Here is a 43431-nt window from a genome sequence, read left to right on the forward strand (position 1 = left end):
TTCTTTCGGAACTGCAGGCGGCGTCGGCACCCGAGTTACGGCACGACTCGTCCACGAACGGATTGAGCCAGAGATTCCGGGCCCGTCGCGCGGCGGGGCTCTAGGACTCGGATCTCATGGCGGGCGAACCGAACAACGGCGGGACGGGCAGAACGGAAGCGTACCGCTATCGACTGCCGCTCGGTTCCACCCTGGCGCATTTCCGCATCTTGCGCCCGCTGGGCGTCGGCGAATTCGGCGAGGTCTACCTGGCCGAGGACGTCGAAACCCGGAAACGGAGCGCCCTCCGGATCATCCCGGAGGAAATCGCGGGGTTGCCTCAAACCGCGGCGGCGCTGCGGGAGCTCGTGAGCTTGAGCGAAAAGCTCGATCACCCGAACATCCGGCTGATCCGCGAAATGGGGACGGACCAGGGGCTGATGTACCTGGCCATGGATTTCATCGAGGGGCCGCGCGGCGAACCCCGGGCGCTGCGGGACGAAATACGGGACGGCGGGGGCCGGATCCGGGACGAGCGGAAGGTGAGGCACGTGGCCCTCCAGATCTGCGCGGCACTGGAGCACGCGCACCGGTCGGGTGTCGTGCACGGCTACCTGCATCCCGCCGACATCCTCATCGGGTCTCTCGATGCCCAGCGAACCGTACACCGGCGGCTGGGCTCGGCCGCGGAGGCGGCATCCGACCTGGATGCGCTGGAAGTGCACGTCTCCGATTTCGGCATCATGCCGCTTCGCGAGGTGCTGCCCGTCGCCCTGAAGAGCGACGCCTACACCAGCCCCGAGGAAAAGGCCGGCCAGGTCACCCCGCAGACCGATTTCTATGCCTTCGGCGTGATCCTTTACCAGATGCTCACGGGCGGGCGCCCGGGCGCGACGTTTGTGCCGCCCTCGCGCTACGGGGTGTCCAAGGTCTGGGACCCGATCACGGAACGATGCCTGGAGCCGGACCCGGCGGACCGGTATCCCGATGCCGTGGCGCTGCGGCGCGACGTGGAGAAAGCCGTCACGAACCTCGGGTTGCGCCGGATGCTGATCGCCCTGGTCCTGCTGGCGCTGGCCGGCGTGGCGGCGTGGCAGGGGTACCGGGTCTGGCAGAAGGTGCAGGCCGCGATCGAGCGGCGCGCCGAGGAGCGGCGCCTGGCGGCGGAGCGGCAGGCGGAGGCCGAGTCGCTGCTCGCGCAGGCCCGCGACCTGTTCTCGTTGCGCAAGATCGCGCAAGCCGACGTGCTCACGCGGCGCGCGCTGGACCTGGTTCCCGGCCTGCCGGAGGCGCTGGCCCTGCAGAAGGAGCTGGAGCGGGCGGGGGACATGGCCCAGGCGGAACTGGCCCGCGTGGACGGGGCCGCCAGGTTGGAGCGGCTGCGCAGCGAGGGGACCGAGCCGGCCGAAAAGCAGGCCCTCGAAAAGGCCCTGGCGGTCTTCGCCCGCGCGGAGGCGCTGTTGGCGGCCCCGGATTACGCGGCGGCCAAGGAGGCGTTCCGGGAGGCCGTGGCCGAGTGCGATCACGGGCTTCAACTTGTGGAGAACCGCCAGGCGGCCCTGAAGAGCAGGAAACGGGCGGAACAGGCGCGCTGGAATGCGAAGCGCCATAGCGCCGAACGGGATGCGCCCGAGTTATGGGCCAACGCGGAGGATCGCTTCAGCGCCGCGGCCCGGTCGATGGAATCCGGCGTCTTCCTGGACGCCGTCAAGGACTGGTCGGCCGCCATCCAGGTGTACGGGCAGGCCGAGCAGATCGGGCTGGCGGCACTGCGCGTCCGCGCCGAGGAAGCCCGCTCGGTGCAGGCCCAGGAGGAGGAGCGGCAGATGCGCCTGCGCTGGCCGGGCCTGCCGGACGGGTACCGCGTAATCGGGCAGGAGACCGATGCCGCCAGCGGCCTGCCGAAGATCATCGAGCACAAGAAGACCGGGTATCGCCTGCTGCTGATCCCGGCCGGCCCGTTCTCGCTCGGCAGTCCCGCGGGGGTGGGCGCGGCGGAGGAGCATCCCGCCCGCCGGATCGAGCTGGGCGATTACTGGATCGGCGAGTCGGAGGTGACCGTGGAGCAGTACACGGGTTTCCTCGTGGAAAACGGCAACCAGACCGAAGCCGGCGTGACGTGGGTGAACATGGGGCCGGCGATCAAGTTAAGCATGGTGGACGGGCAATTCATGCCGGATCCCGGCTTCGAGGAGCATCCCGTGGTCGAGGTCTCGTGGTATGGGGCCCGCGCGTTCGCGGAATGGATCGGCGGCGATCTGCCGACCGAGGCGCAGTGGGAGAAGGCCGCCGAAGGAGGGCGGGAAACCCTGTGGCCGTGGGGCGATACATGGGACTGGACCCGGGCCAACACGGCCGAGCGGCTGGGCGGGCGCGCCGAGTTCAAAAGCTTCGAGGAATGGCTGGCTTGGTGGGAGCCCTACCAGCGCGATATCCTGGCGAAACGGAAGGGCGCCTACGCGGAGACCACGCGCCCCGTTCGGCGCTTCGAGCCCAATGGCTACGGCCTCTTCGATATGGCCGGCAATGTCCTCGAGTGGTGCCTGGACTACTACCTGCCGGACGCCTACCGGAACCTGCAGGACGGGCAGCAGGATCCGCCGCCCGTGCCGCAGGGCTCGCCGGAAAAAGTGACATACTGGCGGGGCGGCGAGAAGTTCGAGGAGACGGCGGAGTGCCGCGTGGTGCGGGGGGGGAGTTGGGGGTACATGGGGCAATACGCGCGCTGCGCCTTCCGGTTCAAGGCCTTGTCCACCGGACGTTATTCGGACGGCGGGTTCCGGGTGGTCGTCCGGCTCCGGACCGCGCCCTGAACCGCTTTTCGCGCGGACGCTTTAGGCTTGTCAAGAATCCGGGCACCCCCTATAGTGCGCGGCCTTGGAAGGTTTGGAAGGAGTCGATTATGGCGATGGCTTGCGAAATATGCGGGAAGGGCATCCGGACGGGAAACCGGATCGTGCGGCATGGATTGTCCAAGAAGAAGGGCGGCATCGGCCTGCATACCACGGCCGTCACGGGCCGGCGGTTCCTGCCGAACCTCCAGCGGCTGCGCGTCCGCGAAAACGGCGGCGTCAAGACCCGCCGTGTCTGCACCTCGTGCATCAAGGCCGGCCGGATCGTCAAGGCCTGACCTGTCCCCAGGGAAACAGGAGCCCGACCCGGCGCGGTCGGGCTTTTGCTTTTTTCGGCGGGCTTGCAATCAGCGACGGAGTCGGCAGAATGAACTGAACCGAGAACGCGGGAGGACGGCATGAGCGCAGAAACGGGACAGAGCAAAGCACAGTTGACCCACGACGGGCGGACCGTGGAACTGCCGGTCTTGTCCGATAACCTCGGCCAGCGCGCCATCGACATCCGAAACCTGCGGAAGGACACCGGCCTGACGTCCTACGACCCGGGATTCGCCAACACCGTGAGCTGCCGCAGCGGCGTGAGCTACGTGGACGGCGAGGCCGGCCGCCTGGTCTACCGCGGCTACTCCGTCGAGGACCTGGCCGAGAACTGCACCTTCATCGAAGTCGCCTACCTGCTGATCCACGACCGGTTGCCGACCCGGCCGCAGCTCGAGCAGTTCAGCGTCCTCATGAACCGACACTCGATGATCCACGAGGACATGATCACCTTTTTCGAGAAGTATCCCGAGCACGCCCATCCCATGGCCGTGCTCTCGGCCATGGTGGTCTCGCTCTCCAGCTTCTACCCGGAACTGGAGGAGACGGAAGCCGAGGAACTGGACATCACGGCGACCCGCCTGCTCTCCAAGCTGCGTACCATCGCCGCGTTCTCCTACAAGAAATCCATCGGCGAGCCGTTCGTCTACCCCAGCTACAAGTTGAGCTACTGCGCCAACTTCCTGAACATGATGTTCTCTTCGCCCGTCCGCGACTACCCCATGGACCCCATGCTGGTCCGGGTCATGAACCAGATGCTGATCCTGCACGCGGACCACGACCAGAACTGCAGCACCTCCACCGTCCGCCTCGTCGGCAGCGCGCGGGTCAATCTCTACGCCTGCATCTCCGCCGGCATCTGCGCCCTCTGGGGCCCGCTCCACGGCGGCGCCAACCAGGAGGTGATCGAGATGCTCGAGCGGATCCGCCTGCAGGGCGGCAACGTGGACGCGGTGATCGAGCAGGCCAAGGACAAGTCGAAGGGCTTCCGGTTGAGCGGATTCGGGCACCGGATCTACAAGACCTACGATCCGCGCGCCCGCATTGCCAAGCGCATGTGCAAGGAGGTGCTCGACAAGCTGGGCGTCCAGGACCCGTTGCTCGACATCGCCATGCGGCTGGAGGAGAAGGCGCTCGCCGACTCGTTCTTCATCGAGCGCAAGCTCTACCCGAACGTGGATTTCTACACGGGCATCATCTACCGCGCCATGGGCTTCCCGACGGACATGTACACCGTGCTCTTCGCCCTCGGCCGGTTGCCGGGCTGGATCAGCCAGTGGCTGGAGATGACACGGGACCCGGAACAGAAGATCTGGCGGCCCCGCCAGCTTTACACGGGCCAGAACAACCTGCCCTTCGTGCCCATCGACAAGCGGTAGCCCCGGGAGCGACCATGGACCAGCCCGCCCCCCGCAAGCCGCGCCGGCACGAGAAGGTGGAGATCGCCTTCCTCGAGGCCGTCCACAAGCGGTGCGGGCACAACCGCCACGTCTGGGAGGCCCTCGGCGACCTGTACACCCGGACCGGCCGGTTCGAGGAAGGCCTGGCGATGGATCTCCGCATGGCCGGCGTGTATCCCGCCGATCCGATGGTCCTCTACAACCTCGCCTGCAGCTACGCGCTGACCGCCCGCCCCGACGAGGCCCTGCTGACCCTGGAGCGCGCCGTGCGCGCCGGGTACCACGACGCCGACTGGATGGGCCGCGACCGGGATCTGAAATCGCTGCACGCCGATCCCCGCTTCCGCGCCCTGCTGCGGAAGGTGCGCGCCGGCCGGGGCGCGGCCGCGGACGGGCCCTAACGGGTTTTCCAATGGTTGGAAAAACCGGCCGCCTTTTGTCCAATCCCTGGAAACGGGGAGTTTCTTGCGCCGGCCGCCTTCCGCGCTTATAGTGAGCGGGATTCCGGCGCGAAAGGAAAACCATGAACCTGACTCTGGCGGCCAATACCCTGCGCGGGCTGGCGATGGACGGCGTACAGAAGGCGAATTCCGGCCATCCGGGCATGCCCCTCGGCGCGGCGGACATGGCGGCCGTCCTGTTCCTGAAATTCCTGAAGCACAATCCCGCGCATCCCGACTGGCCGGACCGCGACCGCTACGTCCAGTCCGCCGGCCACGGCTCCATGCTGCTCTACGGGCTGCTCCACCTATCCGGGTACGACGTCACGATGGAGGATCTGCAGAGCTTCCGCCAATGGGACAGCCGCACGCCGGGCCATCCGGAATACGGCCTGACGCCGGGCGTGGAAACTACGACCGGCCCGCTCGGGCAGGGCTGCGGCAACGCCGTGGGCATGGCGCTGGCCGAGGCCATGCTCGCCGCGCGGTTCAACCGCGACGGCTTCCCGATCGTGGATCACCGGACGTACGTCATCGCCGGCGACGGCGACCTGATGGAGGGCGTCTCCCACGAGGCCTTCTCGCTGGCCGGCCACCTGGGCCTGCACAAGCTCACCGTGCTCTACGACAGCAACCGCATCACCATCGAGGGCTCCACGGACCTCGCGTACTCCGATGACGTGCGCAAGCGGTTCGAAGGCTATCGTTGGAATGTCCTCGAGGCGGACGGACACGATCCCGCGGCGGTCGAAGCGGCCCTCAACGCCGCCAGGGCGGAAACCCGGCGGCCGACGCTGATCCTCTGCCGGACGCACATCGGCAAGGGCAGCCCGAAGTTCCAGGATTCGGCCGAGTGCCACGGCTCGCCGCTCGGCGAGGAGGAGGTCCGCGCGACGAAGAAGGCGCTCGGCCTGCCCGAGGACAAGCCGTTTTTCATCCCCGACGAGGTTCGCCGCCTCTTCGCCCAGCGGCGCACGGAAGGGGCGGCGCAACAGGTCGCGTGGGAACGGCTCATGGCCGAGTACGCGAAGGCCCACCCGGCCGAGGCCGCCGAGTTCAAGGCGTTCATCGCGGGCGGGCTGCCGGCGAACTTGGCCTCGCGGTGTCCTTCCTTCGACCCAGCCAAGCCCATGGCCACCCGCCAGGCCTCGGGGTCCGTGCTGCAGTCGCTGGCGGAAGCCGTGCCGAACCTGGTCGGCGGCTCGGCCGACCTCGCGCCGAGCACCAACACTTTTCTCAAGAAATATTCCTCCGTCGGGCCTGAAAGTTTCGAGGGCCGCAACCTGCACTTCGGTATCCGCGAGCACGGGATGGGCGCGGTGCTCAACGGCATGGCCCTGCACGGCGGCTGGATCGTCTACGGCGCGACGTTCCTGGTCTTCTCCGACTACATGAAGCCCGCGATCCGCCTCGCCGCCATGAGCCACCTGCCCGTGATCTTCCTGTTCACCCACGACAGCGTCTTCCTCGGCGAGGACGGCCCCACGCACCAGCCGGTCGAGCAACTGGCCGCGCTGCGGGCGATCCCGAAGCTCGCGGTGATCCGGCCCGCCGACCCGGCCGAGACCGCGGAGGCCTGGCGCATAGCGCTCGATCGACGGCAGGCCCCGACCGCGATCGTCCTGAGCCGGCAGGCTGTGCCGCACCTCGACCGGGCGGCGGCCGTTGGCGGCGTCGAGCAGGGGGCCTACGTTCTCTGGCAAAGCGGCGCCGGGGAGCCGGACATCATCCTGATCGGCACGGGCTCGGAGACGGCGGTGGCGCTGGACGCGGGCCGGATTCTCGCGGGCGAGGGGAAGCGGGTCCGCGTGGTCAGTATGCCGTCGTGGGAGCTGTTCGAGCGGCAGCCGGATTCCCTGAAAGAAAGCGTGCTGCCCGCCGCCTGCGCCCGGCGGATCGCCGTCGAGGCCGGTTCGCCGCAGGGCTGGGATCGCTACGTCGGCCCGGCGGGGCGCGTGATCGGGCTGTCCCGGTACGGCGCTTCGGCCCCGTATAAGACCCTCGCCGAGAAATTCGGGTTCACGGCCGCGCAAGTGGCGACCCACGCCCGGGAATTGCTTGGGACGTTGTGAGGTGTTCCACCCAGCCTTGGAGGGCGGCCGGTCCAGGCCGCCACAACGCCGGCGACGGGGGCCCGTCGCCCTCCAAACGTAAAGGAGACTGGAGAAAATGATAGATCTTCATTCGCACACCATCTTTTCCGACGGCTCGCTGACCCCAGAAGAACTCGTCGACCAGGCCTGCGCCGCGGGGCTGACGGCCGTGGCCCTGACGGACCACGACACCACGGCCGGGTTGCCGCGTTTCCTGAAGGCCGCCGAGGGGCGGCCGGTGCGGGCTATACCCGGCGTGGAAATCAGCGCTGACTTTTCGCCGGGCACGATGCACATGCTGGGCTATTTCATCCGGCCGGACGACGCCGTTCTCGAGGAGCGGCTCGCCTGGATCCGCGAGGGCCGCGACAAGCGCAACGCCGAGATCCTGGCCAAGCTCAACGCCCTGGGCTTCGGCATCGAGTGGAACGACGTGGCGAAGCACGCCGGCGCGGACGTCGTGGGGCGGCCGCACTTCGCCCAGGTGCTGCTCGAGCGCGGCATCGTGAAGACGAAGGACGAGGCGTTCGATCAATACCTGGGGAAGGGCAGGGCGGCCTACGCCGAGCGCCGCCGGTTCTCCACCGAGGATTCCATCGCGCTGATCCGCGCCGCGGGCGGCGTGGCCGTGCTCGCGCATCCCTTTACGCTGGGCCTGGACGATGCCCGGCTTCGCGAACTGGTCCAGCGGCTGGCCGGACAGGGGTTGGGCGGGCTCGAGGTCTACTACTCCGAGCATTCCGCCAACCTCCAGCAGGCCTACATGAAATTGGCGCAGGACTTCGGCCTGGTGGCCACGGGCGGCAGCGACTTCCACGGCGCGCTGGCGCCGGACATCAAGCTGGGCAGCGGGTTCGGGGGCCTGCGCGTGCCGGACGAGGTCGTGGAAAAGCTCGAAGCACGCCGGCCGTTGTAGCGGCGCGTCTGCGACGCGCCGGGCGGCTCGCAGAGCCGCCGCTACAGGTAATTTTCCGCGTGCAGCCGGTCCAGGAAGTCGTGCGGATCGGAGAGCGGCGGCGGCTTGTAGTCCGGCTCGTCGTCCACCATGCGTTCCAACTTCTGGCGCTTGATCCAGAAGTACGGAGTTTTCTCCGCCAGGGCGATGATCTTGGCGTGCTTGACGATCCGGTCGTAGGCCCCGACGTACTCGCTGAAGAACATGCCGACGACCGGGGCAAAGTCGTGTGCGGCCAGACGTTCCGTGAAGGCGGCCTTGGTGTTGATGCTCCGCTCCACGTACTCGTCGCGCGCCCGCAGGATGGCCTGGGCCAGGGCCTGGAAATCCGAGTTGTCCGGGTTCAGGGATTGCACCACCAGCCGCAGCACGCGCGCCACCCCCTCGTGCAGGCTGCACAACTGCTCCAGGGTTTCCCGGCAGAATCGCGCCTCCTTGCGGCTCCAGCGGCGGACGGAGATGTCGCAAAGCTCGTCGATGTGGTCGCCGATGCGCTCGATGTCCGCCATGCACCGGTTGAGGTGCTGAATGATGATCGCCTGGCGCCGCGACAGGTACTTCCGGGTCAGCACGCCCAGGTAGTCCTTCATGGACCGCTTGATCTCGTCCACGACGTTCTCGTTGAGCTTGATGGCCTGCACCTTCTTCCGCTCCGGGCGGAACAGGACGTCGATCGTCAGGCTGAAGCTCTCCGCGCAGACCTTCATCACGCGCCGCAGCTCGCAGATGGCCGCGTAGATCGCCTTCTCGGGGAATCTCACAAGCCGGTTGTCGAGAAAACTCGGTTGGGGCACCGGCCGGCGGGAGGGCGTGATGAGCGTGATGAACTTCGCATATAAACCCGGGATGGGGAGCACGATCAGCGCCCTGGTCACCATGACAGCCGTATTGACATTGGCGCTCTGGTGGATGAGGTCCGCCGAAGTCCATTCCGCGAAGCGGATAAAGAGCCGCGCGAACACGATGGCCACGATGCTGCCGAGGACGTTGAACATGAGGTGAGACACGGCGGAACGGCGGGCCTCGATATTGGTTCCGATACTGCCCAGCAGCGCCGTTGCGCAGGTGCCAATGTTGGCGCCCAGGATAATCGGATACACCTGGCTTAAATTGTCAACCACCCCGCTTGTGATCAGCGCGAAGCACATGGCAATGACGGCGCCGCTGCTCTGGATGATCGCCGTAATGGCCGTGGCAAGGCCGACCCCCTTGAGCATGGCGCCCAGGGTATTACCCTGGATCCCCTGGAGGAGCCCTGCAAACACCTCGCGGTGGGGCTTGATGGCATCGCTCATGATGTTCAGGCCCAGGAAAATAATGCCGAATCCCAGGAGCACCGGCCCGAGATTCCTCAAGGAGGCGCTGGGCCCGGCGAATTGGAGGATGAACCCGATGGTGATCAGGAAGAAGCAGTAGTCTCCGAGCCTGAAGGAAACCAGTTGCATGGAAATCGTCGTGCCGATATTGGCTCCCAGCATCGGCGGGACCGACTCGACCAGGGTCATTAAACCCGCGTTGATGAAGCCGACAAACATGACTGTGCTGGCGCTGCTCTGGACGAGCGTGCCGAGGACGGTGCCCAGCAGAAGGCCGGAAAATCGGTTGTGCGTGGCGCTGGAGAGCAGGGTGCGCATGCTGCTGCCCGCGGCCTTGCGCAGGCCGTCCGACATCATGTTCATCCCCTGGATGAACAGCACCAGGCCGCCGAGGATCATCGCGGTCAGGAAGAAGATATCCCGGCCCTCGAGCGCCTTGACGGTTACTTCCGCAGCTTGGGCAGCATCCATGGTTTTGGCTCCTAACCGAAACCGAACAAAGTGCGACGAAACCCCGCTCTTGTCACTTAAAAAATGGCGCCCGGACGGCGGACATGTTACACCCCTGTCCGGTCGCCCCATGATAGCGCCCCGAACAGAACCGGTCCCGGAACCTGAATTCGAACTCCGGCCCGTCGTGGACGGGTTTTTTCGCCCCGGCGGGGGCCTGGAGCGGGCCTGCGCGGGCGAGCCGTTTCCCTACGAGCCGCGCCCCCAGCAGCGCGAGATGGCCCTCGCGGCCGCGGAGGCCATCGAAACGTCCCGGCACCTCGCCGTGGAGGCGGGGACCGGCGTCGGGAAGAGCTTCGCCTACCTGGTCCCGGCGCTGCAGGCCGCCGTCAGCCGGAATATCCAGGTGGTCGTCTCCACCTACACCATCGCGCTGCAGGAGCAGTTGATCGCCAAGGACCTCCCGTTCCTCCAGCAGCACATGGGCCTGGCGTTCAAGGCCGTGCTGGTCAAGGGGCGGGGGAATTACCTCTGCCTCCGCCGCCTGGCCCGCGCGCGGCGCATGGGCGGCGACCTGTTCGCCGCCGACGGCCAGGACGAGCTGGAGATGATCCGGGCCTGGGCGGACCGCACGGCCGACGGCAGCCTCCAGGACATGAAGCAGCAGCCCTCCGCCGACGTGTGGAGCAGCGTCTGCGCGGAGGTGGGCAACTGCCTCGGGGTCAAGTGCCGCGAGTACCGGAAGTGCTTCTTCATGAAGGCCCGCGCGCAGGTTCGCCACGCCCACCTGCTGGTCGTGAACCATCACCTGCTCTTCTCCGAGCTGGCCCTCCGGGAGCAGGGCGTCAGCTTCCTGCCGGACTACCGCATCGTGGTGCTGGACGAGGCCCACATGACCGAGTCCGTCGCGTCCGAGCACCTCGGCATCCGCCTCTCGCACTTCGCCTTCGAGCACTGGATGCGCAGGCTGTACGTGCCGGAGAAGACCAAGGGCCTGCTGGCCCACCTCCGAGAGGGCGAGGCCGCCAACGGCGTCGTCAAGGTGGGCGAGAACGTGGACGCCTTCTTCGCCGCGGTGCGCCAGTGGGCGGGCCTCTCGGAAAGCAAGTCCCAGCAGGTCGTGACCGGCCCCCTGGACGTGCCCGGCGATCTCATGGACTCGCTCCAGCGGCTGAACGGGGCGCTGCGCACCATCATGGGCCGGCTCGAGGACGAGGAAACCAAGTCGGAGCTCCGGTCCGCCCAGATGCACGGCGTGGAAATGCGCAACATGCTCGATGCCTTCCTGAAGCAGTCGCTGCCGGACCAGGTCTACTGGATCGAGCGCGAGGGGCGGCGGCGCCAGCAGACCGTGCTCTACTCCGCGCCCATCGAGGTCGGGCCGCTCCTGGCGGAGCGGCTCTTCGAGGCCATGGACTGCGTGATCATGACCAGCGCCACGCTGGCCGTTTGCGGCAAGCTCGACTACTTCACCCGGCGCATCGGCGCGGGCGGCTGCGATACGCTTCAACTCGGCTCGCCGTTCGATTACCCGCGCCAGATGCGGATATTCATCCCGAAAGGCCTGCCGGACCCGAACGAGGGGGAACGGTTCGGCGCGGAGGCCGCCCGCGCCATCGTCGAGTATGTCCGGCGCACCGAGGGCCGCGCCTTCGTCCTGTTCACCAGCGCCCAGTTCATGAAGAAGGTCGCCGAACTCTCGCGCGACGCCCTGGAGGCCGCCGGGCTGACGATGCTGGTGCAGGGGACCGGCCTGCCGCGGCACGTGATGCTCGAGCGGTTCCGGCAGGGCGGTGGCGCGGTGCTGTTCGGGCTGGACAGTTTCTGGATGGGCGTCGACGTCCGCGGCGAGGCGCTGGGCAACGTCATCATCACCCGCCTGCCGTTCGCCGTGCCCGACCAGCCGCTCATCAAGGCCCGGATGGACCGGATCCGCGAGAAGGGCGGCGATCCGTTCCGCGACTACTCGCTGCCCGAGGCCATCCTGAAGTTCCGCCAGGGCGTAGGCCGCCTGATCCGGACGCAGACGGACGAGGGGATCATCGTCATCCTCGACAGCCGCATCCTGACCAAGTGGTACGGGAAGATGTTCCTCGCCTCGATCCCCGAGTGCCCGGTGGAGATCGTGGAGGTTTAAAAAAACAACCGCCTCGCACTTTATAAACTGCGAGGCGGTCTTCTTTCTTGCCGGATCAGGGTATGGCCACGCGATAATACACGGCCGACTCCGGCAGGTTCCCCGTGTAGACGTTCACGGGCGGCGTGGCCGGCAGGCCGTTGGTCAGCGCCGTGAAGCCGCCGCCCAGGTTGGTCGAGGCGGACACCGTGTATGTTTTGCCCGTCGCGCTGGCCCAGCGGACGAGGACGGTTCCCGGCCCGGCGAAGGCCAGGGCTTCCGCTCTGAAAACCGAGGCCCCGTTCTTCGGATTCGTGCCGGCGCGGTATTCCTCCAGGTGGCCGGCCCCGTCACCGTCGGGGTCGGCGGCCGAATCGTCGGCGGCAAGGTCCAGTTCGTGCTGCCACTCCCAGGTGTCCGGCATGCCGTCCGCGTCGTCGTCGATCATCGGCGTCTGCGCCAGGAAGAAGTCCCACTGGGCCTGGTTCTTCGTCTTATCCCAGCCGTGGCCCAGTCCGCTGGCCAGCGTTACGAGCTGGTTGGTCTGCCCGTGCGCGGTCATCTCGGTCTGCAGCAGGACGCTGTTCGAGTAGGCCACCGTCCCGTCGCCGGGCGAATGGAGCAGCAGGCCGGGGACGGACGGGGGTGGGGAGGAGACGTCCAGCGGCCAGTAGAAAGTCAGGATAAAGGTGTAGCTCATCAACCCGCCGGAATGCTCGGCAAAGGCCTTGACCCGCCCGTCCAGGCAGGCCGAGACGTAGTAGCTGAAAAATGCGCCGTAGGAATGGCCCGTGGTGAACACGTGGGAAGTGCGCACGTTGTAGTTCGTTTCCAGCCAGTCCAGGATCGCGCCCGTGAACTCGACGTCCTGCGAGTCCACGCGGTTGCTGAACACGTGGGCCACGTCCCACCGCTTGCCCGTGCCGTCGTAATCCTCAAAGCCCGGGATATCCTTGCCGGCCGGCGTCAGCGATTCCGGGAACGCCACAATGAACCGGTTCGTGTCCGCCGTCGCCTGCCAGTCGTAGTAGGACGAGGCCGCGCCGGCGGCCGTCCCGCCCAGGCCATGGAACATCAACAGCACGGGGAAGGCCCGCGAGCCGTCGTAGGAGGGCGGGACGTGGACAATGAACGTGCGGTTCGACCCGCGCACGACGAGGCTGTGCGTCGTGTCCGCGAGCGCCTGGGTGGCGGTGCGCAGGATCGCCGCCAGGACCAGCATCGCCGCCGCCCGGCCGGGATGCCGCGCCTCCCTGTACGCATTCCGGCTCATCTCCGGAGAAATATATACCCGGATTCCCGCGGGAAATACACCTCTCCGCCTCCTCCCGGAAGTATTTATTGATACTGAACTTTCGTTCAGTTATGGTGTAGTATGGAGATTGGAAAGGAGAAGGCCATGTCGCGGAAAATGCACATCCAGGAGAAAATCGAGGCCCTGCGCCGGTTCCACCGGCAGGAGGGGCGCGCGCCCGGCTACGCGGAGATGCTGGCGCTGTTCAAGTACCGGTCCAAGAACGCGGTCCACGGCCTGCTGAAGAAACTGGCGGAGCACGGGCTCATCCGGAAATCCCCGGCCGGAAAGATCGCGCTCACGCCGCGCCTGACCGGCTCGGTGCGACTGCTCGGCGCCGTCCAGGCCGGCTTCCCGTCGCCCGCCGAGGAGGAACTGGCCGACACGCTGACGCTGGACGAGTTCCTCATCCGGCGCCCGGAGGCGACCTACATGCTGACCGTCACGGGCGACTCCATGACGGGCGCGGGCATCCTGCCCGGCGACATCGTGCTCGTCGAGAAGGGCGGCACACCGAAGCCCAACGATGTGGTCGTCGCCCAGGTGGACGACGAGTGGACCCTGAAATACTTCAACCGCGACCGCGCCGGCGTCCGGCTCGACCCCGCCAACCCCAAGTACCGCTTCATCCGCCCCCGCCGCTCCCTCTCCATCGGCGGCATCGTCCGGGCCGTGATCCGGAAGTACGGATGAAGGAGAACCACGGATGAACACGGATTGGAGCACGAGGCCTTGATGCGAGAAAACCGAATCCATCCGTCCTGCTATCCGTCGTCTTTTTATTTCTTGAGAAGATTATTTAACGCAAAGGCGCAAAGCGCGCAAAGGCTGCGAAAAGAATTAAGAAAAGACTCCGTTCTGAACAACCCGTCCCCCCTCGATAGTCTTTGCGTGGCTTTGCGTTCCTTCGCGACTTTGCGTTAATACTTCTTTGGTTGCGGCCGAAAGGCTGCGCCGTGTGTATCCGTGGACATCCGTGGTTCAATGAAAAAGGAGGATCAGCTTGTAACCCTTCATTCCTACCCCCGCGCGATCGTGCATTTCGACGGGGACGCGTTCTTCGCGGCCGTCGAGCAGGCGATCCACCCGGAGTTGAAGGGCCGTCCGGTGGTGACGGGGCGGGAGCGCGGGATCATCGCCTGCGCCAGCTACGAGGCCAAGGCCCGCGGCGTCGCGCGCGGCATCACGCTGGCGGAGGCCCGCAAGAAGTGCCCCGACCTCGTCATCCTGCCCAGCGATTACGAGACCTACAGCCTCTATTCCAAGCGCATGTTCGACATCGCGCGCCGCTACACGCCGGTCGTGGAGGAGTACTCCATCGACGAGGGCTTCGCGGACCTCTCCGGGCTGCGCCGGGTGTTCCATGCATCCTACGAGGAGATCGCCCGCCGCCTGCAACAGGATATCCGCGCCGAACTTGACATCACCGTGTCGGTCGGCTTGAGCCTTTCCAAGGGCCTGGCCAAGCTGGCCTCGAAGTTCCGCAAGCCCGCCGGGTTCACCGCCGTCGCGGGGAACCACTTGCACCTGTTCCTGCCCCGCATCGCCCTGGAGAAGGTCTGGGGCTTCGGGCCCAACACGGTCCACCTGCTGAAGAAATACGGCCTGCAAACCGCCTGGGATTTTGTCAGCCGCCCCGAGGCCTGGGCGGAGAAAATGATGGGCAAGATCGGCCGCGAGATCTGGAACGAACTGCGCGGGAACGCCATGTACCCCGTGACGACGGAGGAGAAATCCACCTACTACACCATCAGCAAGTGCAAGACCTTCGCCGAGCCCGCGCGCGACCGGGACCAGGTCTTCGCGCGGCTGACCCGGAACGTGGAATCCGCCTTCATCAAGCTCCGCCGCCACAAGCTGCGCGCGCGGGAGCTCCAGGTCTCCCTGCGCTTCCAGGATTTCACGTACGAGGGGATCGAGGCCCGGCTCCAGCGCCCGACCGCCGCGACGCAGGAGGTCATGCCGCTCGTCCGCGACCTGTTCGACCGGATCTGGCGGGATGGGGCCGAGTACCGGGCGACGATCGTCGTGCTCGGGCGGCTGGAACCGGACCGCGGCGAGCAGTTCGAGCTGTTCGAGGACCGCGTGCGGATCGACAAGATGACCGCGGTCTCCGGCGTGATCGACGCCGTCAACGAGCGCTATGGCAAGCACACCTTGCGCCTGGGCCCGTCCCTGTTCCTGGGCCGCAAGCCGACCACCGGCCGCGGGACGCTCCCGTGGCGCAAGCGGGAACTGCTGGAGGGGGAGACCTTCCGGCAGCGGCTGAAAATCCCGCGGCTGGGCGTGTCGGTGTGAACTTCTTCACCCGCGGGACAAGCCCGCGGGGGTCGGAGATCGAGACCCCCGTGGCCTTGCGCCACCCGCGGGTCGGGGATCGAGACCCCCGTGGCCTTGCGCCACGGGTGAATCAGTTCAAGACCCCTTCAGGATCGCCCCCAAGCCATACTCCGAAAACGTCCCTGCATACACCCGGTCGCTCATCAACCGGCACCCCGCCGCCCGGTTCAGATTCCGCCACAGCGCCTCGCCCAGTTCCCGCGGCGAACGCTCCGGATCCCCGCGCGCGGCGACATGCACATGGTCCGGCATCGGCGAAAACGCCTTCAGGCGGCAGCCCGTCTCCGCCGCCCAGGCGAAAACACCCGCGCGGACCTTGGGGAGAAAATCCTCCTTCCCGATCCGGAAGCGGTCCTCCGTCACGGCCACCAGGTGCAGGTTGAACCAATAGCGCCCGCTCTTGGTTTCCGCGGGCTGCGAAAGATCCACGGCGTCATCCACGAACGCCGCAGCCTTCAGCGTGGCGCGATAGCGTTCGTCCGCGAGTTCCGCCCGCGCCGTCTGCTCCTGTAAATAGCCTTCGACCGCCGGGGAGATAGTGTCGCCCAGCGCCCGCACGGCAACCTTCCGGCTGAAGCCGGTGGGCCGTCCCGCCTGCCGCAGAGCGTGTTGCAGTCGCCCCTTGACCCGCCCGGCGAAAAGACTCGGGGCCGCGTCGGGTTCCACCAGAAAGGCCATCTGGATGATCGCAGGCCGCCAATCGTAATGCTGGAGATCCAGTCCGTCCTGAACCCATGCGGCGCGCAGGTCATCGAGAAAAGCCGGCTCCGGATCGGGCGGGAAGGTGTTCTCCATCGGCCAGCCGGACCAGGAGTAAGACAGGTGATGGACCAGCGGGAATTCCATGGTTGCAGGATAGAACTCCTTCACCCGCGGGACAAGCCCGCGGGGGTCGGGGATCGAGACCCCCGTGGCCTTGCGCCACGGGTGAATAAGTTCCGATCTACCGCTCCATCATCCGCGTCCGGTGAGCGCCGCCTTCGAGTTTCTTCAGCGCCTCGACCTGGGCGTCGGTGAGGAAGGCGGGCTTCCCGGCCAGCCGGGCGGCCACGAGCGCCTTGGCGGCGTCCTCGGCGACCTCGCACCGGAAGAAGGCCTGGCGCAGGGTCTTGCCGAGCGCGACGACGCCGTGGTTGGCCATGAAGATCGTGTCGTGGTCCTTTGCCGCGGCCGCGACGGCGTCGGCCAGCTCCTGCGTCGAGGTCATGATGTACGGCACCAGGGCCACGCCGCCGAGATCGTTGATGACCTCCGCGAACATCGGGCGAATATCCTCCGTAGAGGAGATGACGCCGGAGGCGAAGGGGGAATGCGTATGGAAGATCGCCTGCACGTCGGGCCGGGCGCGATAGATTGCCAGGTGCATCGGCAGTTCGGACGTCGGACGGAGTTGGCCCTCGACCTGGCGGCCGGAGGCGAGGTCCACGGCACACAGATCCGTGCCCTTGAGTTCGGCCATGGCCAGGCCGCTGGGCTTGACCCAGACCAGCCGGCCTTCGCGGGCGCTGATGTTGCCGCCCGCGCCGGCCGTGAGGCCGGCCGCCGCGATCTTCCGCGCGTATTCCGCCAGTTCCTGGCGCACAACGGGCATGCCTACTCCCTTGCTCCTGTGGAACCCATCTTATACCACAACGCCCATACGGGATAAAAGTCCCGTTCGGCCCCAGGAAACTGATGCTTTCCCGGAGGCCGGGTTCATGGTATACGTATGGTTGTGGAAGAGCGCGCCTGGAGAAAAGCATGAACACAATCCTGGCCCTGGTGGATTTTTCCGATGTGACCGAAGCCGTGGTGGAGCAGGCCGCCTCGATGGCCAAGGGGCTGGAAGCGGAGGTGGTCATCCTGCACGTTGCGGAGCCCGACCCGGATTTCGTAGGTTACGAGGCCGGGCCCCAGACCGTGCGCGACGCCGTGGCCAGCCGGTTGCGGAACGAGCATCACTTGCTCCGGGAACTGGAGGATAAAATCAAGGCGCAGGGCGTCGCCGTGACCAGCCTGCTGGTCCAGGGGCCCACGATCGAGAAATGTCTTTCCGAGGCCGCCCGCCTTCAGCCGCTGGTGATGGTGATCGGGTCGCACGGCCACGGGTTGCTGCGGGACCTGCTGGTCGGCAGCGTCACGGAAGGCGTGCTGCGCAAGGCGGCGTGCCCGGTGCTGGTCGTTCCCGTGCGCGCCTGGGAGTGATTGGCCGGATCGTTTCACCCCGCTTGCCAAGAGGGAGGGCAGCCGGTATGTTTCCGTTGGCCGTGCTAGACGGGGAGGTAGCGGTGCCCTGAACCTGCAACCCGCTATAGCAGGGTGGAATTCCCGAGCCAGGCGGACGCGGGTGGGTTGGCGTCCCGGCAACGGGCGATGACGGTCGGCCCCTATGCGACGGAAAGCGGCGAACCCCGTGAGGACCGGAAGGTAGCAGCGGTAACCCGTGGCATTCCGGGCGCCGTAGGTGTGCTGGCCCGAGCCCGGACCCGGTGCACGCGGCTCACCGGTTTCCGTCGAACGAGGGTGCACGGCCTTGAATGACAACGGTGAATGGCTATGGCATACGAAGTACTCGCTCGCAAGTGGCGGCCGCAGCGGTTCGATGACGTCATCGGGCAGGACCACGTCACCCAGACCCTGAAGAACGCCATCGCGTCGAACCGGGTGGCCCACGCGTACCTGTTCGTGGGGCCCCGCGGGGTCGGCAAGACCTCCACCGCCCGCATCCTGGCCAAGGCGCTCAATTGCGAAAAGGGCCCGACGCCGGAGCCGTGCGGAAAGTGCGCGGCCTGCCTGGAGATCGCGGCCGGCAACTGCCTGGACGTACTGGAGATCGACGCGGCCTCCAACACGGGCGTCGACAACGTCCGCGACCTCCGCGAAAATGCCCGCTACGCGCCGGCCCGGTGCCCCTTCAAGGTCTACATCATCGACGAAGTGCACATGCTCTCTCCAGCCGCCTTCAATGCCTTGCTCAAAACGCTGGAAGAGCCGCCGCCTCACGTAAAATTCGTTTTCGCAACTACGGAACCGCAAAAGATCCCCGCCACGATCCTTTCGCGCTGCCAGCGCTTCGACCTCCGGCGCATCTCGGGGCGGGACATCGTCGGGCGTCTCACGGAAATCGCGAAGGAGGAGAAGGTGCGCGTGGATACCGACGCCCTGCTGGCCATCGCGCGGGGGGCGGAGGGCGGGCTGCGGGACGCGGAGTCCGCCCTCGACCAGCTCATCGCTTTCCGCGGCAAGACGATCCGCGAGGAGGATGTCCTGGCCGTGTTCGGGCTCGTGGCCCGGCAGACGCTGGACGAGCTCATGGAGGCGGTGCTCAAGGGCGATGTCGCCACGGCAGTCCGCCGCGTGGGCGACCTCGACCGCAGCGGCAAGGACCTCCAGCGGCTGGTCTTCGAACTGCTGGAGCAGGCGCGCCACATCGTGATCTGCCAGTACACCGGCGCGGACCCGGCCGGGCTCGAGCTGACGGAAACCCAGGCCGAGAGCATCCGCCGGCAGGCGGCGCTATGCGACGCGGGCCGCGTTCTGCGGGTCGTGGATATCCTGACGGAGGTCGAAGGCCGTATCCGGTACGCCCTGTCCCGCCGCGCGCTGATCGAGACCGCCCTGATCCGCTGTGGCCGCGCGGCTACGACTGTTACGCTGGAGGAACTGCTGACGCGGGTGAATCAGCTCAAGGCCGGGCTCGGGGAAGCCGGCGGATCCGCGGCGCCGGCCCGACCGGAACCATCGGCCTCCTTTAAGCCCGCGCCCGCCGCGCCCCCGGCCCGGTTGAAGGAGCATGGCCCGGCCGCGCCCGGCGATGAGGCGGCGGCCCTGGCCGGGAACTGGCTGGAGGTCGTGGACCGGATCAGTCGGCTGGCCCCGCTGGCCAAATCCTATCTGCTCGACGCCAAGCCGGTCGAGGTCCGTCGCGACCGCGTCGTGGTCGGGTTCGATCCGGAGTTCGCGGGCAACAAGGAAAAGATCGAGTTTCCCCGCAACCTGAAGGCCGTCAACAAGGTGGTGGGCGAGTTCCTGAAGCGCGAGGTGACCGTGGAGTTCCGCGTGCTGGATGCCAAGTCCACCGTGCCGGGCGACATCAAGGTTCAGCGGATCGCGGAACCGCCGCCCATGCCGGCCGCGGCGGAGCCGGAGGGTAAGCCCCGGGCGCGGAGCCGATCCACGCAGGAATGGGTTCAGAACCCGGCGGTCAAGAAGACCCTGGAGCTGTTCAACGGCGACATCGTGGACGTGAGAGAGTAGGGGCCGCGCGGCCGCCACGGGAGAGGCTATGGTCAATATCCTGAAGATGATGAAGCAGGCCGCCTCCATGCAGAAGAACATGGAGGCGCTCCAGGCCGAGTTGGCCGGCCGCACGGTCGAGTTCAGCAGCGGCGGGGGCATGGTCACCGCCGTCGCGCGCGGCGACGGGACGGTGGCGGAAATCCGGATCGATCCCAAGGTTGTCGACCCGTCCGACGTGGACATGCTTCAGGACCTTGTCCTGGCGGCCGTGGACGGCGCCCTGAAAGCGGCCCGCGAAATGGCGGCAGCAGAAATGGGCAAGCTGACCTCCGGGCTCGGTCTGCCGTCCATGTAGGCGCGCATGCCCGCGAGCGATCCCATGGGCCGGCTGCAGGCGCTGCTGGGCCAGCTCCCCGGCGTCGGGCGCCGGTCCGCCGAGCGCATGGCGCAGGCCCTGGCGCGCAACGGCGAGAACCTGCTCCCGAACCTGATCGCGGCGCTCCGCGAGGTGGAGGAGAATGTTCGACTGTGCAGTTCCTGCGGCGGCCTGACCTTGAAGACGCTGGACCCCTGCGCGCTGTGCCGCGACCCGCGCCGCGAGTCCGCCCTGTTGTGCGTGGTCGAGGACCCCTCGGATATTCCCCTGGTCGAGCGCGCGGGCGCCTACCGGGGCCGCTACCACGCGCTGCTGGGCAAGATCTCGCCGATGCAGGGCGAAGGCATCCCCGACCGCCGCGTGGAGGCCCTCCTGAAAAGGATCGAGACGGAAGGGATCCGGGAGGTCATTCTGGCCCTGAACAGCGACGTCGAGAGCGATGCCACGGCGTCCTACCTGGCCGAAGTGCTGGGAAAGCTCGCGGTCAAGGTCACGCGCCTGGCGTTCGGCATTCCGGCCGGCAGCGCGCTGGCGTTTTCCGACCCGGTCACGCTGGGCCGCGCCTTGCAAGGCCGCATGGCCATCCGTCCTCCTTCGTGAACCCGGCCGGCCCGGCAAGGTTCCGTGTTGCGGGAAAAGCCGGAATACGGCATGTTTCCGCGTCTCGAACTTGATTTGAAAGGGCGACCCATGATGACCGCAACCCAGATCCGGCAGTCCTTCCTGGATTTCTTCCGGGCCAAGGGCCATGCCATCGTCCCCAGTTCCCCCGTGGTGCTTCCCTCGGACCCGACGCTGCTGTTCGCCAACGCGGGCATGAACCAGTTCAAGGAGATCTTCCTCGGCGCCCGCCAGAGCGAGGCGCCGCGCGTGGCGGATACGCAGAAATGCATCCGAGTCAGCGGCAAGCACAACGACCTCGAGGAGGTCGGCCTCGACACCTATCACCACACCTTCTTCGAGATGCTGGGCAACTGGTCGTTCGGCGACTACTACAAGCGCGAGGCGATCGCCTGGGCCTGGGAACTGCTGACCGAGGTCTGGAAGCTGCCCCGCGAGCGGCTCTGGATCACGGTCTACCGCGACGATGACGAGGCGGAGCGGATCTGGAAGGCGACGCCCGGCGTCCTGCCGTCGCACGTCCTGCGGTTCGGCGAGAAGGACAACTTCTGGGAGATGGGCGACACCGGGCCCTGCGGCCCGTGCTCGGAGATCCACATTGACCGCACGGCGAACGGCTGCACCCCGGACATGGTCAACGCCGGTTCGCCGGAGGTCATGGAGCTGTGGAACCTGGTCTTCATCCAGTACAACCGCCGCGCCGACGGCACGCTGGAAGAACTGCCCTCGAAGCACGTGGACACGGGCATGGGGTTCGAGCGCCTCGTCTCGGTGCTCCAGGGCAAGCCCTCGAACTATGACACGGACCTGTTCATGCCGCTGCTCGACCGCCTGGCGCAGATGACCGGCGAGAAATACGAGGGGAAGGCCGCCGTCGCCATGCGCGTGATCGCGGACCACCTGCGCACGCTCTCGTTCGCCATCGCCGACGGCGTGCTGCCCTCCAACGAGGGGCGCGGCTACGTCCTGCGCCGGCTCCTGCGCCGCGCCGTCCGCTATGCCCGCAAGATCGGGCTGCGCGACCCGTTCCTGGGCGAGCTGTTCCCCGTCCTCGAGGGCGTCATGGGCGACGTGTTCCCCGAGCTGCGCCGCCGGCGGGAGGATATCCTCCGGGCCCTGCGCGCGGAGGAGGAAAGTTTCGCCGCCGCCCTCGACCGCGGAACCGGCCTCTTCGACGACGTGGTGAAGGGGCTCAAGGCGCGCAAGGAAGACACCTTCCCCGGCGACGAGGCCTTCAAGCTCTACGACACGTACGGCTTCCCGCTGGACCTCACGGTCCTCATGGCGGGCGAGAACGGGCTGAAGGTGGACCAGGACAAGTTCACCGAACTCATGGAGCAGCAGCGCGAGCGCGCCCGCTCCGCGCGGACGGAGAAGATGCGCAAGGCCGACGCCGACGTCGTCGCCGACCTCGTCCACCGGGGGCTCAAGTCCGCCTTCACGGGATACGAGACGCTGGCCGGCGAGTCGGAGATCCTGGCCCTGCTGTCGGACGGCAAGGACCGCGGCGAACTGGCCGAGGGCGCGGAGGGCGAGCTCCTGCTGGCCCGCACCCCGTTCTACGCGGAGTCCGGCGGCCAGATCGGCGACAAGGGCATGCTCCGCGGGCCGGCCGGCGAGTTCGAGGTCTGGGACACCCAGCGGCCTGCGGAGGGACTGATCCTGCACATCGGCCGCGTCACGCAGGGTGTTCTCAAGAGGGGCGAGGCTGTCACCGCGCTCGTCGATGCCGACCGGCGGAGCCGTACGGCCCGGCATCACTCGGGCACGCACCTCCTGCAGTACGCGCTGCGCGAGCTGGTGAGCCCGTCCATCAAGCAGGCGGGGTCGTACGTCGGCCCCGACCGGATGCGCTTCGACATCAGCTACTTCGAGGCCGTGCCCGAGGACCAGCTCGACGCCGTCGAGCGGCGCGTCAACGAGCTGATCCTCGAGAACGTCGCGCTGAAGGTTTACCCGATGCCGTTCAAGGACGTCGCGGGGTCGGGCATCATCGCGCTCTTCGACGAGAAGTACGGCGACACCGTGCGCGTGGTCGAGGTGCCCGGCTACAGCCGCGAGCTCTGCGGCGGCACTCACGTGCGCGCGACCGGCGACCTGGGCCTTTTCCGGATCGTGTCCGAAAGCTCCGTTGCGGCCGGCGTGCGGCGTATCGAGGCCGTTTGCGGGCGGCCCGCCTACGAGTGGACCCACCGCGAGCATCGGCTGGTCGGCACGCTCTCGCGCCGGTTGAGCGCGTCGCCCGACGAGGTCTTCGCGCGGGTCGAGGCCCTCATGGAGGCCAACCGCCGGTTGGAAAAGGAACTCAAGCAGCAGGCGACCGCGGGCGCGCTGAACAAGGTGGACGAGTGGCTCGGGCGCGCTCGGAAGGCCGGCGACATCCCGCTGATCGCGGAGGACGTCGGCGAGCAGTCGCTGGACGTGCTGCGCGGCGTGATGGATGCCCTGCGCGCGAAATTCGCCTCGGGCGTGATCGTGCTTGGCAGCCGGTTCGACGGCAAGGCCTGCTTCCTGGCCTCGGTCAGCGAGGACTTGCAGTCCAGCGGCGTGCACGCCGGCAAGCTGATCGGCGCCGTGGCCAAGGTGGCGGGCGGGGGCGGGGGCGGCCAGCCGGGCAAGGCGCAGGCCGGCGGCAAGGATCCGTCGAAGGTGGCCGAGGCGATCGGCAGGGTCCCCGACCTGCTGGCGAAATAATCCTGTAGCTTCGGCGCTCTGTCGCCGGAGCTGGCCTCTTCCGCCGACGGAGCGGCGGAACTACAAGGCCATTCGCCCCAGCACGTCGTAATCCAGGGCCTCGACGATTTCCACCGGCACTCGAGCGCCGGGCTCGGGAATCGGTTTCGGCAAGGGCGGGCGGATCAGAACCGTGCCATCCACTTCCGGCGCCTGCAGCCGCGTCCGGCCCACGGCCATGGCCCCGTGCGGCAGGCGGCCCTTCCGTTCGGCCACGCCGTCGAGCAGGACCTCCACGGTCCGGCCGAGCTGCGCGCGGCCTTTCTCCTTCGACACCTCCCGCTGGGCCAGCATGAGGGCCTCGCGACGACGCTCCTTTTCGCCGGGCGCCACGTCATCCGGCCAGTCCGCCGCCGGGGTCCCCGGCTCCTGCGAGTAGGTGAACACCCCGGCGTGCGTGAACCACCCGTCGCGGACCAGCCGCCGCAGTTGCTCGAAGTCGGCCTTGGTCTCGCCGGGGAACCCGACGATGAACGTCGTGCGCAGCGCGCCGTGCGGCATGCGCGACCGGATGCGCTCCAGGAGGTTCAAGGTCTGCGCCGTTCCGATGCGGCGTCCCATGCGCTCGAGGAGGGGATCGGAAATGTGCTGGAGCGGAAGATCGAGATACGGGCACAGGTGCGGCGCGCCGGCGACGAGGTCGATCACTTCGTCGGACAGGCGCGCGGGATGCGCGTAGAGCAGCCGGAACCACGCCGCGCCGTCCAGTTCGCCCAGCCGCCGGAGCAGATCCGGCAGGCGGGGCTGTCCGTACAGGTCCGCGCCGTAGGCGGTCGTGTCCTGCGCGACGAGGTTGATCTCGCGGGCGCCGTGCCGGATCAACTGCCCGGCCTCGGCCAGGATGTCTTCCAGCGGCCGGCTGACCTGCGCGCCGCGGATGAGCGGGATGGAGCAATAGCGGCACCGGTTCGAGCAGCCCTCGGAGATTTTCAGGTACGCGCTGTGCACGCCGCCGATCCGGGCGCGGGGGGTTTTCAGGAAGGCCGTGAAATCGCAGCCGCGCGACGGGCGCGACGGGACCCCTCCGGGTTGCATCAGGTCGCGGCAGATTTGCGGCAACTGCGGGTAGCCGCTGAACGGCACGCGGGCATCCGCCTGTGTCAGGAAATTGGCCAGGCCGTGTTCCTGGCCCGCGCGCTCCACGAGGCAGCCCAGGGCGACAATTTTACGGGGACGTCCGCGCTTCTTCTGGCGGGCCAGCCGCTCCAGCGTGTCCGCGGTTTCCCGGCGCGCGCTGTCGATGAAGCCGCACGTGTTGACGAGGCAGATGTCCGATTCCGCCGGATCCTCGGCGATGAGCAGGCCGTTTTGAACCAGTTCGCCGAGCAGGCACTCGGAGTCCACGGTGTTCTTGGAGCAGCCGAGACTGATGAGGCTGACGACGGGGGCGCGGATTTTCCGGGGGGTGCTCACCGGCCTAGCGTTCGGGCTTGAAGTGACTCTGCCGCGACAATTGCTCGAACAGCTCCCGCTCCTTTTCCGTCAGGCGCGGCGGAAGGACGACGCGGGTCTCGACGATGAGGTCGCCGCGCTCGCCGCCCCGCCCGCGGGGCAGGCCGCGCCCGCGCAGCCGCAGGTGCTGTCCGCCCGACGAGCCCGGCGGAATCGTCACTGCGGCGGTGCCGTCCAGCGTCTGGACGTGGATCTTCGCGCCCAGCGCCGCCTCCCACGGCGTCAGCGGGAGATCCCGCTCGAGATCGTGGCCGCGGACGCGGTAGACCGGGTGCGGCTCGAGATGGACGCGCAGGTACAGGTCGCCGCCGCGGTGGCCCTGTCCCGAGAGCCGGATGCGCGAACCGTCCGTCGTGCCGGGCGGGATGCGGACGTCGTACGTCTTGACCTGGCCGGACGGCTGCCCGTAGGCGTCCGCCTGCGCCAGTTGAATGGTTTTATGCGCCCCGTGGTAGGCGTCCTCGAGGGAGATCGCGATCTCCGCCTCCTGGTCGCCTCCCGGCGCTTCATCCTGGAAGCCGGCCCGGGTCGCCCGCCGCCCGCCGCCCGCGCGGCGCGCGCCGCCCCCGCCGCCGAAGAACATTTCGAAGAAGTCGCTGAACCCGCCGCCGCCCAGTTCGCTGAAATCGAACCCGCCGGCGCCCGGCGCGCCGCGGAACTCGAAATGCACATTGTCACCCCAGCCGGGGGGCGGCCGGAAGTCCTGGCCCGCGCGCCAGTTGGCGCCGAGGCTGTCGTACTTCTTGCGCTTGTCCGGGTCGCCGAGCACCTCGTAGGCCTCGTTGATCTGCTTGAAGCGGGACTCGGCCGCCGGGTCCTTGTTGACGTCCGGGTGGTACTTCTGGGCCAGCTTGCGGTAGGCCTTCTTGATCTCCTGTTCGGAGGCCGTCCGCTCGACGCCCAGCACGGAATAGTAATCCTGGAACTTGACACTCATTTCAACTCACCGGCTAAATACATAGCACAATGCACGGTCAAAAGACAGATCAACGCCCGGCGCGAAAAGTCCGGGTGCTGATCAATCCGAAATCCGGCGGCTGGTGGTCCAGCCAGGCGATCCAGAAGGCGTTTGACGACCACTGGGATACCGCCGAGATCGACCTGGCCTACCAGTTCAGCCGCAGCGTGGAGGACGGTAAGACCAAGGCGCGCCGCGCGGTGGAGGAGGGGGCGGACACGATCCTCGTGGTCGGCGGCGACGGCATGGTCAACACGATCGGCGGGGTCCTCGTCGGCACGGGCACGGCGCTCGGGGTGATCCCGGTGGGCAGCGGCAACGGGTTCGCGCGGCATTTCGGCATTCCCCTCGACCCCGAAAAAGCCGTGCGCGCCCTGCGTTCGGCCCGGCGCCAAGCCATGGACGTGGGGCGGGCCAACGGGCGCTCATTTTTCGTGACGTGCAGCCTCGCGTGGGACGCGGCGTTGGTCCGCTCGTTCGAGAAGTTCCCGATGCGGGGCAGCCTACCGTACGTGCTGGCGGCGGCATACGAGTTCCTCGGTTACGAGCCCCAGCCGGTCTGCGTGCGCCTGGACGGAGAGGAACTATCGTGGTCCGATCCGCTGGTGTTCACCGTGGCCAACCTCACGCAGTACGGCGTAGGGGCCAAGATCGCGCCGCGCGCGGAGCCGGACGATGGCTGGCTGGAGCTCGTGGTCGTGGCACGGCAGGACGCGCCGCGCGTGCTGGCGGGGTTGCCCCGCCTGTTCAACGGGTCCTTCGACGGCCTGCCGGGCGTGGTGACCCGGCGGTTCAAACGGATGACCGTCGAAAGGGCCCGGCCCGCGCCGATCCAGGTTGACGGGGAACTCGTTGAGCCGGCGGACAATGTGCACATCGAGGTCGTGCACAAGGCCCTGCGCGTGCTGGTCCCCGCGGAGACCCTGGACGGCGCGGAAACTTGATTTTCCCTGTACCGGGCCGGCCGGCCGCGGTATGCTCTCCATGGAGAGGGGACCCCACGGCGATTCGCGGAAAGGAGGATATCAACGTGACGGTCATGAGCACCAAGCCGGTGAAGGAATGTCGCGGGTGTGCGTTGAACCTCGGGAAGCGATGCGCGATTTTTGAGCATCCCGTCGTGAAATGGAAAAAGAAGTGCGAGGGCTACAACAATCCGGCGTTGATCGCCCGCTACGAGCAGGCGCAGCATCCGGAGGGGGCTCGAGCCCGGAAGGCGGAGCGGAAGCAGCGCGCCACGCTCGCGCACACCGTCGTCCATAGCGACGGAGTCCACCCGCTGGGCCGCGTACGGTAGCACGCATGAGAGGTCTCCATATCGGCCCGTTGGCCATCGGCCGCATCCCGCGCATTGTCGGGACGGCCGTCTCGGCGAAAACCCTGGATGCCGCCGCCCGGATTGCTTGGCCGGCGTTCGATCTCCTGGAGATCCGGGCGGATCGGATGGATGCCGAATGGCAGCGCGGCGCGCGCCTCCTGCGGGAAGCCGGGATCCCGCTGCTTCTGACGGTGCGTTCCGCGCTGGAGGGCGGAAACTGGCGCGGCGCGGAGGCCAAACGCAAGCGGCTTTACCTGTCGAACCTGGGCGCCGTGGACGCGGTGGACGTGGAGATCCGCAGCCGGGCGATGAAGACCGTCGCGCGGGCGGCCCGAAGACGGGGCCGGCTGGTCATCGGGTCGTTTCACGATTTCGACGGAACGCCGTCCATGGCCGTGTTGCGGCGGATCGTCTGGCGGGGGCGGGCAGCCGGCGCCCACGTCGTCAAGATCGCCACGCACCTGGGGAGCGAGGCCGACCTCGATCGGCTCCTTGACCTGCTGGCGGAATCGCGGGAACCCCTGTGCGTGCTCGGGATAGGCCCGCGCGGGGCGGCGGCCCGTGTCCGGCTGGCCCGCGCGGGATCGTGCCTGACCTACGGCTACGTCGACCGCCCCGCGGCGCCCGGCCAGCCGTCGTGCCGGGACCTGGCCCGGAAGCTGCGCCGCGCGCGCGTCACAGCTTGACCGACTGGTTGTCCGCTTCGTTCTTCTCCGTGTAGCCCTTGTCCTGGCGCTGGAAGTTGACCTTGTTCTTCTGCAGGTAGAGGTTGTGCACGTCGCGGGCGGTGAGACCGAGAACCTCGGCGGCGGAGATGAGGAAGTGGAACAGGTCCACCACCTCCACGCGGGCGTTCTGGAGGTCGAACTTCTGGTACTTGGCCCACCATTTCCACGGCACGCAGTCGGTCAACTCGGCCAGTTCCTGTGTCATGGCCCGGCAGTAGTTCAAGAGCCACTGCTGGCGGCCCGCGTCGTCCAGCTTCGAACAATCCAAGCCGATCCGTTTGTTGAACGCGGCCTGCTTCTCGAACATCTCCTCCAACCAGTCTTTCTGCGGCATGGCCTGTCTCCTGTCAGGGGTCCGGCCGTCTCCCGTGAGAATTGGCCGATGGATATATCGGTGCAGTGAACCGTATGCCGGGGCGCCCTGCAAGCTTGCATTGGCCCTGCGGCACCGGATTCTCACATTCTCACCACTGCGGTGCGCCGTGCCATTCAATTGCTCTTTTTAACGGAAAACAACGGCTGGCCCTATTCATGCTGTAAGGTCCGTAGATGATGGCGACTGTACTAACCAAACAGAGGGAGATGAGATCATGAAACCGCTCGCCGTGGCTTGGAGTTTCCTGTTCATCGGGTCCGCCTTTCTGGTTCCCGCGCCGGTCCACGCACTAAGCGTCCCCGATTTTTCCGGAGTGGCTTACCTCGAAGCATACCTTTTCGATGCCGCCGACAATGCCCTCCTGGCTGGATACGGGCCGTTCGAATGGGCGGACGGGATGTGGCTGATTGACCGGGTCCCCCTGGGCCGCGAGCTGGTGCTACAGCTCGTGGCCTCCGACGAGCAGGGGCGGCCGTTGTTCGAGGGGGAGATGGAAGGCATCTGGTTGGACCCGGACGGCGACTTCATGGGGATCGGAATGGGGGTGATCATCATGATGAGGGGGGCCGAGGGTATCCGGGTCATCGCGGACCCGTACGCGGACTTCGGCGAAATGCTGCTTGAACCCGTCCCCGCCGCGCTGACGGTGGGCGTGGACATCAAGCCCGGGTCGGAAAGAAACCCCGTCAATCTGCGCGCGCACGGCGTGCTCGTGACCGCCGTGCTGGGGGCGGAAGACTTCGATGTGTCCCGGATCGACCTTTCCACGCTAACTCTCGCCGGCCTGCCCGTGGAGAGGACAAGCAAAGAGGACGTGTCCGGACCGGGAGGCAAACGGGACGGGATGGCCGACCTGGTGACCTTCGTCAGAATCCCGGCGCTGGCCGCCGTGCTGGCCGACTTGCCGCGCGGGGATGTAGTGAAACTGGTTCTCGCCGGCGCCCTTGAGGATGGCACCCTCATCGAGGGGGGCGATACGGTGCAGATCCTGAAGCCGAAAAAATAATCGCCGGGCCAGCTCACGCCAGGGTTCGTCGCCGATCAGGCCGGTGCATTCCGCGCCGGGGATCGCGCGCCTTCCATTTCTAATGCCATCCGGCTCATCTTGTGCTATGAGAAACAACACGGGTTGGCGTGAGGAGAGTCGGATTATGGAAAATGTGATCATCCTGGGCAGCGGGGCGGCGGGTCTGGCCGCCGCGATCTACACGGCGCGGGCCGACCTTGCCCCGCTGGTCATCGAGGGGCTGCAGCCGGGTGGACAGCTTACGACGACCACGGACGTGGAGAATTATCCCGGGTTTCCCGAGGGCATCGACGGCACGATGCTCATGGAAAACATGAAGGCGCAGGCGAAGCGATTCGGCGCGCGCGTGGGTTCCGGCACGGTCTCCGCCGTGGAGTTCCGCCAGCCGCCCTTCCGCGTAACCCTGGACGACGGCCAGGCCTTCGAGGCCCGCACCGTCATCGTCGCCACCGGCGCCAGCGCCCGCTACCTGGGCCTGGAATCGGAGCAACAGCTCATGGGCCGCGGCGTCTCCGGCTGTGCGACCTGCGACGGGGCGCTCTACCGCAAGGTGCCCGTCGCCGTCGTGGGCGGCGGCGACACGGCCATGGAGGAGGCGACGTTCCTGACCCGCTTCGCCTCGCGCGTCTACCTGGTTCACCGGCGGGACCAGTTCCGCGCCTCGAAGATCATGGCCGACCGTGTCCTGGCCAACGAAAAAATCGAGGTAGTCTGGAACTCCGTCGTGACCGAGGTGCTGGATGTCCAAGCCAACGAGGTCACGGGCGTGCGGGTGAAGGACGTCAAGACCGGCGCGGAACGCGTGCTGGAGGTCAAGGCCATGTTCTCCGCGATCGGGCACCAGCCCAACACGGAGGTCTTCAGGGGCCAACTGGACATGGATGACAAGGGCTACCTCGTGACCCGGAACACGCGGACGAACGTCGAGGGCGTCTTCGCCGCGGGCGACGTGCAGGACTCGGCCTACCGCCAGGCCGTCACGGCCGCGGGCAGCGGCTGCATGGCGGCGCTGGAAGCCCAGCGATACCTGGAAGAGAAAGGCGCAGGATGACCGATCCCTCCACGGGAGCAGGGCAGGACCGGAAGGAATGGGCCACCTTTGTCCGGCTCTTCCGGTACGCCCGCCCGTATGTGCTGCGGCTGCTGCTGGGCGCGGTCTGCGGCATCCTTTTCGCGGGTTCGATGGCCGGCATGCTGGTCGCGGCGAAGGAGGTCTTCGGCCGCATTTTCAACCCGGAGGAAATTTCCTGGGCGCGAACCCTGCTGTTCGTAGGCCTCCTGCCGCTGTTCGCGCTGGTCCGGGGCATCGGCCAGTTTGCCAGCACCTACTTCATCGAGTGGGTCGGCAACCGTGTGGTGATGGACCTGCGTGTGCGGGTCTTCAACCACCTGCAGGACCTGTCGCTGCTGTTCTTCACCCGGGCGCGCACCGGCGAGCTGATCTCCCGCACGACGAACGACACCGCGATGATCGAGCGGGCGGTCTCCACGGTGCTGGCGGACCTGATCCGCGAGCCGTTCACGCTCGTCGCGATGGTGGGGTTCGTGTTCTGGCTCGACTGGAAGCTGGCCCTGATCAGCATGGTGTTGTTCCCGATCTGCATCATCCCCGTTGCGCTCTTCGGCCGCCGCGTGCGCCGCTTCTCCCGCGAGGGGCAGCAGCAGCTGGCGGACATGGTCTCCGTGCTCCAGGAAAACGCGGGCGGCGCGCGGGTGGTCCGGGCCTTCGGCCTCGAGGAGCTGGAGCGGGCGCGCTTCCTGAAGACCGCGCGGGGCGTGTTCAGCCGGCTGATGCGCGTGGTCCGCGCCCGGGCCTCGGTGGACCCGATCATCGTGTTCATCTCCATGCTGGGCCTGGGGCTGGTGCTGGTATACGCCCGCTGGACGCGAATGGGCGTCGAGGATTTCTTCGCCTTCGCCGCGGCGCTCGTCGCCCTCTACGATCCCGCCAAGAAGATCAGCCGCATGCACATCAGCATCCAGCAGAGCGCCGGCGCGGCCGACCGGATCTTCGAATTGCTGGACACGCCCATCAGCGTGCAGCCCGCCGCCCGCGCAGCGCCGTTCGAGGGGGGGGTGCAGTCAATCCGCTTCGAGGACGCCGCGTTCGCCTACGACAACGAACTGATCCTGCGAGGCATCCGGCTGGACGTCTCGGCGGGCCAGCGCATCGCCATTGTCGGCGGCTCCGGCTCGGGCAAGACGACGCTGGTCGGGCTGATCCCGCGATTCTACGACGTGACCGCCGGGCGGATCCTGCTCAATGGGCGGGATCTCCGCGAGTACACGCTGGACAGCCTGCGGCGCCAGATCGGCATGGTGACGCAGGACACTTTCCTGTTCAACGAGACCGTGGCGCGGAACATCGCCTTCGGGAAACCCGAGGCGACCCGCGAGGAGATCGAGCAGGCCGCGCGGCGCGCGCACGCCCACGATTTCATCCAGGAACTGCCCCGGGGTTACGACACGACGGTCGGCGAACGGGGCGTGCGGCTGTCCGGCGGCCAGTGCCAGCGGCTCGCCATCGCCCGGGCGATCGTGCGCAACCCGCCGATCCTGATCCTCGACGAGGCCACCAGCGCGCTGGACACCGAATCGGAGCGCCAGGTCCAGGCCGCGATCGAGGAGATCATGACCGGGCGTACGGTCTTCGCCATCGCGCACCGGCTCTCCACGATCATGCACGCCGACCGCATCGTCGTGCTGGATGGCGGCGTCATCGCCGAGGAAGGCACCCACCGGGAGCTGCTCGAGCGGGGCGGGCTCTACAAGCGGCTCTACGACCTGCAGTTCCAGGATACCCCCGCGGCCTGAACCGGACCGCCTACTCCGTCGCGTTCGGAACGGGGGGCCGGCCGCAGAAGACCAGGCTGTTGTTCATGTGCTCGCGCTCGTCGAGCCCGATCCGCCGGAACACATCGCCCCACGTTTCGCAGTTCCCGTGCTCGCGCACGATGGGATGGTCCACCTTCTCCTGGTCGAGCTCCGGGTGGTCCTGGACGAACCGCATGTACTCGTGCTCGGCGTGGTCCTCGAACTGGGCGTTCAGGTCGAAGGCGGCCTTGATGTTCACCAGGGACAGCAGGCGGCTGAAGAGCCGGTACTTGAAGGCCGCGACGCGGGGCAGAAAGTGATCCCAGAACCAGTTCTTCTGGAACCCGGTCTGTTTCATGCGCTCGTTGATCACCAGCAGGTGCCAGAACTCGTTGTCCTGCGCATCGCGGGCCCAGGCCGTGATCTTCCGGCCCTTTTCGACGCTTTCCCGGTCTTCGTAAAGGTGGGTCAGGCGGAGGTACTGGCGAATTTCCCAGGCCTGGTAGGGGATGCGCGCCAGGATTTCCAGCACCTGCACCTTGCGGAGGGTCAGGGCCTTCCCGTAGAAGAAATCCATGCCCCAGAACAGCAGCCGGGCCATCGTTTTGTATTCCATGCGGGGCCGGGCCAGCGTGGCTTCCTGCTCTTTTTTCAGGTCGATCATGAGAGGCTCCTCTATGCTTGCCTGCGCCGCACTATACCGTACCCTCCTCCGCGCCGCAAGATGCTCAACCTCGGCGCCCCCGGTACCGCCGGCGGATGTCCTGGATGTAGCGTCGCGTGGTGGGATAGGTGATGGCCTCGATAAAGGCCTCGGCGTCCGGGCCGCTCGCCCGCGACCAGCGCAGGGCGTTGGACCGGCCGGCGTTGTACTCGGCGAGGGCGAAGGGCACGGGGTCGGGCCGATCGCCCCAGCGCTTCAGGGCGCGGGCCAGGTACCAGGTGCCCGCCCGGATGTTGAGTCCCGGCTCGAAGAGGTCGAGGATGCCGAACAGGCCGTCGTGGTGCTCGGCCGCCCATTCCCGCGCCGCGGCCGGCGTGACCTGCATCAGGCCGATCTCGCCGGCCGGGCCCACGCACTCCTCCCGGAACCGGCTCTCGACCCAGATCACGGCGGAGATCAGGCGCGGGTCCACGCCGTAGTCGCGGCCGGCCTCGAGGATCAGCGCGTCGAACCGATGCAGACGCCGGAGATAGAGCAGTGCCGCGAGGCTGACCAAGGACACGGCGAGAACGAGATTGGCGTACAGAACGCGGACGGCCAGTTCTCGCGAGACGCGGCCCATGGCTGCCACCCTAGGACATTTCCGGCCCGGCGTCCATCCCGGCCTCGCGCCGGAAGGTCCGGCGATTGACCCGCGCGGCGGCTCCTGATAAAACCCTAGGCCGTGCACCCGTAGCTCAATTGGACAGAGCACCAGACTTCGGATCTGGGGGTTGGGGGTTCAAATCCCTCCGGGTGTGCCAGGCCGGCTCGAACGGAACGGTCGCGGCGGTTGTCTGTTGGTGTGGACACAGGAACGGGACCTATTATGAAAATGAGAATACCGGCGATGGCGGCGGCGCTGTTGATCATCGGGGCATCGGCTCTTCAGGCCGCCATCCTCACGGAAACCCCGGAACCCCTGCTGGAAACCGGCGGCCTCGGCCCCGTCAGCGTGGGGGCGTTTTACCAACTCTCCCGCCGGCAGGTGGAAACCGATCGCGGCTTTCAGATGGATTTGGAGGCCCGCACCTACGAGGCCTTGCTGGGAATCGATGTCCTTCCCTGGTTGACCTTGTACGGCAGCGCCGGCGGGTCGGACGCGCGGCTCAAGGATATCAGTTATTACGGGGAGGATCGATTCTCCTGGGCCGTCGGCTTCAACATGAACCTCTGGCAGTGGGTCGGCTACGGCGAAATGCCGGTTTGGCGTGTCACCTTCAAGACACGGGCCGAGATGGCGATGTACGAAACCGAGGGCGCGCCGGATATCGAATGGACCGACTACACCGTGTCGTTCCCCGTCGGCTATGAAGTGGTGTTCTCCCAGTACCCCGATAGTTTTTCGGACCTGGACCACTTGGAACTCTTCGTGGGCCCCGTGCTGTCCTATATCGACGGCGAGTACGACCAGGGTGGAGGTGGGATCGACTTCGAAGAAAAGCACTCCCTGGGCGTAACCGGCGGCGCGTCCCTCTTCGTGACCGAAACGCTTTTCCTGGGCTTGCAGGCCACCTATTTTGACCGGTTCCTTATCCGCGGCGGCATCGGATACAGCTTTCAATAAGCTGCCGGGTTCGTTTCCGCCGTAAAAATGAACTTGATTATGCGCCCGGGATGGGGCACCTTGCCGCGCACTATAACCTTGGACCGAAGTCTATGAGTATTGATCAAAGCATTACGGTTTATGAACAAGGCGAAGTGAGTTCCGTGGTCTGGCCCTGGACCCGGACCAAAGCGGCAGACGATCCGGCCGCCGCCGCCCGCGCCTTGCGTCATAAAGCTGTTATCCAAGCGTTGGTTACGGCGATCATTGGGGCTGTGATCTATTTCCTTTTCAAACATGCCCTGGCGGCCCACATCGTCTGGGGGATCGCCGCCTTCGTGCTGGTCACGGGCCTGCTGGTCCAGCCGGTCTTCCGGGCCGTTGACCGATTCATGCAGAAATTCGGCGTCGCTGTGGGCACGGGGCTGACGTACCTGCTCCTGGTGCCCTTTTTCTACCTGGTCTTCATGCCGGGGCGCATGCTGATGCGGATCCTGGGCAAGGATCCTCTGCAGCTGGCGCGGGCAACCGAGTGCCCCAGTTGCTGGTCCGTTCGCAAGCCGTTGAAACCCGATCACTTCAAGAAGCAATTCTAATGAACATCCTAGGCATCAGCGCGTTTTACCACGACTCCGCCGCGGCCCTCATCCGCGACGGGGAAATCATCGCCGCCGCCCAGGAGGAGCGGTTCACCCGCAAGAAGCACGATTCGAATTTCCCCGTCAACGCCGTCCGCTACTGCCTGGCGGAGGGCGGCGTGCACAAGGGCCAGTTGGACGCCGTGGCGTTCTACGACAAGCCCATCAACAAGTTCAACCGCATCCTGGAAACCTATCTCACCGTGGCGCCCAGCGGCCTGAAGTCGTTCATGATGGCCGTGCCGATCTGGCTGAAGCAGAAGCTCTGGATCCCGCTGGACATCGAACTGGCGCTCGAAAAGTGCGGCATGCACGCGCCGAAGAACATGTACTTCCCGGAGCACCACGAGTCGCACGCCGCCAGCGCGTTTTATCCGTCCCCCTACGAGAGCGCCGCCATCCTGACGCTGGACGGGGTGGGCGAGTGGGCCACGAGCACGCTGGGGCGGGGCCAGGGGCACCGGATCGAGATCTTCAAGGAGCTGCGGTTCCCGCATTCCCTCGGCATGCTCTACTCCGCCTTCACGTACTTCACCGGCTTCAAGGTCAACTCCGGCGAATACAAGCTCATGGGCCTCGCGCCGTACGGCAAGCCGAAGTATACCCAGGTCATTCTCGACAACCTGCTGGACCTGAAAGAGGACGGCTCGTTCCGCCTCAACATGGAGTACTTCGGGTACCTCGACCGGCTGACGATGACGAACGAGAAGTTCGACGGCCTGTTCGGCGGGCCGCCGCGCAAGGCGGAGTCCGAGATCAGCGAGCGCGAGATGGACATCGCCGCCTCGATCCAGAAGGTGACCGAGGAGATCGTGATGCGAATGGCCCGGCACGCGCACCAGGTCACGGGCGAAAAACACCTCTGCCTGGCCGGCGGCGTGGCCCTGAACTGCGTGGCCAACGGCCGCCTCCTGCGCGAGGGGCCCTTCGAGGACATCTGGATCCAGCCGGCCGCCGGCGACGCCGGCGGCGCGCTCGGGGCCGCCCTGCTGGTCTGGCACATGGTGCACAACCAGCCGAGGGCCGCCGGCGGGGACCGCGACAAGATGAAGGGCGCGTACCTCGGCCCCGCCTTCACGGACGACGAAATCCAGGCCTTCCTCGACTCCCGCGGCTATGTCTACAAGAAGCTGCCCGAGGCCGAGTGGGCCCCGGCCGTCGCGAAACTGATGGCCGAGGAAAAGGTCGTCGGCCTGCTGCAGGGGCGCATGGAGTTCGGGCCGCGCGCGCTCGGCGGCCGCTCGATCATCGGCGACGCGCGCTCGTCCAAGATGCAGTCGGTGATGAACCTGAAGATCAAGTATCGCGAGTCGTTCCGGCCGTTCGCGCCGACGTGCCTCGCGGAGAAGGTCAGCGACTACTTCGAACTCGACCGGCCTTCGCCGTACATGCTGCTCGTGGCCCAGGTGCAGCGCGACCGCTGCAAGGGGATCGAGGAGAGCAAGACGCTGAACATCCGCGAGCGGATCAACCAGGTGCGGTCGGACATCCCGGCGATCACGCACGTGGATTATTCCGCGCGGGTCCAGACCGTGGACCGCCGGGACAACGCGCGGTACTACGACCTGATCAAGGCCTTCGACGCGCTCACCGGCTACGGCGTGATCATCAACACCTCGTTCAACGTCCGCGGCGAGCCGATCGTGTGCACGCCGGAGGACGCGTACCGCTGCTTCATGCGGACGGAGATGGACGCGCTGGTTCTCAATTCGTTCGTGCTGGAGAAGGGCGCCCAGCCGGCCTGGAAGGATTCGGCGGATTGGAAGAGCGAGTACGTGCTGGATTAGGCCCGGCGCGGGAAGATCGAAATCGGGGATGGAACGACTATGCGCATGCTGAAATACATCGGGCGGCTGATCAAGGAGTTCTTCGAGTTCGCCTGGCACAACAAGGCCTGGTGGATCGTGCCGGTCGTGCTGATCCTCCTCCTGCTGGGCTTCCTGATCGTCTCCGGCTCCGCCGTGGCGCCGTTCATCTACACCCTCTTCTGATCGGAACGGCCCGGCCGTTCGGGAGCGCCGTCCCGGGATGAAAGTGGCGATTATCGGTTCGAAGGGCCTGCTGGGGGCCGATCTGTGCGCCGCCTGCCGGCGCGCGGGGATGGGCGTCGTCGAACTGGCGCGCGAGCAGATGGATGTTACGCAGCCGGCGAAGGTACGCCAGAGCCTGCCGCCGGTCCCATGGGTGATCAACTGCGCCTCGTTCAGTGACGTGGAGGCCTGCGAGAAACAGCGGGCCGCCGCCTTCGCCGTCAACAGCGAGGGGGCCCGCGCCCTGGCGGTGAGCTGCGCCCGCCGGGGCATCCGCCTGATGCACATCAGTTGCGCCGGCGTGTTCGACGGGCGCAAGGCAACGCCGTTCAAGGAAACGGACGAGCCCAACCCGCTCAATGCCCACGGCTTGAGCAAGCTCGCGGGCGAGAAGGCGGTGCGCGCCGAGGGCGGCAAGAGCCTGATCGTGCGCCTGCCCTCGCTGTTCGGATGGGGCGGACAGAATATCCCGGCCGGGCTGTTCGCCGCCCTGCAAGCGAAGCAATTGCCCCTCAAGGTGCCGGCCGAAGAAATCATTGCCCCCGCCTACAGCCGCCACGTGGCCGAGGGCCTGGTGAAACTCCTGTCGCTGGACGCCACGGGCGTGGTCCACGTCGGGCCGGCCGGCCGCTGCACCTGGAAGGAGTTCGCCCAGGTCCTGGCGGACCGGATCAGCCCGGGCGCACCGATCGAGGAGGTCCCCATGGCGCTCTACTACCCGCTGGCCGAGCGGCCGATGCAGACGGTGCTGGATTCGCAGCGCTACCGCCAGTGGACGGGGCATGCCCTGCCGGGGTGGCACCAGGGTCTCGAAGCCTGGCTCTCGGAGGCGAAGAAAGATTAGCCCGCATTTCTCACAAGAAATGCGGGAAATTCGAATCCCGAATATCGAAATCCGAAACAAATCCGAATGATCCAATGCATGAAAAAGAGGAAAACAAAGCCGCTTTCTCGAACAGGCTGTTGAGGGGCTATACCCGGTACGGGTGAGAGGCGGTACGAACGGCGTCGCAGAGTTCCGCCCTCCAGTGGCAGGAATCATGGAGGGGCAAGCTCCTGCGAGCCCGAAATCTACCCGCATTCACCCGGATTTGGTATGAGATATCCGGGTTAGCGCGTGAGCTTGATGCGTGGCCCGGTATTCGAGGCCGGCGCGGAGGCCGGCGCCGCATGCTCGCGGGCCCGGATGTAGCGGTCGTTCAATTCCCGGTACGACTTCACCAGTTGCAGGTGGGAATCCTCCACCTCCGCCAGCCGCTTGCGCGCCTGCTGGGCCTCGTCCTTTTCGCGCTGGACGACGGACTCCATCAGCCGGAGACGCTGCTGTGTTTCCTCTTCCACGCGGGCGCCCGCGTCGCGGGCCTCCTGGAGTTCATGCGCCTTGGCGGTGAACTGGCTCATCAGGGAATCGTAGCGCGCGGACAGGTCCTGGTACGCCTTCATCCAGGTCATGGCGCGGGCCATGGGATCGGCGCCCCCGGTCTCCTCCAACTCCGCCTCGCGCAGGCGCTTTTCCTCGGTCAACCGCGCGACCTGCCGCTCGGCCTGCTCCAGCTGGATGCGGGCCGCCAACTCGCTTTCGCGCAATTCGGCCAGTTGCCGGGAGAGCTCTTCGTCCTGGGCGGCCGCGCGGTCGCGTTCCTGCTCGTACAGGTTCTTCCACTTGCGCGCCTCGTGATCGTGGAAGTCCCGGCTCTGGGCCAGGTCCTTCCAGGTCGCTTGGAGCGGCGGGGCGGGGGCGGCCGCCGGGGCCGCCCGCTCGCCGAGCAGCGCCTGCGCGGTCGTGGTTTGCGAAGTCTGGCGGTTCACGATCTCCGTGTCGCCCGCCACCTCGCCGGACTCGATCAGCACCGCGAGCGCCTGGACGTGTAACGGGCCGTACAGCGACCCGTCGGGCAGCCGCACGGTCCAGTTCATCTCCAGGGAGGTCAGGTCGGCGGCCGGATACCAGTGCCGCTGGTCCTGCGTAATCAGGTCTCCCGGGCCGATGCGCCCGTCCTCCGCCCACTGCCGGAGGGTATCCTCGTCGTGCGGCCCGTAGACCTGCCCGTCGGGTTGTTTGAGATACCAGGACATGCGGGGCTCAATCGCGGATGAACAGCTTCTGGCCGACGCGCAGCTTGTTGGCGTCCTGGATGCCGTTGTCTTCCATGATGACCTTGGCGCTCACCCCGTAGGCCGCCGCGATGGCGGAGAGCGACTCGCCGGGCTGCACCTCGTGTTCGTAGCCCGTGCTCGGCCCGGTCTTCCGCGATCCGCTCTGTTTCTTCGCGGAGCCGGAGGAGGACGAGGACCCGACGAGCTGCGCGATCTTCTTGCTCAAGGTGTCCACGAGTTCCTGCTTGTCCTGCTGGCGTGCCGCGTCGAGGGCGCGGATCCGCCGGTCCAAGTCCTCGATGCGCGACTGGAGCGCCATCGACTCGGAGGAGTCGGCGCGGGACTGGGTGGCGCGCAGCGTATCCATGTTCGCCTGGATACGGGAGATCTCCAGTTCCACGCCTTCCATCCGGCCCTCGAGGCGTCTCATCTTCTCCTGGACGAGCAGGTAGTCCTCGCGGCCGGCTGCGGCCTCGCGCTGCGCGTCGTCGTAGGTGACACAGCCGGCCAGGGACAACCCGGCGGCGGCAATGATCCAGGCCTGTTTCATCGTTTCATCCTCGCTGTTCCCTTTCTTCGTACTCCTCGCCGCCGGGCATCTCAAGAAAAATGGTCGGCATAACGCGCGCCTTCACATCCGGGAAGGCATTTGTTACAGAAGCAAGCGGCCCCGCGGGGCCGAGCGATTCATGGGCACACGATCCGCCATCCCGGAGTACTCCGTCATCATCCCCGCGCGCAACGAGGAGGACTTCATCGGCGCCTGCCTGGATTCCATAGACCGGGCTGCGGCCGCCGCGGGAACCGTCCCGGAAATCGTCGTGGTGCTCAATCGCTGCGAGGACGGGACGGAGGCCCGGGCGCGGGGCCGCGCCCTCCTCGCCCGGGAGGACGCAGCGAATCTCGCCGCGATCCGCAACGCCGGCGTCCGGGCCTCGACGGGACGGACGATCCTCACCCTCGACGCGGACAGCCGGATGGCGCCCAATCTCTTCACGGAGGTCCGCCGAGTCCTGGATGCCGGGGGCGGCGTCGGGGGCGGCGTGCCGGTTCGCGCGGAACGCCTGTCGGTGGGGATCCTCGCCACGGGCGCGCTGCTGCTGATCCCGTTTCTCCTCCGCGGCGTGTCCGGCGGATTGTTCTGGTGCCGGCGGGAGGATTTCGACGCCATCGGCGGCTTCGACGAGCGCCGGCTGTCCGGCGAGGATTTCGATTTCGCCGTGCGATTGAAGAGGCATGGCCGGGCCACGGACCGGAAGTTCCGCACGCTCTGGCGCACCCACATCGTCACGTCCTGCCGGAAGTTCGACCGGTGGGGCGACTGGTTCGTCTGGAAAATGATGCTTCGCCACCCGCGGGATTTCGTGAACACGTACCGGGGATCGAACCCGGAAGCCGCCCGGCGCTTCTGGTACGAGGCGGAGCGCTTCAGGAAACCTTGAGCCGCGTCACGCCGTGCGCAGCAGTTCGCGCATCCGCTCGACCACCGAGCCGGCGGCCACGCCGCCGTTCACGAACTCGTCGAAGTCCGCCTCGCGGCTCACGGCCCCGACCGGCCCGTCCACGCTGATCATCGGCACGGGCTCCCGGGTATGCCCGCGCACGCTCACCGGAGTGCGGTGATCCATGCACACGATCAGGCGGTAAGGTTCACCCTTCTCTTCCAGCGCTTTCCAGACCGGGGCGACCACCTTCGTTTCGAAGGCCTCGATGGCTTCGACCTTCAGGGCGGCCTTACCCATGTGACCGCACTCGTCCGGCGCCTCGATGTGCACGAAGACAAACGGGTGTTTCCCGATCACGTCCAGCGCGGCCTGTACCTTGCCGGCGTAGTTGGTGTCCAGGAAACCCGTTGCGCCCGGCACGTGGATGACGTCCAGCCCGATCAGGCGGCCCAGCCCGCGGATCAGGTCCACGGCCGTGATGACGCCGCCGGTCAGGCCGTACAACTCCCGGTAACCGGGCAGCTTGAGCGCGCGGCCCTGGCCCCAGAGCCATATCTGCGTGGCGGGCTTCTTGCCGGCGGCGATCCGGGCCTTGTTGACCGGGTGGTCGCGGAAGAGCTCGGCGGATCGCGCCATCAGGGCCCGGACCTCGTCCTGGCCGTCGCCCGCGGGCAGGTAGTCCGCGACGCCCTTGCCGGAAATCTCGTGCGGCGGCTCGGTCCGGATGTCGGCCGGGCCGTTCTTCCAGATCAGCAGGTGGCGGTAGCTGACGCCGCCGTGGAAATGCAACCCGTCGCGGCCCTGGTCTTTCTCCAGCGCGGCGATCAACGCGCGGCCTTCCTCGGTTGTGATGTGGCCGGCCGAGTAGTCGTCCATGCGCCCGTCCGCGACGGTGACCAGGTTGCAGCGGAAGGCGACGTCGTCCGCGCCCAGCGGCAGGTTGGCGCCGGCGGCCTCGATCGGCGCGCGGCCGGTGTAGTGATCTTCCGGCCTGTATCCGAGCAGGCTCAAGTTGGCCACATCGCTGCCGGGCGCGAGCCCGGACACGGGCACCGTCTGGACCATCCGCAGGTCGCCCGCGGCGGCCAGCCGGCGGATGTGGGGAATGCGCGCGGCCTGAAGGGGCGTGCGGCCGCCGAGCTCCTCGACCGGGTAATCCCCCATGCCGTCACCGACCAACACGACGATTTTTCTCTTTTTCATAGGAACGCGATACCCTACCGCAAGGCTGCGGTCCGGTCAAATTCCGCTTGCCCCGTCCGCCCGCCCCGGGGAATACTGCCGGGGAGGCGTGGGAAGAACAGCAGGAGCGAAGCGAGCATGTCGGATCGGCTGTATCCATTTCGATTCAAGCCCGTGTACAAGGACTACCTCTGGGGCGGAGACCGCATCCTCCGCCGCTACGGGCGCGCCGCACCGCCCGGCGTCTACGCCGAATCCTGGGAGATCGCCGACCATCCCGACGGGATGAGCGTGGTGACGAACGGCCCGCTGGCCGGCCTGACCCTGCATGACCTCGTCGGGCGGTTCGGTCCCGCGTTGCTGGGGACGGGCGCGGAGACCGGGGCATTCCCCCTGATCCTCAAGATCCTGGACGCGCGGGAGCGGTTGAGCGTCCAGGTGCACCCCGGCGAAGAGACGGCGCTCCGGCAGGGAGGCGACCCGAAGACCGAAATGTGGTACGTGCTCGAGGCGGATCCCGGCGCCGGCGTGTTTGCCGGGCTCCAGCCGGGGGTGGACCGGGCGGGACTCCTGCGCGCACTCGAGTCGAAAAACGTGGAGAAGGTGCTGCGCTTTGTCCCGCTCTCCGCGGGGCAAGTGGTCTATATCCCGGCGGGCCGGGTTCATGCCATTGACGCGGGCTGCCTCCTGCTCGAGGTCCAGCAGCGCTCCAACACGACCTACCGGCTCTACGACTGGGACCGGAAAGGCCCGGACGGCCGCCCGCGCCCACTGCACAGGGACCAGGCCCTCGCCGCGATCCGGTGGCGGGACGACCTGCCGGTGGCGGTTTCGCCCGGTCCCGTGGAGCGCCACGGACTCAACGAGCGGCGGACCGTGATGACGACGCCCTACTTCGCCGTCGAGCATTGGCGCCTGGCCGGATCGGGAAGCCTGCCTTCCCGGTCCGCGGGAAAGACCTTCCAGGCCCTATTTGTCTCGGCCGGCAGTCTGTCGCTGGAGGCGGGGGGACACGTGGAATCGGTCGTGGCAGGCCACACCCTCCTGTGTCCCGCGGCCCTGGAGGACGGCCAATGGAGCCCCGGGGCGGCCGGCGCCGAGGTGTTGTGCGTCACCCGGCCGTGAACCGGCCCGGGCCGGCCGTCAGGACCAGCCGCGCCGCTTGAGGAAGGCGTACAGCAACGCCGTCAGCAGCGCCGTTCCGCCCAGAATTTCCAGGTAGGCCTTCCACCACACCGGCCCGTCCACGTTCGGCTGGTGCTGGATGTTCATTCCGTAGAAGCTGGTGACGATCAGCAGGGGCATCGAGAGGGTGGCCAGCACGGTCAGGATCTTTATGACGCGGTTGACCTGCATCTGCTGCATGTTGAGGTTGATCTGCAGGGTGTTGGTCAGCATGTCGCGGTACGTGTCGATGCGGTCGCTGATCCGGGAGAGATGGTCCAGCAGGTCGCGGTAGTAGGGCAGCAGGCTGGTTCGAACGATCTTGAACTCGCCGTGGGCCAGGCGCGAGATCACCTCCCGCTGCGGCGTCACGATCTGCCGCAGGGGGTGAACCTCCGTCTTCAGTTGCAGGACTTCCGTCAGGATGTCCACGGACGAGTACGTCAGCGCCC

40 protein-coding genes, 1 tRNA gene and 1 other RNA gene are annotated in these 43431 nt (G+C 67.0%); 29 read left to right on the forward strand and 13 right to left on the reverse strand.

Annotation, left to right across the window (positions count from 1 at the left end; all coding sequences use genetic code 11):
• Nucleotides 1–116 precede the first annotated feature (116 nt).
• The 6 genes from KA248_12615 (at nt 117) to KA248_12640 (ending at nt 7998) form a co-directional block, all read left to right on the forward strand.
• Nucleotides 117–2792, forward strand: coding sequence for an SUMF1/EgtB/PvdO family nonheme iron enzyme (locus KA248_12615; GenBank protein MBP7830748.1), 2676 nt, complete (start codon nt 117–119; stop codon nt 2790–2792).
• Nucleotides 2793–2881: 89 nt separating this feature from the next.
• Nucleotides 2882–3109 (forward strand): 50S ribosomal protein L28, encoded by a 228-nt coding sequence (gene rpmB, locus KA248_12620; GenBank protein MBP7830749.1) that lies wholly within the window; start codon nt 2882–2884, stop codon nt 3107–3109.
• Between the two features lie 120 nt (nt 3110–3229).
• Nucleotides 3230–4528 carry a citrate synthase gene (locus tag KA248_12625; GenBank protein MBP7830750.1) on the forward strand — a complete coding sequence of 433 codons (1299 nt, stop codon included), beginning with the start codon at nt 3230–3232 and terminating at the stop codon, nt 4526–4528.
• Between the two features lie 14 nt (nt 4529–4542).
• Nucleotides 4543–4950 (forward strand): hypothetical protein, encoded by a 408-nt coding sequence (locus KA248_12630; GenBank protein ID MBP7830751.1) that lies wholly within the window; start codon nt 4543–4545, stop codon nt 4948–4950.
• Between the two features lie 122 nt (nt 4951–5072).
• Entirely contained in the window at nt 5073–7061 is a 1989-nt protein-coding gene (gene tkt, locus KA248_12635; GenBank protein ID MBP7830752.1) for a transketolase, read from the forward strand.
• A gap of 97 nt (nt 7062–7158) precedes the next feature.
• Nucleotides 7159–7998: a PHP domain-containing protein gene (locus tag KA248_12640; GenBank protein MBP7830753.1), complete on the forward strand. Its 840-nt coding sequence runs from the start codon at nt 7159–7161 to the stop codon at nt 7996–7998.
• A gap of 41 nt (nt 7999–8039) precedes the next feature.
• Here the strand turns inward: KA248_12640 and KA248_12645 are convergent, their stop codons facing one another.
• Nucleotides 8040–9824 carry a Na/Pi cotransporter family protein gene (locus KA248_12645; GenBank protein MBP7830754.1) on the reverse strand — a complete coding sequence of 595 codons (1785 nt, stop codon included), beginning with the start codon at nt 9822–9824 and terminating at the stop codon, nt 8040–8042.
• Between the two features lie 109 nt (nt 9825–9933).
• Between KA248_12645 and KA248_12650 the strand changes: the two genes are divergently transcribed.
• Nucleotides 9934–11940 (forward strand): helicase, encoded by a 2007-nt coding sequence (locus KA248_12650; protein ID MBP7830755.1) that lies wholly within the window; start codon nt 9934–9936, stop codon nt 11938–11940.
• A 55-nt stretch (nt 11941–11995) separates the two neighbouring features.
• On the opposite strand, the gene KA248_12655 is transcribed toward KA248_12650, so the two are convergent.
• A complete protein-coding gene (locus KA248_12655) occupies nt 11996–13192 on the reverse strand; it encodes a hypothetical protein (protein ID MBP7830756.1) in 1197 nt (398 codons plus the stop codon).
• A 126-nt stretch (nt 13193–13318) separates the two neighbouring features.
• On the opposite strand from KA248_12655, the gene KA248_12660 reads away from it, so the two are divergent.
• The gene (locus KA248_12660) at nt 13319–13906 is read left to right on the forward strand and encodes a LexA family transcriptional regulator (GenBank protein MBP7830757.1); all 588 of its coding nucleotides are present in this window, start codon (nt 13319–13321) and stop codon (nt 13904–13906) included.
• A gap of 291 nt (nt 13907–14197) precedes the next feature.
• On the forward strand, nt 14198–15511 hold the full coding sequence (locus KA248_12665; GenBank protein ID MBP7830758.1) for a DNA polymerase IV: 1314 nt from the start codon (nt 14198–14200) through the stop codon (nt 15509–15511).
• 117 nt (nt 15512–15628) lie between these two features.
• Here the strand turns inward: KA248_12665 and KA248_12670 are convergent, their stop codons facing one another.
• Together KA248_12670 and KA248_12675 are read right to left on the reverse strand one after the other, a co-directional pair.
• The gene (locus KA248_12670; GenBank protein MBP7830759.1) at nt 15629–16399 is read right to left on the reverse strand and encodes a transposase; all 771 of its coding nucleotides are present in this window, start codon (nt 16397–16399) and stop codon (nt 15629–15631) included.
• 97 nt (nt 16400–16496) lie between these two features.
• A complete protein-coding gene (locus KA248_12675; protein ID MBP7830760.1) occupies nt 16497–17144 on the reverse strand; it encodes a class II aldolase/adducin family protein in 648 nt (215 codons plus the stop codon).
• A gap of 149 nt (nt 17145–17293) precedes the next feature.
• On the opposite strand from KA248_12675, the gene KA248_12680 reads away from it, so the two are divergent.
• The 6 genes from KA248_12680 (at nt 17294) to alaS (ending at nt 23462) form a co-directional block, all read left to right on the forward strand.
• On the forward strand, nt 17294–17737 hold the full coding sequence (locus tag KA248_12680; GenBank protein MBP7830761.1) for a universal stress protein: 444 nt from the start codon (nt 17294–17296) through the stop codon (nt 17735–17737).
• 60 nt (nt 17738–17797) lie between these two features.
• Nucleotides 17798–18063: signal recognition particle sRNA large type (gene ffs / locus KA248_12685), an RNA gene on the forward strand.
• A 25-nt stretch (nt 18064–18088) separates the two neighbouring features.
• Nucleotides 18089–19789 (forward strand): DNA polymerase III subunit gamma/tau, encoded by a 1701-nt coding sequence (gene dnaX, locus KA248_12690; protein MBP7830762.1) that lies wholly within the window; start codon nt 18089–18091, stop codon nt 19787–19789.
• Nucleotides 19790–19817: 28 nt separating this feature from the next.
• Nucleotides 19818–20126 carry a YbaB/EbfC family nucleoid-associated protein gene (locus tag KA248_12695; GenBank protein MBP7830763.1) on the forward strand — a complete coding sequence of 103 codons (309 nt, stop codon included), beginning with the start codon at nt 19818–19820 and terminating at the stop codon, nt 20124–20126.
• 6 nt (nt 20127–20132) lie between these two features.
• Nucleotides 20133–20747 (forward strand): recombination protein RecR, encoded by a 615-nt coding sequence (gene recR, locus KA248_12700; protein ID MBP7830764.1) that lies wholly within the window; start codon nt 20133–20135, stop codon nt 20745–20747.
• Between the two features lie 93 nt (nt 20748–20840).
• Complete coding sequence (gene alaS / locus KA248_12705) at nt 20841–23462, forward strand: alanine--tRNA ligase (protein ID MBP7830765.1); 2622 nt, start codon at nt 20841–20843, stop codon at nt 23460–23462.
• 60 nt (nt 23463–23522) lie between these two features.
• Here alaS and rimO read toward each other — a convergent pair whose 3' ends face one another.
• On the reverse strand, nt 23523–24914 hold the full coding sequence (gene rimO / locus KA248_12710) for a 30S ribosomal protein S12 methylthiotransferase RimO (protein ID MBP7830766.1): 1392 nt from the start codon (nt 24912–24914) through the stop codon (nt 23523–23525).
• A 4-nt stretch (nt 24915–24918) separates the two neighbouring features.
• Complete coding sequence (locus KA248_12715) at nt 24919–25890, reverse strand: DnaJ domain-containing protein (protein ID MBP7830767.1); 972 nt, start codon at nt 25888–25890, stop codon at nt 24919–24921.
• 74 nt (nt 25891–25964) lie between these two features.
• Between KA248_12715 and KA248_12720 the strand changes: the two genes are divergently transcribed.
• From KA248_12720 to KA248_12730, 3 genes are all read left to right on the forward strand, one after another.
• Nucleotides 25965–26855 (forward strand): diacylglycerol kinase family lipid kinase, encoded by an 891-nt coding sequence (locus tag KA248_12720; protein ID MBP7830768.1) that lies wholly within the window; start codon nt 25965–25967, stop codon nt 26853–26855.
• 95 nt (nt 26856–26950) lie between these two features.
• Nucleotides 26951–27208, forward strand: coding sequence for a hypothetical protein (locus KA248_12725; GenBank protein MBP7830769.1), 258 nt, complete (start codon nt 26951–26953; stop codon nt 27206–27208).
• A 5-nt stretch (nt 27209–27213) separates the two neighbouring features.
• Complete coding sequence (locus KA248_12730) at nt 27214–27915, forward strand: type I 3-dehydroquinate dehydratase (GenBank protein ID MBP7830770.1); 702 nt, start codon at nt 27214–27216, stop codon at nt 27913–27915.
• On the opposite strand, the gene KA248_12735 is transcribed toward KA248_12730, so the two are convergent.
• A complete protein-coding gene (locus tag KA248_12735; protein MBP7830771.1) occupies nt 27905–28291 on the reverse strand; it encodes a dUTPase in 387 nt (128 codons plus the stop codon). The two genes, KA248_12730 and KA248_12735, sit on opposite strands and share 11 nt — an antisense overlap.
• A gap of 256 nt (nt 28292–28547) precedes the next feature.
• Between KA248_12735 and KA248_12740 the strand changes: the two genes are divergently transcribed.
• The 3 genes from KA248_12740 to KA248_12750 all read left to right on the forward strand — a co-directional run bounded on the left by KA248_12740 (nt 28548) and on the right by KA248_12750 (nt 32174).
• The gene (locus tag KA248_12740) at nt 28548–29339 is read left to right on the forward strand and encodes a hypothetical protein (GenBank protein ID MBP7830772.1); all 792 of its coding nucleotides are present in this window, start codon (nt 28548–28550) and stop codon (nt 29337–29339) included.
• A gap of 145 nt (nt 29340–29484) precedes the next feature.
• Entirely contained in the window at nt 29485–30411 is a 927-nt protein-coding gene (trxB, locus tag KA248_12745; protein MBP7830773.1) for a thioredoxin-disulfide reductase, read from the forward strand.
• Nucleotides 30408–32174 carry an ATP-binding cassette domain-containing protein gene (locus KA248_12750; protein ID MBP7830774.1) on the forward strand — a complete coding sequence of 589 codons (1767 nt, stop codon included), beginning with the start codon at nt 30408–30410 and terminating at the stop codon, nt 32172–32174. Before trxB ends, KA248_12750 begins: the two co-directional genes overlap by 4 nt.
• 10 nt (nt 32175–32184) lie before the next feature.
• Here the strand turns inward: KA248_12750 and KA248_12755 are convergent, their stop codons facing one another.
• Nucleotides 32185–32838 carry a hypothetical protein gene (locus KA248_12755; GenBank protein ID MBP7830775.1) on the reverse strand — a complete coding sequence of 218 codons (654 nt, stop codon included), beginning with the start codon at nt 32836–32838 and terminating at the stop codon, nt 32185–32187.
• Nucleotides 32839–32902: 64 nt separating this feature from the next.
• A complete protein-coding gene (locus KA248_12760) occupies nt 32903–33460 on the reverse strand; it encodes a lytic transglycosylase domain-containing protein (GenBank protein MBP7830776.1) in 558 nt (185 codons plus the stop codon).
• 104 nt (nt 33461–33564) lie between these two features.
• Between KA248_12760 and KA248_12765 the strand changes: the two genes are divergently transcribed.
• The 6 genes from KA248_12765 to KA248_12790 all read left to right on the forward strand — a co-directional run bounded on the left by KA248_12765 (nt 33565) and on the right by KA248_12790 (nt 37935).
• Nucleotides 33565–33641 (forward strand) — tRNA-Arg (locus KA248_12765).
• A gap of 65 nt (nt 33642–33706) precedes the next feature.
• Nucleotides 33707–34444, forward strand: coding sequence for a hypothetical protein (locus KA248_12770; protein ID MBP7830777.1), 738 nt, complete (start codon nt 33707–33709; stop codon nt 34442–34444).
• Between the two features lie 92 nt (nt 34445–34536).
• On the forward strand, nt 34537–35019 hold the full coding sequence (locus tag KA248_12775; protein ID MBP7830778.1) for a hypothetical protein: 483 nt from the start codon (nt 34537–34539) through the stop codon (nt 35017–35019).
• Nucleotides 35019–36848 (forward strand): carbamoyltransferase, encoded by a 1830-nt coding sequence (locus KA248_12780; protein MBP7830779.1) that lies wholly within the window; start codon nt 35019–35021, stop codon nt 36846–36848. The genes KA248_12775 and KA248_12780 overlap by 1 nt, the downstream gene beginning before the upstream one ends.
• Nucleotides 36849–36887: 39 nt before the next feature.
• Nucleotides 36888–37052: a hypothetical protein gene (locus KA248_12785; protein ID MBP7830780.1), complete on the forward strand. Its 165-nt coding sequence runs from the start codon at nt 36888–36890 to the stop codon at nt 37050–37052.
• Between the two features lie 37 nt (nt 37053–37089).
• Nucleotides 37090–37935, forward strand: a complete 846-nt coding sequence (locus KA248_12790) for an NAD(P)-dependent oxidoreductase (protein MBP7830781.1) — start codon at nt 37090–37092, stop codon at nt 37933–37935.
• Nucleotides 37936–38201: 266 nt separating this feature from the next.
• On the opposite strand, the gene KA248_12795 is transcribed toward KA248_12790, so the two are convergent.
• Together KA248_12795 and KA248_12800 are read right to left on the reverse strand one after the other, a co-directional pair.
• Nucleotides 38202–39167 (reverse strand): DUF4339 domain-containing protein, encoded by a 966-nt coding sequence (locus KA248_12795; GenBank protein MBP7830782.1) that lies wholly within the window; start codon nt 39165–39167, stop codon nt 38202–38204.
• Between the two features lie 7 nt (nt 39168–39174).
• Complete coding sequence (locus tag KA248_12800) at nt 39175–39738, reverse strand: LysM peptidoglycan-binding domain-containing protein (protein MBP7830783.1); 564 nt, start codon at nt 39736–39738, stop codon at nt 39175–39177.
• A 139-nt stretch (nt 39739–39877) separates the two neighbouring features.
• Between KA248_12800 and KA248_12805 the strand changes: the two genes are divergently transcribed.
• Nucleotides 39878–40630: a glycosyltransferase gene (locus tag KA248_12805; GenBank protein ID MBP7830784.1), complete on the forward strand. Its 753-nt coding sequence runs from the start codon at nt 39878–39880 to the stop codon at nt 40628–40630.
• Nucleotides 40631–40636: 6 nt separating this feature from the next.
• Here the strand turns inward: KA248_12805 and KA248_12810 are convergent, their stop codons facing one another.
• A complete protein-coding gene (locus tag KA248_12810) occupies nt 40637–41836 on the reverse strand; it encodes a cofactor-independent phosphoglycerate mutase (GenBank protein ID MBP7830785.1) in 1200 nt (399 codons plus the stop codon).
• A 117-nt stretch (nt 41837–41953) separates the two neighbouring features.
• On the opposite strand from KA248_12810, the gene KA248_12815 reads away from it, so the two are divergent.
• Nucleotides 41954–42940: a class I mannose-6-phosphate isomerase gene (locus tag KA248_12815; protein MBP7830786.1), complete on the forward strand. Its 987-nt coding sequence runs from the start codon at nt 41954–41956 to the stop codon at nt 42938–42940.
• Between the two features lie 18 nt (nt 42941–42958).
• Here KA248_12815 and KA248_12820 read toward each other — a convergent pair.
• The coding region (locus KA248_12820) for a hypothetical protein (GenBank protein ID MBP7830787.1) at nt 42959–43431 on the reverse strand (473 nt) is incomplete at its 5' end.

The sequence above is a fragment of the Kiritimatiellia bacterium genome, assembly GCA_018001225.1.
In the GTDB taxonomy this organism is placed as follows: Bacteria; Verrucomicrobiota; Kiritimatiellia; order CAIQIC01; family JAGNIJ01; genus JAGNIJ01.

Excerpts from the sequence above, each read along its gene's own strand:
- KA248_12615 (MBP7830748.1), top strand. The coding sequence starts at position 117 with ATGGCGGGCGAACCGAACAACGGCGGGACGGGCAGAACGGAAGCGTAC.
- rpmB (MBP7830749.1), top strand. The coding sequence starts at position 2,882 with ATGGCGATGGCTTGCGAAATATGCGGGAAGGGCATCCGGACGGGAAAC.
- KA248_12625 (MBP7830750.1), top strand. The coding sequence starts at position 3,230 with ATGAGCGCAGAAACGGGACAGAGCAAAGCACAGTTGACCCACGACGGG.
- KA248_12630 (MBP7830751.1), top strand. The coding sequence starts at position 4,543 with ATGGACCAGCCCGCCCCCCGCAAGCCGCGCCGGCACGAGAAGGTGGAG.
- tkt (MBP7830752.1), top strand. The coding sequence starts at position 5,073 with ATGAACCTGACTCTGGCGGCCAATACCCTGCGCGGGCTGGCGATGGAC.
- KA248_12640 (MBP7830753.1), top strand. The coding sequence starts at position 7,159 with ATGATAGATCTTCATTCGCACACCATCTTTTCCGACGGCTCGCTGACC.
- KA248_12645 (MBP7830754.1), bottom strand. The coding sequence starts at position 9,824 with ATGGATGCTGCCCAAGCTGCGGAAGTAACCGTCAAGGCGCTCGAGGGC.
- KA248_12650 (MBP7830755.1), top strand. The coding sequence starts at position 9,934 with ATGATAGCGCCCCGAACAGAACCGGTCCCGGAACCTGAATTCGAACTC.
- KA248_12655 (MBP7830756.1), bottom strand. The coding sequence starts at position 13,192 with ATGAGCCGGAATGCGTACAGGGAGGCGCGGCATCCCGGCCGGGCGGCG.
- KA248_12660 (MBP7830757.1), top strand. The coding sequence starts at position 13,319 with ATGTCGCGGAAAATGCACATCCAGGAGAAAATCGAGGCCCTGCGCCGG.
- KA248_12665 (MBP7830758.1), top strand. The coding sequence starts at position 14,198 with ATGAAAAAGGAGGATCAGCTTGTAACCCTTCATTCCTACCCCCGCGCG.
- KA248_12670 (MBP7830759.1), bottom strand. The coding sequence starts at position 16,399 with ATGGAATTCCCGCTGGTCCATCACCTGTCTTACTCCTGGTCCGGCTGG.
- KA248_12675 (MBP7830760.1), bottom strand. The coding sequence starts at position 17,144 with ATGCCCGTTGTGCGCCAGGAACTGGCGGAATACGCGCGGAAGATCGCG.
- KA248_12680 (MBP7830761.1), top strand. The coding sequence starts at position 17,294 with ATGAACACAATCCTGGCCCTGGTGGATTTTTCCGATGTGACCGAAGCC.
- dnaX (MBP7830762.1), top strand. The coding sequence starts at position 18,089 with ATGGCATACGAAGTACTCGCTCGCAAGTGGCGGCCGCAGCGGTTCGAT.
- KA248_12695 (MBP7830763.1), top strand. The coding sequence starts at position 19,818 with ATGGTCAATATCCTGAAGATGATGAAGCAGGCCGCCTCCATGCAGAAG.
- recR (MBP7830764.1), top strand. The coding sequence starts at position 20,133 with ATGCCCGCGAGCGATCCCATGGGCCGGCTGCAGGCGCTGCTGGGCCAG.
- alaS (MBP7830765.1), top strand. The coding sequence starts at position 20,841 with ATGACCGCAACCCAGATCCGGCAGTCCTTCCTGGATTTCTTCCGGGCC.
- KA248_12715 (MBP7830767.1), bottom strand. The coding sequence starts at position 25,890 with ATGAGTGTCAAGTTCCAGGATTACTATTCCGTGCTGGGCGTCGAGCGG.
- KA248_12725 (MBP7830769.1), top strand. The coding sequence starts at position 26,951 with ATGAGCACCAAGCCGGTGAAGGAATGTCGCGGGTGTGCGTTGAACCTC.
- KA248_12730 (MBP7830770.1), top strand. The coding sequence starts at position 27,214 with ATGAGAGGTCTCCATATCGGCCCGTTGGCCATCGGCCGCATCCCGCGC.
- KA248_12735 (MBP7830771.1), bottom strand. The coding sequence starts at position 28,291 with ATGCCGCAGAAAGACTGGTTGGAGGAGATGTTCGAGAAGCAGGCCGCG.
- KA248_12740 (MBP7830772.1), top strand. The coding sequence starts at position 28,548 with ATGAAACCGCTCGCCGTGGCTTGGAGTTTCCTGTTCATCGGGTCCGCC.
- trxB (MBP7830773.1), top strand. The coding sequence starts at position 29,485 with ATGGAAAATGTGATCATCCTGGGCAGCGGGGCGGCGGGTCTGGCCGCC.
- KA248_12750 (MBP7830774.1), top strand. The coding sequence starts at position 30,408 with ATGACCGATCCCTCCACGGGAGCAGGGCAGGACCGGAAGGAATGGGCC.
- KA248_12755 (MBP7830775.1), bottom strand. The coding sequence starts at position 32,838 with ATGATCGACCTGAAAAAAGAGCAGGAAGCCACGCTGGCCCGGCCCCGC.
- KA248_12760 (MBP7830776.1), bottom strand. The coding sequence starts at position 33,460 with ATGGGCCGCGTCTCGCGAGAACTGGCCGTCCGCGTTCTGTACGCCAAT.
- KA248_12770 (MBP7830777.1), top strand. The coding sequence starts at position 33,707 with ATGAAAATGAGAATACCGGCGATGGCGGCGGCGCTGTTGATCATCGGG.
- KA248_12775 (MBP7830778.1), top strand. The coding sequence starts at position 34,537 with ATGAGTATTGATCAAAGCATTACGGTTTATGAACAAGGCGAAGTGAGT.
- KA248_12780 (MBP7830779.1), top strand. The coding sequence starts at position 35,019 with ATGAACATCCTAGGCATCAGCGCGTTTTACCACGACTCCGCCGCGGCC.
- KA248_12785 (MBP7830780.1), top strand. The coding sequence starts at position 36,888 with ATGCGCATGCTGAAATACATCGGGCGGCTGATCAAGGAGTTCTTCGAG.
- KA248_12790 (MBP7830781.1), top strand. The coding sequence starts at position 37,090 with ATGAAAGTGGCGATTATCGGTTCGAAGGGCCTGCTGGGGGCCGATCTG.
- KA248_12795 (MBP7830782.1), bottom strand. The coding sequence starts at position 39,167 with ATGTCCTGGTATCTCAAACAACCCGACGGGCAGGTCTACGGGCCGCAC.
- KA248_12800 (MBP7830783.1), bottom strand. The coding sequence starts at position 39,738 with ATGAAACAGGCCTGGATCATTGCCGCCGCCGGGTTGTCCCTGGCCGGC.
- KA248_12805 (MBP7830784.1), top strand. The coding sequence starts at position 39,878 with ATGGGCACACGATCCGCCATCCCGGAGTACTCCGTCATCATCCCCGCG.
- KA248_12810 (MBP7830785.1), bottom strand. The coding sequence starts at position 41,836 with ATGAAAAAGAGAAAAATCGTCGTGTTGGTCGGTGACGGCATGGGGGAT.
- KA248_12815 (MBP7830786.1), top strand. The coding sequence starts at position 41,954 with ATGTCGGATCGGCTGTATCCATTTCGATTCAAGCCCGTGTACAAGGAC.